At 34.0% G+C, this 56,936-nt stretch carries 48 protein-coding genes and 7 pseudogenes (1 of these 55 only partly in view); 42 read left to right on the top strand and 13 right to left on the bottom strand.

Annotated elements, in window-relative coordinates:
- The 3 genes from C7Y47_RS15080 to C7Y47_RS15090 form a co-directional block, all read left to right on the top strand.
- Nucleotides 1–5,675 carry the 3' portion of a non-ribosomal peptide synthetase gene (locus C7Y47_RS15080; RefSeq protein WP_142509523.1) on the top strand. The gene continues 1,930 nt to the left of window position 1, outside the view, so only the last 5,675 of its 7,605 coding nucleotides appear in the window; the start codon falls outside the window, past its left edge; it ends in the stop codon at nucleotides 5,673–5,675.
- A 528-nt stretch (nucleotides 5,676–6,203) separates the two neighbouring features.
- Nucleotides 6,204–6,461 carry a hypothetical protein gene (locus tag C7Y47_RS15085; RefSeq protein WP_142509524.1) on the top strand — a complete coding sequence of 86 codons (258 nt, stop codon included), beginning with the start codon at nucleotides 6,204–6,206 and terminating at the stop codon, nucleotides 6,459–6,461.
- A gap of 1,462 nt (nucleotides 6,462–7,923) precedes the next feature.
- Nucleotides 7,924–9,084, top strand: a complete 1,161-nt coding sequence (locus tag C7Y47_RS15090; RefSeq protein WP_142509525.1) for a cytochrome P450 — start codon at nucleotides 7,924–7,926, stop codon at nucleotides 9,082–9,084.
- Nucleotides 9,085–9,273: 189 nt separating this feature from the next.
- Here C7Y47_RS15090 and C7Y47_RS26125 read toward each other — a convergent pair whose 3' ends face one another.
- A complete protein-coding gene (locus C7Y47_RS26125; RefSeq protein ID WP_366151276.1) occupies nucleotides 9,274–9,603 on the bottom strand; it encodes a winged helix-turn-helix domain-containing protein in 330 nt (109 codons plus the stop codon).
- A gap of 355 nt (nucleotides 9,604–9,958) precedes the next feature.
- On the opposite strand from C7Y47_RS26125, the gene C7Y47_RS15100 reads away from it, so the two are divergent.
- The 4 genes from C7Y47_RS15100 (at nucleotide 9,959) to C7Y47_RS15115 (ending at nucleotide 12,588) form a co-directional block, all read left to right on the top strand.
- Nucleotides 9,959–10,339, top strand: a complete 381-nt coding sequence (locus C7Y47_RS15100; protein WP_142509526.1) for a hypothetical protein — start codon at nucleotides 9,959–9,961, stop codon at nucleotides 10,337–10,339.
- Nucleotides 10,321–10,569: a hypothetical protein gene (locus C7Y47_RS26130; RefSeq protein WP_142509527.1), complete on the top strand. Its 249-nt coding sequence runs from the start codon at nucleotides 10,321–10,323 to the stop codon at nucleotides 10,567–10,569. Before C7Y47_RS15100 ends, C7Y47_RS26130 begins: the two co-directional genes overlap by 19 nt.
- Nucleotides 10,502–10,693: a hypothetical protein gene (locus C7Y47_RS26135; RefSeq protein WP_366151279.1), complete on the top strand. Its 192-nt coding sequence runs from the start codon at nucleotides 10,502–10,504 to the stop codon at nucleotides 10,691–10,693. Before C7Y47_RS26130 ends, C7Y47_RS26135 begins: the two co-directional genes overlap by 68 nt.
- Before the next feature lie 665 nt (nucleotides 10,694–11,358).
- Nucleotides 11,359–12,588, top strand: coding sequence for an aminopeptidase (locus C7Y47_RS15115; protein ID WP_142509528.1), 1,230 nt, complete (start codon nucleotides 11,359–11,361; stop codon nucleotides 12,586–12,588).
- A 79-nt stretch (nucleotides 12,589–12,667) separates the two neighbouring features.
- On the opposite strand, the gene C7Y47_RS24985 is transcribed toward C7Y47_RS15115, so the two are convergent.
- A complete protein-coding gene (locus C7Y47_RS24985) occupies nucleotides 12,668–12,829 on the bottom strand; it encodes a hypothetical protein (RefSeq protein WP_185903504.1) in 162 nt (53 codons plus the stop codon).
- 550 nt (nucleotides 12,830–13,379) lie between these two features.
- On the opposite strand from C7Y47_RS24985, the pseudogene C7Y47_RS26275 reads away from it, so the two are divergent.
- The 9 genes and pseudogenes from C7Y47_RS26275 to C7Y47_RS15165 form a co-directional block, all read left to right on the top strand.
- Nucleotides 13,380–13,963 (top strand): annotated as a pseudogene (locus C7Y47_RS26275) (IS110 family transposase); the annotation flags it as partial.
- A 271-nt stretch (nucleotides 13,964–14,234) separates the two neighbouring features.
- Nucleotides 14,235–14,718, top strand: a pseudogene (locus C7Y47_RS15130) (aminopeptidase); the annotation flags it as partial.
- A gap of 416 nt (nucleotides 14,719–15,134) precedes the next feature.
- Nucleotides 15,135–16,364, top strand: coding sequence for an aminopeptidase (locus tag C7Y47_RS15135; protein ID WP_142509571.1), 1,230 nt, complete (start codon nucleotides 15,135–15,137; stop codon nucleotides 16,362–16,364).
- Between the two features lie 146 nt (nucleotides 16,365–16,510).
- Complete coding sequence (locus C7Y47_RS15140; RefSeq protein ID WP_142509529.1) at nucleotides 16,511–17,893, top strand: alpha/beta hydrolase family protein; 1,383 nt, start codon at nucleotides 16,511–16,513, stop codon at nucleotides 17,891–17,893.
- Between the two features lie 317 nt (nucleotides 17,894–18,210).
- Nucleotides 18,211–18,795: a TetR/AcrR family transcriptional regulator gene (locus C7Y47_RS15145; protein ID WP_142509572.1), complete on the top strand. Its 585-nt coding sequence runs from the start codon at nucleotides 18,211–18,213 to the stop codon at nucleotides 18,793–18,795.
- Nucleotides 18,796–18,854: 59 nt separating this feature from the next.
- Nucleotides 18,855–19,460, top strand: coding sequence for a GNAT family N-acetyltransferase (locus C7Y47_RS15150; RefSeq protein WP_142509530.1), 606 nt, complete (start codon nucleotides 18,855–18,857; stop codon nucleotides 19,458–19,460).
- Nucleotides 19,461–19,677: 217 nt separating this feature from the next.
- Nucleotides 19,678–20,712: a protease inhibitor I9 family protein gene (locus tag C7Y47_RS15155; RefSeq protein WP_142509531.1), complete on the top strand. Its 1,035-nt coding sequence runs from the start codon at nucleotides 19,678–19,680 to the stop codon at nucleotides 20,710–20,712.
- A gap of 163 nt (nucleotides 20,713–20,875) precedes the next feature.
- The gene (locus C7Y47_RS15160; RefSeq protein WP_255505202.1) at nucleotides 20,876–21,811 is read left to right on the top strand and encodes a hypothetical protein; all 936 of its coding nucleotides are present in this window, start codon (nucleotides 20,876–20,878) and stop codon (nucleotides 21,809–21,811) included.
- A gap of 1,185 nt (nucleotides 21,812–22,996) precedes the next feature.
- Nucleotides 22,997–24,016 (top strand): DUF418 domain-containing protein, encoded by a 1,020-nt coding sequence (locus C7Y47_RS15165; protein ID WP_142509532.1) that lies wholly within the window; start codon nucleotides 22,997–22,999, stop codon nucleotides 24,014–24,016.
- Nucleotides 24,017–24,676: 660 nt separating this feature from the next.
- Here C7Y47_RS15165 and C7Y47_RS15170 read toward each other — a convergent pair.
- A complete protein-coding gene (locus tag C7Y47_RS15170) occupies nucleotides 24,677–25,162 on the bottom strand; it encodes a tetratricopeptide repeat protein (RefSeq protein ID WP_142509533.1) in 486 nt (161 codons plus the stop codon).
- A gap of 333 nt (nucleotides 25,163–25,495) precedes the next feature.
- On the opposite strand from C7Y47_RS15170, the gene C7Y47_RS15175 reads away from it, so the two are divergent.
- Entirely contained in the window at nucleotides 25,496–26,341 is an 846-nt protein-coding gene (locus C7Y47_RS15175; protein WP_142509534.1) for an alpha/beta fold hydrolase, read from the top strand.
- A gap of 154 nt (nucleotides 26,342–26,495) precedes the next feature.
- On the opposite strand, the gene C7Y47_RS15180 is transcribed toward C7Y47_RS15175, so the two are convergent.
- Nucleotides 26,496–26,921, bottom strand: coding sequence for a DUF2809 domain-containing protein (locus C7Y47_RS15180; RefSeq protein ID WP_255505203.1), 426 nt, complete (start codon nucleotides 26,919–26,921; stop codon nucleotides 26,496–26,498).
- 99 nt (nucleotides 26,922–27,020) lie between these two features.
- On the bottom strand, nucleotides 27,021–27,593 hold the full coding sequence (locus tag C7Y47_RS15185; RefSeq protein ID WP_142509536.1) for a GNAT family N-acetyltransferase: 573 nt from the start codon (nucleotides 27,591–27,593) through the stop codon (nucleotides 27,021–27,023).
- A 395-nt stretch (nucleotides 27,594–27,988) separates the two neighbouring features.
- Here C7Y47_RS15185 and C7Y47_RS15190 point away from each other — a divergent pair, with 395 nt between their 5' ends.
- Complete coding sequence (locus C7Y47_RS15190; RefSeq protein WP_142509537.1) at nucleotides 27,989–28,747, top strand: class I SAM-dependent methyltransferase; 759 nt, start codon at nucleotides 27,989–27,991, stop codon at nucleotides 28,745–28,747.
- A gap of 74 nt (nucleotides 28,748–28,821) precedes the next feature.
- Here the strand turns inward: C7Y47_RS15190 and C7Y47_RS15195 are convergent, their stop codons facing one another.
- On the bottom strand, nucleotides 28,822–29,595 hold the full coding sequence (locus C7Y47_RS15195) for a DUF1266 domain-containing protein (RefSeq protein ID WP_142509538.1): 774 nt from the start codon (nucleotides 29,593–29,595) through the stop codon (nucleotides 28,822–28,824).
- A 483-nt stretch (nucleotides 29,596–30,078) separates the two neighbouring features.
- Here C7Y47_RS15195 and C7Y47_RS15200 point away from each other — a divergent pair, with 483 nt between their 5' ends.
- From C7Y47_RS15200 to C7Y47_RS25730, 5 genes and pseudogenes are all read left to right on the top strand, one after another.
- Entirely contained in the window at nucleotides 30,079–30,924 is an 846-nt protein-coding gene (locus C7Y47_RS15200) for an MBL fold metallo-hydrolase (protein WP_142509539.1), read from the top strand.
- A gap of 467 nt (nucleotides 30,925–31,391) precedes the next feature.
- Nucleotides 31,392–31,940 carry a PadR family transcriptional regulator gene (locus C7Y47_RS15205; protein WP_142509540.1) on the top strand — a complete coding sequence of 183 codons (549 nt, stop codon included), beginning with the start codon at nucleotides 31,392–31,394 and terminating at the stop codon, nucleotides 31,938–31,940.
- A gap of 63 nt (nucleotides 31,941–32,003) precedes the next feature.
- Nucleotides 32,004–32,699: an ABC transporter ATP-binding protein gene (locus tag C7Y47_RS15210; RefSeq protein WP_142509541.1), complete on the top strand. Its 696-nt coding sequence runs from the start codon at nucleotides 32,004–32,006 to the stop codon at nucleotides 32,697–32,699.
- 11 nt (nucleotides 32,700–32,710) lie between these two features.
- Nucleotides 32,711–33,421, top strand: coding sequence for an ABC transporter permease (locus C7Y47_RS15215; protein ID WP_142509542.1), 711 nt, complete (start codon nucleotides 32,711–32,713; stop codon nucleotides 33,419–33,421).
- A gap of 137 nt (nucleotides 33,422–33,558) precedes the next feature.
- Nucleotides 33,559–33,943 (top strand): annotated as a pseudogene (locus C7Y47_RS25730) (VOC family protein).
- 558 nt (nucleotides 33,944–34,501) lie between these two features.
- Here the strand turns inward: C7Y47_RS25730 and C7Y47_RS26140 are convergent.
- The 3 genes from C7Y47_RS26140 to C7Y47_RS15235 all read right to left on the bottom strand — a co-directional run bounded on the left by C7Y47_RS26140 (nucleotide 34,502) and on the right by C7Y47_RS15235 (nucleotide 36,425).
- Nucleotides 34,502–34,657: a hypothetical protein gene (locus tag C7Y47_RS26140; protein ID WP_366151277.1), complete on the bottom strand. Its 156-nt coding sequence runs from the start codon at nucleotides 34,655–34,657 to the stop codon at nucleotides 34,502–34,504.
- Nucleotides 34,658–34,677: 20 nt separating this feature from the next.
- Nucleotides 34,678–35,592: a class I SAM-dependent methyltransferase gene (locus tag C7Y47_RS15230; RefSeq protein WP_142509543.1), complete on the bottom strand. Its 915-nt coding sequence runs from the start codon at nucleotides 35,590–35,592 to the stop codon at nucleotides 34,678–34,680.
- A 146-nt stretch (nucleotides 35,593–35,738) separates the two neighbouring features.
- The gene (locus C7Y47_RS15235; protein ID WP_142509544.1) at nucleotides 35,739–36,425 is read right to left on the bottom strand and encodes a YetF domain-containing protein; all 687 of its coding nucleotides are present in this window, start codon (nucleotides 36,423–36,425) and stop codon (nucleotides 35,739–35,741) included.
- A gap of 338 nt (nucleotides 36,426–36,763) precedes the next feature.
- Between C7Y47_RS15235 and C7Y47_RS15240 the strand changes: the two genes are divergently transcribed.
- The 3 genes from C7Y47_RS15240 (at nucleotide 36,764) to C7Y47_RS15250 (ending at nucleotide 39,508) form a co-directional block, all read left to right on the top strand.
- The gene (locus C7Y47_RS15240) at nucleotides 36,764–37,570 is read left to right on the top strand and encodes an aminoglycoside adenylyltransferase domain-containing protein (protein ID WP_142509545.1); all 807 of its coding nucleotides are present in this window, start codon (nucleotides 36,764–36,766) and stop codon (nucleotides 37,568–37,570) included.
- Between the two features lie 580 nt (nucleotides 37,571–38,150).
- Nucleotides 38,151–38,708: an isochorismatase family protein gene (locus tag C7Y47_RS15245; protein ID WP_142509546.1), complete on the top strand. Its 558-nt coding sequence runs from the start codon at nucleotides 38,151–38,153 to the stop codon at nucleotides 38,706–38,708.
- A 224-nt stretch (nucleotides 38,709–38,932) separates the two neighbouring features.
- Nucleotides 38,933–39,508, top strand: a complete 576-nt coding sequence (locus C7Y47_RS15250; protein WP_142509547.1) for a DUF1697 domain-containing protein — start codon at nucleotides 38,933–38,935, stop codon at nucleotides 39,506–39,508.
- A gap of 172 nt (nucleotides 39,509–39,680) precedes the next feature.
- Here the strand turns inward: C7Y47_RS15250 and C7Y47_RS15255 are convergent.
- Nucleotides 39,681–40,081: pseudogene (locus C7Y47_RS15255) on the bottom strand (transposase); the annotation flags it as partial.
- A 229-nt stretch (nucleotides 40,082–40,310) separates the two neighbouring features.
- Between C7Y47_RS15255 and C7Y47_RS15260 the strand changes: the two are divergent.
- The 3 genes and pseudogenes from C7Y47_RS15260 (at nucleotide 40,311) to fic (ending at nucleotide 43,562) form a co-directional block, all read left to right on the top strand.
- Nucleotides 40,311–40,712 (top strand): BlaI/MecI/CopY family transcriptional regulator, encoded by a 402-nt coding sequence (locus C7Y47_RS15260; protein WP_436970111.1) that lies wholly within the window; start codon nucleotides 40,311–40,313, stop codon nucleotides 40,710–40,712.
- 2 nt (nucleotides 40,713–40,714) lie between these two features.
- A pseudogene (locus tag C7Y47_RS15265) lies at nucleotides 40,715–41,857 on the top strand (M56 family metallopeptidase); the annotation flags it as partial.
- A gap of 1,103 nt (nucleotides 41,858–42,960) precedes the next feature.
- A pseudogene (gene fic, locus C7Y47_RS15270) lies at nucleotides 42,961–43,562 on the top strand (protein adenylyltransferase Fic).
- Nucleotides 43,563–44,085: 523 nt separating this feature from the next.
- Here fic and C7Y47_RS15275 read toward each other — a convergent pair.
- Nucleotides 44,086–44,430: a phosphoglycolate phosphatase gene (locus tag C7Y47_RS15275; protein ID WP_142509550.1), complete on the bottom strand. Its 345-nt coding sequence runs from the start codon at nucleotides 44,428–44,430 to the stop codon at nucleotides 44,086–44,088.
- 673 nt (nucleotides 44,431–45,103) lie between these two features.
- Between C7Y47_RS15275 and C7Y47_RS15280 the strand changes: the two genes are divergently transcribed.
- The 7 genes and pseudogenes from C7Y47_RS15280 (at nucleotide 45,104) to C7Y47_RS15310 (ending at nucleotide 50,603) form a co-directional block, all read left to right on the top strand.
- Entirely contained in the window at nucleotides 45,104–46,174 is a 1,071-nt protein-coding gene (locus C7Y47_RS15280; protein WP_142509551.1) for a DUF4085 family protein, read from the top strand.
- 186 nt (nucleotides 46,175–46,360) lie between these two features.
- Nucleotides 46,361–46,513, top strand: a pseudogene (locus C7Y47_RS15285) (MarR family transcriptional regulator); the annotation flags it as partial.
- A 122-nt stretch (nucleotides 46,514–46,635) separates the two neighbouring features.
- A complete protein-coding gene (locus C7Y47_RS15290; RefSeq protein WP_142509552.1) occupies nucleotides 46,636–46,956 on the top strand; it encodes an ArsR/SmtB family transcription factor in 321 nt (106 codons plus the stop codon).
- Between the two features lie 85 nt (nucleotides 46,957–47,041).
- Nucleotides 47,042–47,977, top strand: coding sequence for a DMT family transporter (locus tag C7Y47_RS15295; RefSeq protein ID WP_142509553.1), 936 nt, complete (start codon nucleotides 47,042–47,044; stop codon nucleotides 47,975–47,977).
- A 773-nt stretch (nucleotides 47,978–48,750) separates the two neighbouring features.
- Nucleotides 48,751–49,443, top strand: coding sequence for an ABC transporter permease (locus C7Y47_RS15300; protein ID WP_142509554.1), 693 nt, complete (start codon nucleotides 48,751–48,753; stop codon nucleotides 49,441–49,443).
- 79 nt (nucleotides 49,444–49,522) lie between these two features.
- Complete coding sequence (locus C7Y47_RS15305) at nucleotides 49,523–49,708, top strand: hypothetical protein (protein ID WP_142509555.1); 186 nt, start codon at nucleotides 49,523–49,525, stop codon at nucleotides 49,706–49,708.
- 151 nt (nucleotides 49,709–49,859) lie between these two features.
- A complete protein-coding gene (locus tag C7Y47_RS15310; protein ID WP_142509556.1) occupies nucleotides 49,860–50,603 on the top strand; it encodes an amidohydrolase family protein in 744 nt (247 codons plus the stop codon).
- Nucleotides 50,604–50,771: 168 nt separating this feature from the next.
- Here C7Y47_RS15310 and C7Y47_RS15315 read toward each other — a convergent pair whose 3' ends face one another.
- Entirely contained in the window at nucleotides 50,772–51,683 is a 912-nt protein-coding gene (locus C7Y47_RS15315) for a DMT family transporter (RefSeq protein WP_142509557.1), read from the bottom strand.
- A gap of 119 nt (nucleotides 51,684–51,802) precedes the next feature.
- On the opposite strand from C7Y47_RS15315, the gene C7Y47_RS15320 reads away from it, so the two are divergent.
- From C7Y47_RS15320 to C7Y47_RS15340, 5 genes are all read left to right on the top strand, one after another.
- Complete coding sequence (locus tag C7Y47_RS15320; RefSeq protein WP_142509558.1) at nucleotides 51,803–53,218, top strand: PLP-dependent aminotransferase family protein; 1,416 nt, start codon at nucleotides 51,803–51,805, stop codon at nucleotides 53,216–53,218.
- Nucleotides 53,215–53,853 (top strand): DUF3267 domain-containing protein, encoded by a 639-nt coding sequence (locus C7Y47_RS15325; protein ID WP_142509559.1) that lies wholly within the window; start codon nucleotides 53,215–53,217, stop codon nucleotides 53,851–53,853. Before C7Y47_RS15320 ends, C7Y47_RS15325 begins: the two co-directional genes overlap by 4 nt.
- 34 nt (nucleotides 53,854–53,887) lie before the next feature.
- The gene (locus C7Y47_RS15330) at nucleotides 53,888–54,259 is read left to right on the top strand and encodes a helix-turn-helix transcriptional regulator (protein WP_142509560.1); all 372 of its coding nucleotides are present in this window, start codon (nucleotides 53,888–53,890) and stop codon (nucleotides 54,257–54,259) included.
- Between the two features lie 48 nt (nucleotides 54,260–54,307).
- Entirely contained in the window at nucleotides 54,308–54,724 is a 417-nt protein-coding gene (locus C7Y47_RS15335; RefSeq protein WP_255505208.1) for a helix-turn-helix transcriptional regulator, read from the top strand.
- 84 nt (nucleotides 54,725–54,808) lie between these two features.
- Nucleotides 54,809–55,045, top strand: coding sequence for a hypothetical protein (locus C7Y47_RS15340; protein ID WP_142509562.1), 237 nt, complete (start codon nucleotides 54,809–54,811; stop codon nucleotides 55,043–55,045).
- A 195-nt stretch (nucleotides 55,046–55,240) separates the two neighbouring features.
- On the opposite strand, the gene C7Y47_RS15345 is transcribed toward C7Y47_RS15340, so the two are convergent.
- Nucleotides 55,241–55,690 (bottom strand): putative iron-sulfur cluster-binding metallochaperone, encoded by a 450-nt coding sequence (locus C7Y47_RS15345; protein ID WP_142509563.1) that lies wholly within the window; start codon nucleotides 55,688–55,690, stop codon nucleotides 55,241–55,243.
- Nucleotides 55,691–56,047: 357 nt separating this feature from the next.
- On the opposite strand from C7Y47_RS15345, the gene C7Y47_RS24990 reads away from it, so the two are divergent.
- Nucleotides 56,048–56,221, top strand: a complete 174-nt coding sequence (locus C7Y47_RS24990) for a hypothetical protein (RefSeq protein ID WP_185903505.1) — start codon at nucleotides 56,048–56,050, stop codon at nucleotides 56,219–56,221.
- The last annotated feature ends 715 nt before the right edge of the window (nucleotides 56,222–56,936 follow it).

Raw genomic sequence — 56,936 nt, forward strand, 5'->3', positions numbered from 1 at the left:
TAAAAGATACGTATCATTTTCAGAAAAATCACGTACATCTGCAATTTGCATCACTTATCTTTGATGCATCCGTCTGGGAAATCTATAGTAGTTTGTTAACTGGTGGGAGGCTTTATATTTTATCGGAAATAGAAAGAAAATCTTTCAACCACTTTATCGAGGCTATTGAGAAGCAACAAGTAAATTTTTGTCTTTTACCTACTGTATTTTTCCATACCTTAACGCAAGCGTCTCTGCATGAATTAGAAAAATTAAAATCACTAAACTATATATTTGTTGGTGGAGAGACATTGCTACCAGAAACAGTAAGAAAATGGCAAGAAAAAGTAGATTTAAAAATTCCGATTGTAAATGCATATGGTCCAACAGAATCGACAGTCTGTGTCGCCACATATCCGATTATCAACAAGGTAAATGAAACACAAGTAAATATACCAATTGGGAAACAGTTATCTCATACAGAAATCTATATTTTGAACGAACAGCATCAAATTTGTCCACCGTACGTACCTGGAGAGATTTATATTGGTGGGAATAGCCTTGCGCAGAAATATGTCAATCAACCTGATAAAACAAAAGAATCATTTATAACTGTAAATTTACCAACTTCGTCTAAGGCAAGACTATATAAAAGTGGTGATCAAGGTCTTATCACACAAGATGGACAAGTTGAATTTTTAGGACGTATAGATAAGCAGGTGAAGATTCGTGGATATCGTATCGAGTTAGAAGAAATCGAAGAACAAATGCTCCGACACCCATCTATTCAACATTCATCTGTGATAGTTTATCAGAATAAAAAAGGCGATCAGCAATTGATTGCTTTCTACATATTGCAAAAAGAGGCTATTGTGGCTGCTGATGATATTCAAGCATACCTTTCAGAAAAGTTACCTTATTTTATGCTACCGAATTACATGCAAGATGTTGAGGCGTTTCCTTTAACACCGAGCGGCAAGATAGATTATAACTCATTACAAAAGCAAGCAGAGTCTGTATTAGAAAACCGTACTCAAAGATATATTCCACCCAATACAAATACTGAAATACAATTACAAAATATCTGGGCAGAAGTTTTACGGATGAATTCTGAACAGATAAGTATCGAAGATGATTTTTTCACGATTGGTGGACATTCTTTACTCACAGTCCAAGTCATTAATCGTATTCATGCCAGACTCCGTGTACAGATAAGTTTAAAAGACTTATATGTATATCGAACGATTCATACATGTGCTGATTATATAGACCGATTAAATCCTATAGATATTGAAGACGTAATTCCACAAATTCCTGAACAAACGTATTACCCGTTATCCCATGCACAAAAAAGACTTTGGTTTTTATACAAAAGGTATCCAAAAGATCGAACATATGATATCCCTATCCAGGTACAAATACAGCCCGGTATACAAATCAAAATGTTGAACAAAGCTTTATATGAAGTTGTAAAACGACATGAAATTTTTCGAACGGTTTTCATGGAAAAGCAAGGGGAGCCTGTGCAACACATACGAGAAGAAATAGACGCGATAGCTACACACGTGGATATTACCAAAATTAAAAAGAGTAAACAAGCAGCATATAGGTTGAAGTGTATACGGGAGATTGATTCTAAAGAGTTTAATTTAGAACAGGGTCCATTATTCCGAACGATACTATTCACAGAGAGTGAAGATTGCTCTTGGTTATATTTGAATTTCCATCATATTATTATGGATGAATGGAGTTTACAACGTTTTCTAAAGGAGCTATTGGAGGTATATGATGAAATATTACTAAATAAAATTGTGCATGCTACCAAACCTACTGTTAGATATGTTGATTATGTCGCATGGCAATATGAACATCTTTCGTTAGGAACGTGGGAAATAGAAAAAAAATATTGGAGACAAGAGTTCCAAAACGTTCTACCTCAATTATCACTACCATACGATCGAATGCGTCCTAGTACTCCTTCAAATCATGGTGCGGTGCTTTCTAAGAAAATAGACCAGATAAATTTGGCAGGATTAAAAAAACTTGCACAACAAGAGGAAGTTTCACTATTCATACTGCTATTCACTGCTTACACGCAATTTTTACAGCAGATATGTGGGCAGAATGACCTCATTGTAGGAACACCTGTGACAGGGAGACAACATACAGCATTTGAAGATGTACAAGGTTTCTTTGTCAACACAGTTGCAATTCGAGTAGATACAACAGATGCAGCTACAATGAAAGAATTGTGTGAAGTTGTAAAAGAGAAATGTCTTTTGGCATTCCAACATCAAAACTATCCATTTGATAAGGTAATTGAAGCAGTAAACCCTGAACGAAGAGCACATGATAATCCAATTTTCCAAACTATGTTTAGTTATCAACAGTACTCAGCTCAACAACATAACTTGCATCGATTGGATATACAACCTGTAGAACAAGCAATTAGTAAATTTGACTTATCTCTTACATTTGTGGAGGAAGATGATGGTCTAATTATGGATTTAGAATATAATACTGATTTGTTTGAAAGAACAACGATTTCACGTTTTGCAGAACAACTATTGCAAACTATCCAGATGATACAAACAGATTTTACTACATCTCTTTGTCAATTAAATATATTGAGTGATACAGATAAATCTATGTATCAAAAATTGAATGATACGTATATGGCGATACCACAACATTCATCAATACAGGAACGTTTTTATCGGCAAGTGTATAAAAGACCCGATGCGATCGCAATTTCTACGGAGGATAGGTTATATACTTATGAAGAGGTGAATCATTATTCTAATCAAATTGCTCATTATTTGATTGAAAAAGGAATTCAGCTCAATGATGTAGTTGCCATTTTCTTAGACCGAAGTTTAGAAAGTATTGTATGTATGTTGGGGGTTCTCAAAGCTGGCGGTACCTATGTGCCTATTGATATTAAATATCCGCCAGAACGTGTATCGTATATTTTAAATGACAGTAAGGCAAAGCTAATTCTAACGAAAAATTCTCTAAAAAAAGAATCACTATCTCATTATGAACAAGTAGCTGTAATAGAAGATATGTTAGCATCGTCTGCGATTCAAGACATCTTAAACAAAAATACAGCGGAAGACACAGCTTATATGATCTACACATCTGGATCGACGGGAAATCCGAAAGGTACATTACTCCGACATGCTGGCGTACTGAATTTAGTGGAATGGCGCTCACAAACATTCCATATAACAGAGCAAGATGTGTTATCTCAGTTTTACTCTCACAGTTTTGATTCGTCTGTTTCGGAAATTTTTTCAGCTTTATTAACTGGAGCAAGACTTCATTTGTTAAATGAGGAACAACGTTACTCTTCACAGGCATATTTCGATGCAGTTTCTACTTATAACATTACGATTTCAGACGTGGCAACAGCCTTTTTTAAACAATTAGCAAATGGAGTTTCTTCAAAACAGCTCATTCCATTAAAAAGTTTACGTGTGCTAATTATGGGAGGAGAAGCTGCATCTGCAGAGGCTATTCGAATATGGCAATCTGAAATGAGTGATACTGTACAGATTGTCAATGAATATGGACCTACGGAAACAACAGTTAGTTCGTTGTATCACTCTGTTTCTACAAAAGTGGATAGTACAGTTACCCAGATTCCTATTGGGAAGCCTATTGCTAATACAAAAGTCTATATCTTAAACGAAAACATGCAGCTGTGTCCAATAGGTGTAATAGGAGAACTGTACATTGAGAGTGTAGGAACAGCAATCGGGTATGTAAATCAGCCAGATAGAACCAAACAATCATTTTTATCTAACCCGTTTTCTAAAGAAAATCATTCTATTTTATATCGGACAGGAGATCTAGTACGCCTAGAATCAAATGGAAGTGTAGAATATATGGGTAGACGTGATAGACAAGTGAAAATAAGAGGATATCGTATTGAACTAGGAGAAATTGAAGATGTACTTGTGCAAGAGCCTCGCATTCAACAAGCGGTGGTTCTACCTGATGCAGAAGGAAAAGAATTACACGCATATTTCACTGTTCATAATCAAACAGAAATAAGTATTGAAGAAACCTATAAGCATGTTTCCGCTACTTTACCGGAATATATGGTACCAAAAGGATATGTTTGTGTACACGAGATTCCTGTCACACAAAATGGCAAAATAGATGTTCAAAAACTACTAGGACAGTATCAAATACAGTACCGGAAAAATAGAAATCATCAACCACCTGTTACAGAAACACAAAAGGTACTAGCTAATGTTTGGGCAGAAGTATTAAACATAAAAGACTTAAACATAAAAGATGATTTTTTTGCTCTTGGGGGGCACTCATTAAAAATTATGCCTACTTTGGTGAAACTAAAACCATACTTCCCTAACTTGCGTATACAGGATTTCTTTCACTATCGTACAATAGAAAAACTGGCGCGAAAAATAGATACAGCGCTTCAACAAGAAAACAGTATAGGAGCAACGGTGGGAGAGTATAAAAAAGAAAATAATATTCATATAGATAAGCAAGAAAACAATACGAAATGGGATACATTAATACATGCTTCACAACAGAAACCTCGTTGTATACTATTAACAGGCGGAACAGGTTTTCTTGGTTCCCATATCTTAGAGCAGTTATTATTACTACCTGATACAGTGATTTATTGCCTAGTTCGGAATCAAAAACAAACTTCAATGGAAAACAAAGTACGAGAAAAAATGCAGTTTTACTTTGGCGAGGTTATATTAGAAAAAATGAAGCATCGCGTTCATATTATTGAAGGAGATTTGAGCAAAGAACATCTAGGCCTTACACCAAATATAAAAAAACAATTGATTCAAGAAATAGATACGATCATACATTGTGGAGGAGATGTGCGTCATTATGGAGACAGAGAACATTTTATCCAAGTCAATGTGGAATCTACTAAATACTTATTAGACATGAGTAAAGAAGCACGTGCACGTTTTCATTATATTTCAACAATTAGCATTTCTGGACATGCCCCTCATGATGCTAAAGAGTTTTTGTTCTCTGAACAAGACTTTGACAGAGGACAGCAGTTAGAAAATGTATATGTGGAAAGTAAATTTTTGGCAGAAAAATTAGTGAGAGAAGCAATAAAAGAAGGCGTCCCAGCAACAGTGTATCGTGTAGGAAACCTAGTAGGGCAAACACTTGATGGGAGGTTTCAAGAGAATATAGAAGGTAATGCTTTTTATCGTTTGATAAAAGCTATCTTATTACTACAAATTGCACCGAACATTCATACGTATATTGATCTAGTACCTATCGATTTTGGTAGTAAAGCTATTGTACAATTGGTATGTACAAAGGAAACGGGAGGGGAAACTTTCCACATTTGTAATCCTGTTCAACTGGAATGGAAACCGTTTGTTGAATATTTGAAACAGAGCGGTCATCCTATTAAAATTGTAAATACTGAACAGTTTATGAACTTATTTAAAGACGATTCATTGTCTGATAAACAAAAATATGCTTTGGAATTAATGGTGCCTTTACTAGAAGAAACAGCTGAAAATTCTTTATCAATCCCAACGTGTCAATATACTCAACGTTTTTTACAAGAAGTTGATGTGGTATGCGAATTACCTAATGCAAAGTTTGTATCTAATTTGATAGATTATGGATCTCGATTAGGTTTTTTCCCCGCTAGCAGAGAATATACTACGGTTTAAATGAGAATTAAAATGTGGTATACACATGATAAACTGAATGATTATTCGCCGTGGAAAAAGGGAAGCCTTAATCTGAAGAAGCATTTTGAAGAGCAAACGAAAGTTTGCTCTTTTTTTTAGTAAAGTAACAGTGTATTTCGCTCTGCTACATATGTTTATTTAATAGAAATTTTTCGATGAATCCATTTGAGTAGTCACTTCTTTTGTTTTCTATTGAAAGATCCTTTAGCCTTGTGAATTACTCTATGGTGGGTCGGACAAACAATCATGATGTTTGGGGGAGAATTGTTTTAAGTTAACGAGAACTCTTCAATTTGATATCCCTAGAAGTGGTGGAATCAATAGAAGTGTTGATATTTCGTGTAGCAACTAACAGAATGAAGATAGTAGTCGATGAATTTCACTTTCACCGAGAACGAAAATAATTGATTAATAGTAGTATAAAAATCTAAATGAACGTCTATATTGTAATTAAGAATTACGATTGATTCAAACGCTAATTTCGATTATCTAAAGGAGTGAAATAGTATGAGCCACGACCAATATCATGAAGAACATGATAATATCTTACATTACTGCTTCACATACAGCTTAGAGGTTAAATACTACTACATGATGGTGAAAGAACTGAAAAAGGGACGTAGAATTCAGGCAATTCAGTTAGGAGATAGACAATTATTGATATGTTCATATAAACTACCAAATTCAATTGATTTATGTGTACAGATTCCAATTGTACCATTTGTTAAACAAATGCCTTTAAAACCGTCCGTAATAAGCGAATAGGTGTTTTAAAGGCTTAGTATTTATAAAAAACGATGAAAGAGCCATTATAGGCTCTTTTTTATATACATCGGCAACGACTTTACAGATTGATACAATCAATAATAATTTAAGAATCTAATTTAAAGTAACAGAGTATTTGACTCTGCTACAAATGTTTATTTAAGAATAATTTTTCAATGAACCCATTTGAGTATGTTATTTCTTTTGTTTTACTGATGTACAGGTTGTGAAGTTTATACAACTGAAAATGAGAAGGTTGAAGCCAAATTGGAGTGGAACGGAAAATCGGAAATTATTAAATTGGACAGTAAATACTAATGAAATCAACCTTCCTGCATTTTAAATTCGCAAACCATTAATTAGTTTTTTTATTTATTCAGTCCTGCAATTCAATTCTACAATCTAATAGTTTTAAAACTTCTATAATAATAAAAGACTAAATAAAAAAAATATTCCAAAAAAAGAAGGGATTTTAAAACGATTGTGTAATATGTAATATTATAGAAAATAAAGAATTAATAGGGTTTTGGTTTATGGATTTTTTCTTTTAAACTTTTTGATAGTAGCTTTTCGAAATTTATTAGATTCCAATTCTTTAAACAAACAATAAAAAAAGGATTTTTTGTGTAAATATTCCAATTTACGTGATATTTATAGCCAAAGTTGAAGTAACAGTGATAAATCACATCTTGAATATAGGATTATTAAATAATAAACCAAAAGTCAGCCTAAAAATACACTGAAAGGAGGTGATTTATATGCAATGGAATTATTAATACTTAGTAAGGAAAAGTGTAATTCAACTTATTAAACCAAAAGGTAGCTTAAAAAATACATTGAAAGGAGGTAATTCATATGCAATGGAATTATTAATATTTAGTAAGGAAGAATGTATTTCAACTTATTAAAACAAAAAGCAGCTTAAAAAATACATTGAAAGGAGGTAATTCATATGCAATGGAATTATTAATATTTAGTAAGGAAGAATGTAATTCAACTTATTAAAACAAAAAGCAGCTTAAAAAATACATTGAAAGGAGGTAATTTATATGCAATGGAATTATTAATACTTAGTAAAGAAAATGTAATTCAACTTATTAATTATTACGGGTGTACATGCTAACAATTATGATTACAAAAAGACAGGGCGTATTCCCTGTCTTTTTATAATGTTAAAACAGGTGATAATGTGATAAATGCTTTTAGAGCTGTAGAGATTACGATTTATTTTTAATTAAAAAATTCAATTGTTATTCCTTTATGTGCTAGATTTAAAAATACCCAATTTGAAGAAGTGTATAATTTCGAAAATGATCTTTACAAATTTTTAGATATAATGTGAAATAATTCTTAAAATAATATCAATTCAGAAAATATACTTCCATTTTTTGTATACATAAGTTACACTTATATTATAAATAATTTACTGATATTACCATAAAGAGATGTAGGAGGAATCGCTATGACAAAAACAGAATTACAGTATAATCCTTTGGATTCGGAAACATTAAATAACCCATACCCGATTTACCATCAACTTCGTGAAAATTCCCCCGTTTTTTGGCATGAAGGTATGAAATCTTGGGTTCTAACCAGATATGAGGATTGTAGGGAAGTTCTTCGTAATCACGAACTGTTTGCTAGGGATTTGCGACGTATTGGTGTTGATATTCCTGATATAAAAAATAACCTTCAAACTTTAGATCCGCCTGCTAATATGCCATTACGTAATCTAATGATAAAAGCTTTTAATTCTCAGGATATTGAAAGTATTAGACGTAGAGTTCATGATTTAATTGAGGACATTTACAAAAAACAAGTTTCTAATAAAGAATTTGATTTTATGAAAGAAGTTTCAGCTCCGCTTTCATTAAGTTTAACATGTATTTTGCTAGGCATAGAAGAACCAGACTTAGAATCTATTGTAGAAATATCTGATGCTATTGCTTATCAGATGGACTCCGGATTAGTACCAGAGAATGCAGAACTCGGTAATTCAGCAAGAAAAAAACTCAACGAACTTGTTGAAGAATGGTTGGCAGCAGAAGAACAGCCTGGAATTCTATCTTATATAAGAAAAAATAGTCAGAAAGCTAATATACCAGAACATTATGTGCGTAACACTACAGGCACAATGTTTACTGCAAGCTTTGGTACGTTATATGCATCTTTTGGTAATGCTCTACTTGTACTGTTAGAACACCCAGATATTCTTGATCAATTTAAAAATCAAGAGTTACTTGACTCTGGAGTTGATGAATTAATTAGATATGATGGCCCAGCAACAGGAACAAGTCGTTTTGCAGTTGAGGAAACTAAAATTGGGGAAACTATCATTAAACCTGGTGAAATTGTTTTAACTTTACTTGCTGCTGCTAATAGAGATCCTGAAGTATATCCCGACCCAGATAGAATTATTCTAAATCGATCTGCAAAACCAAATCTTGGTTTCGGTTGGGGTCCGCATTCTTGTGTAGGGACTTTGTTTGGTAAACTAGCAATTCAACAATTAATAGTATGTTTACTCGAATCGCCTAGACGTTTACAACTGGTATCGGAACCTAAGCGACGCAATACGGCTACTGTACGTTGTATAGATGTATTACCTGTTTCATTTAATTAATTCTCTTATACACTAAATGGTTAATTTATTAAAAGTAGTGATAGTAGGGGTACCAACAACAAAACGCAAATTTTGTACGCTAAGCAATTTTTCGCATAGAAAAAGCCGATTTCCTGTACGTTAAGGGATTATCGGCTTTTGTTTATTCTATTATTCTTAAATATTTAGGACTTGGTTTCACAAACAATACTAGGCATTAGCATTTTGAATAAAATCTACCATTTCCTCCTTTAATTCAAGCGTAAATTCTGTACGTGTACTGAGATAAAATTGATTATTACTAGACAGATGTACGTGTATAAGGTTTGCTGATTGCAATATCATAAGGTGACGATGGAGATTCCCTTTAGCTCCGCCTATATAATTTAAAATATCCGTAAACTTATATCTATTCTTTGAAAGAAACTGAAGTATTTCCAAACATTCTTTTTTTAAAATACTAAAGGTATGGAGCGGACGAAAGTGAAGAGAAGGAATTAGAACAACGTGCTTTATTGTTGGGATTTTTGAAGCGGACACTTTAAAAAGTACAATAAGAATGGAGCATTTAGTAGCATTCCTAAAGGAAAACCAGGTTTCTAATTGTGCTGTGGCCAGTATGAATTTATACCGTTTAACTTAGTATGTGTCTATCTTTAAGAAACACGAATTAAAGCCGACTATAGAATTAAGAGTTAATGTAGCTTTTGGTATTAATAATGTTTTACTTATATTACTTTATGCTAAGGATAATGAGGGCTATAGTTATTTAATCAAAGCATCGAGTAGTATCATGCAACGAAATGATGAAGTTATGCAGTTGAATTGAGTAAAACCATATTCCAAGGGCATTATGGCAGTTATCCCAATAGTTGGAAATCGTTGATTAAACTCTATGAATGAAATCAAATTAATGAAAGAAATATTTAATGATTGCTTGTATATTGGTATAACACGTACATGCAATACTAGACATTATGCCGAGCAAAATATTCAGGAGTTGGCAACTTCATTAGGTATACATATAGCAGCTCTAAATGAAAGTTATTGTCTTCAGAAGGAAGATGCTTATGCATATGAAGTAATAACAGCCATAGCGGAAGGTAAAAAGCTCGGTTCATTAGAGCCTGAAGATGTTTCGAAGTATCTTCCATTACCGGTTGAAGCAATGGTACTGGAAACAAAACTAGCATGGCTTATAACAGTAAATAACATTCTAGAGGCAGTAATATCGATTTTGGAGAATATCAAGCTCATATGCCGGTTTATCCATTAGATAATGGTGAAACACTTAATGAATGCATACACCGACTTGCATATGAAGGTTTGAAGATCCAAAAAAATGGCCATTTACCTAAAGAATATAAAGAGCGTTTAGATTTTGAATTAGAAGTCATTAGAAAAATGGGATGTAACTCTTACTTCTTAATAGTGGCTGATTTTACGGCCATTTTCAAAAAGGGAAGGTATCTTAACAGGACCAGGTGTGGTTCTTTTGCTCTCTAGTAGCATACAGTTACAAATTACTCAAGTAGATCCATTAGAGTATCAATTATTATTCGAACGATTTTTAAATCCATATCATATAGATATTGATTTTATAGACACACGACGATTTGAAGTAATTTAGTATGTAAATAAGAAATATGGTAAGGATCATGTTAAGGGATAATACGATCTCAGGAGCGGGTGGTCAATTAGTACAGGTACCTGGATTATTGAGGAATTGTTCGCCATAAATAAGTATCAAAAAGAACATATTTTTATTATTGGAAATATTTCCATAAACCTGTTAAACTTATATAGTTTGCCAAAAACAGCATAAATTCGAAACAAATCAATCCCAAAAATATTGATTGATTAAAGAATAGGGTTATTTAAAAGTGGAAAAAGTTTCGACTTCAAACTTCGTATAATCCATACTGCCTAAAGATCCCCCGTCCTTTTTCCTAATACTCACTCGAATCAGAAGAATTACTTTCTTAAAATAGTAATGCTAATCGTCCCAATCTATCCGTTTTAGTTTTAGAAGAGATCTAAGAGTTGCATGAGAAATATTTCATAAAATAATTAAATTGAGTGTATTCTATTATCGCTATTCAAATAATATAATTTTCATAGTTTAATCCGATATTTAGTTTTTCCAGTTTACAAAAAGATTTAGCCACAACGTTATTATCATATCGTAATGAAAATACGTATAAAATCTCTGGAAAATCTGTACAAAAAGTATGGCATATAGGTAAGCAGTGGAGGACAATTCAAAAACTATTGGACAGAAGCGAGGTAATTAATATGACTTTTGAAGAAAAATTACAAGCATATGCAGAACTTGCGGTAAAAGTTGGTGTCAATATTCAACCTGGGCAATATTTATTAGTCAATACATCAGTGGATGCATTGGACTTCGCCCGTTTAGTTGTGAAAGAGGCTTATAAGGCTGGGGCAGGACGTGTTCATGTTAACTTTTCGGATGATGAAATGGATCTAGCTTACTTTGAGCATGCCTCAGATGAAGAATTTAATCGTTTCCCAGAATGGATAGTCAAAATGCGTGATGAGGTAATCGAACGTAAAGGAGCACTATTGTGGATTGATGCTGCAGACCCTGATAAATTAACAGGTATTTCAGCAGATCGTCTAGCTACCTATCAAAAGGTTTCAGGAGCTGCTCTAAGAAACTATCGCAACGCCGTCATGAAAAGTTTATTCGCTTGGTCGATTGTAGCCGTCCCTTCACCAAAGTGGGCATCGAAGGTGTTCCCGAGCTTAGCAGCTGAGGAACAAGTACCGGCATTATGGGATGCTATATTTAAAACAGTTCATATCGGTGAAGGCAATGCTGTTGAAAACTGGCGTGAATATGTAACAAATTTAGAATCTCGTGCGCTCCTTCTGAACAATAAAAAATATGCGAAGCTTCACTATACAGCGCCAGGTACTGATTTAACAATTGCCTTAGTGCCACAACATAAATGGATTACTGTTGGTGGTAAAACGCCAGATGATACGAACTTTATTGCTAATATGCCGACAGAAGAGGTTTATACGTTACCGATGAAACGGGGTGTAAATGGCTATGTAAGCAATACAAAACCTTTGGTTTATCAAGGGAATATTATCGATGGCTTTAAACTGACATTTGAAGAAGGAAAAATTGTTAAAGCTGAAGCACAGGTAGGACATGATTTATTACAGGAGCTTATTAATGTGGATGAAGGCTCTTGCTATTTAGGTGAAGTAGCACTTGTACCGCATGAATCACCAATTTCAGTATCGGGGATTTTATATTTTAAAACATTGTTTGATGAAAATGCATCGAACCATTTAGCAATTGGTAAAGCATATCCAACTTGCTTAGAAGGTGGAAGAGATTTGGAAAACGATCAGCTTGAAGCGTTAGGTGCAAATAATTCAGTAACACATGAGGACTTTATGATTGGCAATGGTGAGATGGACATCGACGGTATTCTACCAGATGGAACTGTAGAGCCAATTTTCCGTAAAGGTAACTGGGCATTTTAAGCTAAGCTTAATTAGTACATCAATACTCAAGATGGTATTTAGTGTTTCAGCTGCTTTTACTCAAACTGAAAATTACCTGTCAATTGGAGATTCCTTGGCGGCTGGTCAAACACCATATCAACAGATTGATACAGGCTACTTCTGTTCGAAAATCTTCACATATTTTATTAATATCTCTAGTAGGAAATGGCTTTTCTAATTCTATTTTAATTTCAGCTAGTTGTTTTAAAATATCATTCATATTTTCACCTCTATAAGTGTGTCATTTATCTATTTTATCAAATTTGTTTATTAGACAAAGCACAAACCTTTCGCGTCGTTTTGGGAACCTTTCATTAAAGAATGTTATTCAATAATATGGCCCGATTGTTGAACATTAGTTAGATAGCACTATTCAACTAAACTGCCCCGTTCGTATTATAAGGTCAACCGGAGAAATCTGGTTGACTATTTTTTATTCAATTTATAGATTGATAGTAGCCGGAGTAGAACGGACCAGCCCGTGGGACTTGATCCCGACAACTAAACTGTTCGCCCTCTACTTGTTAACACATGATTAGGCTGGTTGGGACATTACGATCTCGTATAACAAGCGAAGATATGAATAACAAGCTAGATAGAGGTTACCGGTCAATACACTACCTTAGGAGGAGATAAACATGAATCCAGTAGTTGGTCTGGATGTCGCAAAAGGTGAAAGTCAGATTCAAATGTTCTTGGATAAAAAAATGCCCTATAAAAATAGTGTGAAAGTTGAACATACGGTGGAGGGGCTTGAAAGATCGGAAAAATTAATCGGAGCTGCAGAACGCAATCCATTTCAATCAACTCTTTATCAAAGTCTTCTAGTCAGTTTGAATATGTATATTGATTTACTCCAATACTTCAAGTGTACCACCAACAACTTTCTACGTTGGTGCGTGAGATTGATGAGTTAGCGGCACAACTTGAAGAATATGAATTACTCCAATCAATCCCCGGTATTGGTGAAAAAATCGCTGCAACGATTATTTAAGAAATCGGAGAAATTGATCGGTTTAATCATCCGAAAAAGTTAGTAGCCTTTGCAGGACTAGATCCCAGTGCCTTTGAATCAGGTCGCTTTAAAGGCACGAAAAATCACATTACTAAACGCGGCTCGGCTAGGCTTCGTCACATGCTTTATACAGCTGTTCGTTGTTCTATTCGAGATAGTCGGAAAAAGAAAACAACACCTGAAACTATCGCACGAAATAAGCGATTACGAGCCTTCTACGATTTAAAACGTGAGGAAGAAAAGCCATACAAAGTAGCCATTATTGCTTGTGCAAATAAGCTTTTACATTGGATTTATGCGATTTTAAAAACGAAAACACCATTCCACGAAACTATATAGTAACAGCATTTTCAAATTCAACAAAAACCTTCCAAATAGAATTCGGAGGGTTATTTGAGTTGCGGTTTTTAGTATAGCATGAAGTGTTTTTTAATTTAAAAGATTTTTATTGACAATCTATTAGCGGGTTTAGTTTTTAGAAGAAATCTAAGAGTTGCTGAGAATTACTTAAGTTGAGTGGATTCTATTATCGTTACAACTTAGTAAGATAATATTTCAAATTGTAAGGGAACAGTTATTCATTTAAACAAAGAAAATTTATATCTTTAAAATGAAACAATTGGACAAAAGCGAGGTAAATAATAGGTCTTTTGAAGAAAAATTACAAGCCTATCAGAACTTTTGGTATAAGTCGGTGTCAATATTCAACCAGGGCAATACTTATTAATCAAGACATCTGTGGATGCATTGGATTTCGCCCGTTTAGTTGTGAAAGAGGCTTATAAGGCTGGGGTAGGACGTGTTCATGTTAATTTTTCGGATGAGGAAATGGATCGTGCTTACTTTGAGCATGCCTCAGATGAAGAATTTAATCGTTTCCCAGAATAGATAATCAAAATGAATGATGAGCTGATCGAGCGGAAAGGAGCATTCAATTAATTGATGCTGCAGACCCTGATAAATTAACAGGTATTTCAGCAGACCTTCTAGCTACCCATCAAAAAGTATCGGGAGCTGCTCTGAGAAACTATCGCAACGCCGTAATGAAGGATTTAATCGCATGGTCGATGGTAGCAGTTCCTTCACTAAAGTGGACAGTTCATTCAAAAGAAAAGAATCTATTTTGATTAATCTCTTGTAAAAATGGATTTTAACTGTAGAACCTAGATTTACACAATTTTTACCAAACTTTTGAAAAAATGAGTTTAAAAGGCTTGATAATTCATTTAAAATGATTTATATTGATATCAAATGATATGTTTATCTATCAAAAATGATAACTTTTTTCAAAGAAGGGAGTGAACGGTGAAGAAAAACTGATTAATGGAATCAAAGTTTAGGAGGTAAATATATGAGTGATAAAAAACCCCATTTTTTTTTATCATATCGTGAAGAAAAAGCGTATGAAAAGTGGTCACGAGAAATTTCTGAGAAACCTGTACAGAAAGTATGGTATGAAGACAAGCGAGCGGATGATAAAAAACAATTGGACAGAGGAGAGGTAAATAATATGACGTTTGAAGAAAAATTACAAGCATATGCAGAACTTTTGGTAAAAGTCGGTGTCAATATTCAACCAGGGCAATACTTATTAGTCAATACATCTGTGGATGCATTGGATTTCGCCCGTTTAGTTGTGAAAGAGGCTTATAAGGCTGGGGCAGGACGTGTTCATGTTAATTTTTCGGATGTGGAAATGGATCGTGCTTACTTTGAGCATGCCTCAGATGAAGAATTTAATCGTTTTCCAGAATGGATCGTCAAAATGAATGATGAGCTGATCGAACGTGAAGGAGCACTATTAATAATAGATGCTGAAGACCCTGATAAGTTTGCAGGTATTTCAGCCGATCGTCTAGCTACTTATCAAAAGGTATCGGGGGCTGCTCTGAGCAACAATCGCAACGCCGTAATGAAGGATTTAATAGCTTGGTCGATGGTAGCAGTTCCTTCACCAAAGTGGGCATCGAAGGTGTTCCCAAACTTAGTAGCTGAGGAACAAGTGCCTGCATTATGGGAGGCTATTTTTAAAACTGTTCATATCGGTGAAGGTAATGTTGTTGAAAACTGGCGTGAACATGTAACAAATTTAGAAGCTCGCGCGGTCCTACTGAACAATAAAAAATATGCGAAGCTTCACTATACAGCGCCAGGTACTGATTTAACAATTGCATTAGCACCACAGCATAAATGGATTACTGGAGGTGGTAAAACGCCAGATGATACGATCTTTATGGCTAATATGCCGACAGAAGAGGTTTATACGTTACCGATGAAACAAGGTGTAAATGGCTATGTAAGCAATACAAAACCATTAGTATATCAAGGGAATATTATCGACGGCTTTAAACTGACATTTGAAGAAGGAAAAATTGTTAAAGCCGAAGCACAGATAGGGCTCGATTTATTACAGGAGCTTATGAATGTGGATGAAGGCTCGTGCTATTTAGGTGAGGTAGCACTTGTACCACATGAATCGCCAATTTCAGCATCGGGGATTTTATATTTTAATACATTGTTTGATGAAAATGCATCGAACCATTTAGCGATTGGTAAAGCTTATCCAACTTGTTTAGAGGGTGGAAGAGATTTAGAAAATGATCAGCTGGAAGCGTTAGGTGCAAATATTTCAGTAACACATGTGGACTTTATGATTGGCAGCAGTGAGATGGACATCGACGGTATTCTACCAGATGGAACTGTAGAGCCAATTTTCCGTAAAGGTAGCTGGGCATTTTAAGTTTTTGATTTGAAGAAAGGAGTAGAGCAGATGAAACGATTACTAAGCATAATTGGTGCAACTATATAGGTGTTTCATCTGCTTTTGCTCAGACTGAAAACTACCTCTTTAATTAGAAGTAAAATGCATTCAAAGGAGATAGGCCAATGAATTTCTGGGAAGTTGTTTTGATAGTTGTAAATTTTAGTATATTGAGTTGGATACTGTTAATAGGCAGGGAAACGAAAAAGTGGACTAAATTAGCTACTTTGGTTGCCGTTGTAATGGTTACAGTTCAGCTAGTGGCAGAAGGTTTTAGATGGCAGATGATTCCAGCATATGTATCCCCAGTTATCTTGATTATATGCTATTTATTAGCTGAGCGGAAAAAGGGGTTCAGAAACAAGAGTATATTCATAGTTAAGTCTTTGTTGTTGTGCATCTATTTGTTTGTAGCAGTTGCGCTACCCTTACTTATGCCAGTATTTTCATTTGAAGAACCAACTGGCCCACATAGGGTCGGTACGAAGCTATATCATTGGGTTGATGATCAGAGAAATGAACCATATTCGAAAAATCCAACCGATCGACGCGAACTAATGGTGCAAATTTGGTATCCTGCAGATGAAAAAAGCAAGGGGGATCGAGAACCTTATATTCGTAACATAAATGAGCTCTCCAAGGGATTGGAAAAAACATTGTCCATTCCTGCATTTGCATTCAGCCACATGGGTTTGGTAGAATCTCATTCGTTTATGGATTTACAACTCTCAAACTCAGAGAATCATTACCCCATATTACTTTTCTCTCATGGTTTTAATGGTTTTCGTAATCAAAACACGTTTGAAGTTGAGGAATTGGCTAGTCAAGGATATATTGTTCTAGGTATCGATCATACCTTTGATGCTGCAGCTACCGTCTTTCCAGATGGTCGAACTGCTTACGTACAGCCCTTCAATTTAACTGATTTTAACTTACGTGATCGCCACATCAAATTATGGAAAGAAGATGTCACTTTTGTACTTGACCAGTTAGAGAAGCTTAATCAAAACGATGAGACCGGCTTCTTTACAGGAAAGATTGATACCTCGCGTATTGGAATGTTTGGGCACTCTTACGGTGGGGCTACCGCAGCACAAGTACTTGCAGAAGACTCTCGTGTCAAAGCAGCGATCGATATGGATGGCACATTGCATGGGGAAGTTTTCCCTGAAAGTGGGATTGGAAAACCATTTCTGCTCATGAGTGCAGACATAAATGAAGATTCTGATGAAGATACCTATAAAGACAAGGTTCGCAATGAACGTGGGTTAGCTGGCGGTGGTATGTCAATGGTCATTCCCCATACGGATCATTCAAGCTTCACTGATTTACATTTGTTCTCCCCTCTGTTGCAGAGCCCAGGGGAAAAACCAAAGGAAGTTCATCGCATTATTAACGAATTCAGCCTGGCATTTTTTGACCAGTATGTAAAACAGAAAGATGACGGCTCAACCCTTAAAAGGCTGAAGAACAAATACCCGGAAGTGAATTTTAAAGTAAACCGTTAACCTTATGCAGAAACCAACTATATTAAAAAAATATTCTGCAATTAAATGAAGTACAATCGGAGTTTATTGTGAGAAATTGCTTAAAAACCAAGTAATGTCATTCATTTCTCTTTTGATTTAATTTCATCAGCGTCATTTAAATAATGAAATGCTAAAAATAGAACATTCAAAGTACTATCCGTTTCAGTAGTTAATTCTTTTTGAAAAGCTACATTCAACAGCTGGACACTTTGTTTTAAATGATTTATGCTAATTTCAAATGATATGTTTATCTATCAAAAATGACGACTTTATACAGAAAAAGGGAGAGATTGATGATGAAGAAAGAATTATCAGCGTTGAAGGAAGCGAGATTTAATGCAATTCTTGATTCGGCTACTATATTGCTTGTTGAAAATCCTACTGCTTCGATGAATGAAATTGCGGAATATGCGGGAATTGGCATTGCTACACTTCATCGCTACGTCGAAAGCAGAGAGAAATTGATGCTGTTCTTGGGCCATCGGGCTATACAACTGGTAAGTGATACCGTAAACCAAATTCCACTGGATGAGGAAAGCAGCGAAAACTATATCCCGGAACTCATTGAAGCGTTAATCCCCTTAGGTGACAAAATCTATTTTCTAGGTCATGATGCATCTGTATTCAACAACAAAGAATTAGGTGAAGCCGAAGTGAAGGTAAGGGAGCCCATACGACGCGTTATTGAGCTGTTACAACAAAGAGGTTACTTTCAGCAAACGGTTAGCAGCGAATGGATTTTGAATACGCTTTATGCCCTGCTTTTCCATACATGGGAACAGGTACATGAAGGTAATGTGCCTAAAAAATCGGCTACAGAGCTTTTTTTAAATACGTTTTATCATGGTTTCAAAGCTAAGGACGAGTTCAAAGGGGATTGAACTGATAAATACATGATAATTAACATCAATAATATAGAAAGAGAAAAGGAGACTAGGGAATGAATCAATTCACTATTGTAAAGGCTGATCATCGATCCATGGTCGGCGCCAAGCTAAATGTAATGGCATTGGAATACATGGCGTTTCCACTTGCAGGATCAGAGGACAAGAACAAAGTTGAAGGAACATTTAGTACCCTATGGCGGCAGGAGAACAATCGTTTTAGTCATCAATACGCTTATGAAGCTCAAATGGACGGGCAAACTTTAGGGATGATTACTTGCTATCCCATACCCGTTTTAAATCGTCTTCCCTGGCCAACTTTTAAACAGTTGTTTTCATTCCGAAAGCTGGGCCTTGTTATTTATAACATTCTGAATATCAAAATGCTTTATTCCATGATCACCATGAAGGAGGGAGAAGATGACGAGTTTCACATCGGAACAATTGCATTATTGCCCGAAAGCCGGGGACTGGGAGTAGGTACCAGGCTGCTTGAGTTTGCCGAGGAACAGGCCTGCCTGCAAGGCTTCGCCAAATGCTCTCTGACGGTAAAGAAAGAGAACCATCTTGCCATTAAATTGTATCAGAGGATAGGCTACCAGATTACAGGTGAAATCAATAAACCAAAGTTATCGTTGTACAAAATGGTTAAAAATTTATAAACCCACAAATATTTACAAAAAGAGTTGTGCCGTATTACCCATTGATTAAAGATAATTAAGTGAGTTTTAACCGCAAATAAGCAGGGTTTAATAGAAGTGCATCCTACTAGTTCAAAAAACTTTATGGCAGAGTTTGATACTCTCGGATTAGAATTTTTGAAAAAAATCCAATCATATTCTCGTCTATTAACTGAATCTAATTTTAGGAGGTCAATATATGATTAATAAAAAAATTCCATTAATAGTGGCAACAACGTTAGTATTTTGCGGATCAGTTTCAGGATTAAATATGACTAAACCGGCATTAGCAGCAGACAGTAATGTACAAGATGTAAACATTCTCCCATATAAAATATCAGAAGAACTAACTCGAAAGATTGAGGGAGCTTCGCCATCGGATGTATTCTCAGTAATTGTTAGTTTTAATAAAACACTCAACAAAGAAGACTATGCGAAACTTGAAAAGGAAATTGGCGAATTTTCAAGAAGATATACTTATGATACCGTTATTAGTGGTTTTGCTGGAGATTTAACCAAAGAACAGATTTTATTGTTGAATAAAACATCGTTTGTCACACTTATTGATGTAGACCAGATAGTAACAAATTACGATGATATCATTGTTGAATCAACTTTTAGCAAGGATAGAAGTGGATGGATCGGTGAATTTTCTGACTATCCACATAAAGATAAAGTTCGTTATAAGCTCCAATTCTCCCTTAAGTCACTACCTAAAGAGATAAACAATAAACGAAAAGGTCTATACTTAAGTGGATATAATGGAAGTGACGATTTATTTATGTTTGTTAAGAAGAGATTGGATACAAATGATCGGCTAAAACCGAATACAAAATATAGTGTGACATTTGATTTCGATATAGCCACAAATGCTAAAGATGAAATAGGTGTAGGTGGATCTCCTGGTAAAAGTGTATTTGTGAAGATTGGTGCAACCAATACGGAACCGATCCCGGTTATGGATGAAACAGGATTTTATTTAATGAATATTGATAAAGGGAACCAAGGAGTAGAAGGTAAAGATGCATTTATTATTGGGGACTTGCAAAAAACGACAATAGATAGTGAGAAGTATGAGGTAAAACCTTTTAATAATAACCAACGCCCTTTTATGGTTGAAACCAACGATAATGGAGAATTATGGTTATTAATTGGCACAGATTCCGCTTTTGAAGGTGTTACGAGTATTTATTATCCTCGTATTAAAGTGACCCTAAAAGAAGTGAAAGAATAGAAAAACCTGAGCATAAACGAGGAATCTTTCACATTAAAGAACTCTAATTCCATTAGAGGTGTAACAAGTTGTCCACTTGAAGACAAAGCTGTTCTTCGTTTAAGATTGAAAATGAAATAAAAAGTTTCAGTTGATTAATACAAGAAATTAGGGGGCAAATGCCATGAAAAAAGTACTTTTTATCCCCATGCTTTTAAGTTTCAGTATAATAAGTGCATGCTCTGATAAAGAAGAAACACCTAATGTGCCGAACAAGCCACAAGAGGAACAAGAATCTAACGTGCCGAGCAAGCCACTAGAGGAACAAGAATCTAACGTGCCGAGCAAGCCACTAGAGGAACAAGAATCTAACGTGCCGAGCAAGCCACAAAAGGAGCAAGAATCTAACGAACCAAACAAGTCACAAGAAGAGCATCAATCAAACGAAAATCAGGAACCGTCCAAAACAAATAAGGGAAACACAGAAGCATCTCTTACACAGGCTGGTGTATTAAAAAATATTAAGAGCCAGCTTAAAACTAATTTAACTATAACTTTACCAAAAGGGCTTCCGATATCAGATGGTACATTTTTAACTGCAACAACGAAGGCGGAAGCTAACCAAGTTGAAATACTATTTTTTGAAAGTAAAAAGTATTTGCCAATCAATGATCCGAAGCTTAAAAATTCAAAGACAGCTACTGTAATTGCAAGACTAGTAGTAAAGCAATATCAGAATGCTAAAGAAGCAAATGAGCAAATTGCTTTTGTGAACTTTAGTCAAAATGGTGGTCAAGAGGTTGATCTTGGCTATAACATTAAAGGTTATCAAGATGCAGGAGCTGGTTCTTTATGGACTGGTTGGAATGAGGGTAGATGGGCAATTGAAACACATACACGAACAGACAATCCAGAAGCAGGTGTGAAGCTTGCAAAACAGGCAGTCCAATTTCTAGAAACACATATGCTACCAATTCCAAAACAAAACGGTTTTGCACGCTTGGATGTTTATGAATCAGGGAGTTTGATTGTTTGGCAGGACGAAAAACTTGTTTATACGCTTGATTCAATCAAAGAGCCACTTAAAGCACTTGAAATGACCACAACTTTTTACCATTAACGAATAGTATGGCTCCTTCAAAGGATAATCTGTTTTAGTTATGGGTATGGTAATGAAGACATTTGGTTTAGATAGAATCGCCAAACGGATGTTTTGTATTAAAACTTTTTTAGTCACGTTAAGCGCCTGTGTTGAATCGACACAGGCTCTTTTCAAGTTGTTAGGAATTGCCTATGAGAGAGAACAATTTGTAAAAGATCATTACATGCAGGGAAAATGATTTAAATGCCTAGCGCGATTTCAGTAATGGATATTGTATGATAAAGTTGGAATTTTGCAACATCTGGAAGCATTATGATAATCTAACATAGCGTACAGCATGAAGAGTTATTATGTAGTACGAGTGTGTATGTAAGAGCAGTACCGTGTAGCAGATGTTAGCTTGGAATAAATTGGGAAGCAATGGCATCAGTTTTTAAGGTTATAGTAGACCGGTGCAAAACTATTCTACATGTTTATATATTTTGATTCTACATAACAGAAAGGCAGTAGTAACAAGGTACAGATCCTTGTTACTACTGCCTTTTTCATGAAAGTAACAGCTATTGGATATAATACAATTTCTTGAAGTAGTAATACTAATGCGTTTCCGTTTTAGTTTTAGAAGAGATCCAAGATTGCATGAGAAAAATTATATAAAGATTAAGTGGATTCTATTATCGATATTCAAGTAATTTCCATAGTTTAATTCGAGATGTAGCTTTTCCTATCGTTACAATTTAGTAAGATTATATTTCCAATTGTAAGGGGACAGTTATTCATTTGAACAAAGAAAAAATATATCCTTAAGGTAATAATAAAACCAATGAGTTTTCTAATAGCAAACCTTATTGGTATGGGAGGAATGTTGATTACTATATTTTGTAGTTATGGTTTAAATAAGAAATCAAATCTAATTATGATTTATCATCTACAGATTTAACAGAGATACAACAGATTACAAAAAAATTAGCCAGATATTAATAAAATCCATAAAATCAAATGGATATTGAACTTTTATTAAGTTCCTAAGGAGGAAAAATGGAAAAGCATGAGTTAATTAAATTAGTACTTATTGATTTAATGGGGAGATGGAAGCCTCAATACTATCGGTTAAATGAAAATTGCGAAGGTTGTATGTGAAGCACACAATTAATTTTTGGGGATTTTTAATACTATAAATATAATTATATTAGGAGAATTGAAATGAATAAACTAAATTCGTATACACGAATAGATATTATGGATTACTTACGAGGATTTGCTTTGCTGGGAATACTCATTGTAAATGGTTACCAGATGTTAGGTTTTTTTTCTGATAGTGAGTTACACGGTGCACTATATTCAATATTTAACAGAAAATTTTACCCTATTTTATTCTTTTTATTTGGATCTGGGTGCTATCTTTTTATGAATCGATCCAATCAAAAAGTAAATAATAGATACCCTTTGTTTTTACGTAGAATCTGTTTTTTATTTGTATTAGGACTTATCCATACATTTTATGCACCGCCAGGAATTAATGATGTATTAACGATTTATGCTGTACTTGGCCTGTTTATTGTAATATTTTTCAAAAGAAATAAGTGGACCAACTTAATAGTAACGGTTACAATAATAGCCTTATCTATAGTTACAGCTTTTTGTCAACCGCCGTATTATGATGATTTTAAAGTATGGCTATACACCCTATCCTACATAAGTCAATGGTTTGCATTGGTGATGCTAGGCTATACGATGGGACAATTTAAATTTTTTGAAAATGTCTATGGAAAATTAAAGTATATTTCGATTTTTTTAATCGTTAATATTTGTATTTATGCATCTTTATTTTATGTAAGGAAGTTAGAGATTCATCCGGTGGTACCTGAAATATTAGAAAGTTATACGGTAGCTTCTATCATTGCTAGCAGTTTTCTTATTATTTTACAATGGGACAAGGCAAAAGTGATATTAACACCATTAAAGTTCTATGGACAAATGTCTTTAACAAATTATCTTGCACAAAGTCTTTTACTAATTGTGTTTAGTATCATAATTGGTTTTATACCTATTAATTCATTAATTGTGTGCTTTATAATCCACGCTATTTTAATTACTTTTAGTATTGTTTGGTTAAAGTATTTTAAAATGGGACCAGTTGAATGGTTATTAAGATATTTTACATATTGGAGTAAAATTCCCAATAGGAAGAAATCTGTTAGAAACAATTTAGAAAGTGTTTAAATGTTTAATCACTTTATTTAAGGAGACAGGCCAACTGCTACAGCTAACGGGGGGATTTTGTGCGAAAAGGATTTCAAAAATAAACAAGCTTTAAAAAGTTATCTATCACATTCAAAAAAGAGCATGTTATGATCAATAATTTTACCATAGTTATTTTTAAAACAAGAACTAGGGCTGATTTCCGTTCGATTGAGCGCTGTCCTGGGGGCGGTCGATAAGACTTCGTGTCTTTCCTCGCTCTAGAGTATCATCTATGACGTTAAAGCCAAAAGGAGTAGCTCGGTCTTCACTTCAATCAATTGCTGACTAGTTGTTTTTCATCTCTGTAAAAAACAACAGATTATCCGACGTTATATATTATAGTTACAACATATATTCTCGCACCCAATTTATTATCATAACAAAATATTCCCGTTAAGAAAATTAAGAGAGAGGGAATGCGTGTTCTTATTTTACCACGGGATTTTTCAAATTGAAATGTTCACACTTAAATAACTTGGATTACATAAGTCGTTTCAATGAAAACCTTCTTTTACACTATCTTATCAAGTGAATCCTGAATTTATCGAGTACTCAAAGTACTTTACTTTAACGGGGTTTTAGGTCTATTTAGTAATATGAAAAGATCAGGTTCAAATAGGAGCCTGATCTTTTATCGTGTTATTCCCAAGTTTGATCTAGCATATCGCTGTAAAATTTAATGGCCTTGCTATATTGTTTTATACCTTTATGATTAGTAGTTTGAATTACTGTGTTTAATAAAGTTTCCATAGCCTTTGAATGCTCGCTAAGATTATAAAGTGTCATCGCATAGAAAACCTTTAAATGTTCGGCTTCTGGAAACTCACTTAGGGCCTGTTCTAGAATACGTTTTGACTGTTCATATTGCCCTAATGCACGATAGGTACTGCCTAATCCTAAATAAGCATCTACTAAAAATTCGGGTTTAAGTCCTAATTGAATCGCTTTTTCATAGTGAGGGACAGCCTCTTGTTCATTTCCTAATGAATCATATGTCCATGCACATTGAAATTGGTAGTAGCCATTTTCAGGCTCTTCTTTAACTAAAGCAACCATTAATTGATTTGCTTCTTCCAATCGAGCATTCTCTCTTAATGTAATGATATGTTGTACTCGCTTATCCATTTTTTGTATCCTCTATCTTTCTATTTTTTCTAATATTTAATAATTTTAAACTTTTGAATTCATATTGTATACTTGGTTCAAGTTTTAAAAATTTCACTTTTCTATATTATCACGCATATTAAATAGATAAATATAAAGTAAGTATCTGTAGGAAATCGACAACAACGAAGTGGCTCAACGCTCGTTTTTCAATTAATAAAATAATAATGGGGTGAATAAGAATGCTTGATCGTTCTATGGAGAAAACACGGGAATGTTAAAAAGAAAGGGAGTGATAGAACGAAGAGTACAATGTGAAGCTCTTCTATATAAAAAGAAAAGAGGACGATTATAATGAATAATTATCAAAGCATCTTTAGTGAAGGATTTGATTTAAAATATTGTGTGAAGGGACAAGGTAAGCCGATATTGGTAGTGGGTAGCAGTGTATATTATCCGCGCTTGTTCTCGGAAAATTTATCTAAACATTTTCAATTTATCTTCTTAGACCATAGAGGTTTTGCGAAGCCTCCACGTTCTTTAAAGAAAGAAGATTATACTTTAGATAAAATTGTTGAGGACATCGAAACAGCAAGACAATGGCTAAAGCTTGAGGATTTCATCATTTTAGGACATTCTGGGCACGCATTTATGGCTTTGGCATATGCCGAAAAATATCCTCAGTATGTTCAGAAGGTCATTTTATTAAATTCAGCACCAACAAACAGTCAAGAGAGACAGCAGCAAAGTTTTTCATTTTTTAATGAGACTGCTAGTGCTGAGCGTACAAAGCAATTTGAGCATGATATTGCTTTTTTAGAGAAGGATATTCACTATGATCCTGAAAGACGATTTGTGCATATGTGTATTCGCATGGGGGCGCATAGCTTTTATGATTATACGTTCGATGCTGCTTATATGTGGGATGGCGTCTATACAAATATGGAAGTTATTGATTACCTTTGGGGTGTAGCTTTTGCTGAACAAAATCTAATCCAATCTATGGCTCACTTAGATAAGCCTATTTTTGTAGGGTTAGGGAGATATGATTATTTAGTCGCTCCTGTTTCGCTCTGGGGTGTCATTGATTATTCAAATGAAAATGTGAAGAAGGTCATTTTTGAAAAAAGTGGCCATAACCCAATGTTTGAACAACCGGATATATTTGATAGAGAATTGATTGATTGGATTAATGAATAAATGGCCATAATTTCAACTAAAGTTTGATTAATAGCCTATACTAAATAAAATGTACCCTATAAGATAGGCACTAAAAAAGTCTCTCTTATAGGGTTTACATGGAATATGACGGAGCGGAACTTTTGTCAAAGAAAACTGATTGATAAATATTAATTTAATTACGAGAAGTGAACGTAAGTGCCATCTTATCTAATACAGTAGCTATTGTAATCCCTACTGAATATCGAAGCAAATCCTCAACAAGAAAACCTTTGCCAAGTATCAAAGCCCCGAGCGTTGTCCCACGAATCTGATTAATCCAGTCTTCCTGATACAACTGGCTAAATTCTATGCCGAAGCTAAACAAAAAACTGAGCCGAATGGCTGTTAGGGTACTCTTACGCACTAGCAACAATCGAAATCCGAAATAGACCATCATAGCCCAAAGCATGTCCCCTGCGTTCTGTGCTACCAATGACGGAAGTAGAAGACTCCATTTTCTAGATGCTAGACCTAAAAAGATGGTGATCACAATAGCTATCAAATAAGCTATTCGTATATTAAAGTAGTGTAAGTTGCTAGATTTATGCTCATTAGTCAATAGAATCACTCTTTCGGTTGTTAATATTAATTCATTATCTCATATTTGATGTCCGAAGATTGATGTGTACATACCTTTGACTAAAGATTACTAAATTATTTAGTTCACCGTGTATTCTTCTTTAAGTAATCCGTATATTTCCAAATCTACAACTCCTTTACCAGACCATAATGCAGCTTGTCTTATAAGTCCTTCTTGAGAAAATCCATTTTTTAGGAGCACCTTTTTAGATGCCTCATTTAATGGCATAACCTCAGCCTGTATGCGATTTATATTAACTTCCTCAAATAAAAAATTGACAATTATTTTAACTGCATCTGTCGCAAGGCCCTTACCCCAATAGTTCTCTGCTAAAAAGGTACCAATCGTAACCATATTCACTTTTTGATTAAAATCCATTGCTTCTATAATGCCCACTAATTGATCGTTATGAGACTTTTGAAAAATGCCCCATTTAACTCTCGTTTTCTTTTGATAATCTCTGTCAAAGTGTCCAATCATTTTACGTACTGTTTGGATATTATGCTTCGGGAGTATCCCACAATATTCAAAGACTTTTTCATTATCATAGATTGCAAATAATTCTGGTAAATGTGCATCTTCAATTTTCTTTAGCATAATATTATCGGAGCTTAATAATGGGAACTCTGCAAACACTTTTTCGATATTCATAGCATACTCTCCTTATTTTTTTTACGTTTTTCGTACATTATATTGTAGAAATGATTGGAAACCAATCTCTTTTTTTTGAAGGAGGTCTTTAAATAAATCAATCTAAGCATCTAAATGGTGGGATGATAAAACGATGCCTTTTAATGTTTTATCAGTGCGAAAGCGAAGCGGCAGCAACAATACACCTAGTCAGAACTTAATCGACCACACACTATGGTGATTATTGAAATAAAAACATATTGAAAGGCATTCTTTTATTATGTATAATTTTACTATATTATACAGAAAGTGAGTGATTTATGATGATAGTCAGCTCTATTTTTCCAACAAACCAATATAAGGTGTGGAAGAAGTAAGAATAATAGATTCTTCTGCACGAAATCGGAGGAATTGAAATGTATAGTAATTACGGACCTTTATGTACAGAACTTTATGATTTGACAAAACCAGTTGGATATTCTATTGGTGGGGATATTGAATATTATCTTGAACGCTTAAAAGGAACTAAGGGAAGAGTACTTGAAGCGGGAGCTGGCTCTGGACGCTTCTTAATCCCTTTACTTGAAAATGGATACGATGTTGAGGGAATTGACTACTCACCTGAAATGTTAGATTTATGCCGAAAACACTCCATTGAAAGAGGGTTAAAGCCAAATTTATATGAAGGTAACTTAAGCAATTTTTCATTAGACTCAAAATATGAAGCGATTGTTATGCCGACAGGTTCGTTCTGTTTAATCGAGAATTCAAAAGATGCGATGGATGCATTATTATGTATGTATAAACATTTGATCCCTGGAGGACGCCTAATTGTAGACATGCTTTTACCTACAGACTGGCGAACAGGGGAAATTACTTCATCCTACTATGAAATTTCGCAAGAGGAAGGAATTGCAATAGAAAGAAAAGCCGTTGAAATGAACTGGATCGAGCAATATACGCTAACCATTTTAAAATATGAAAAATGGCGAAATGGTAAATTAATTGATTCAGAGTTACAAAGATTTCCATTGAGATGGTACGGAATAGAAGAATTCAAGCTTATATTAACAAACATAGGTTTTTCTAATATTACTTGCTCGGCTGAATATGTTTATAACAAGAAGCCTTCAAAAGAGCATTCATTAATTACATTTGAAGCTGTTCGTAAATAAATATACCTGCTAGATATGAGCTCAGAAAGTAGCTAATATCTAGCAGGTTTTTAGATTTAATCAATTCTTTTTTCTCATACCTTGTCCAATGCTACAGATTCCTGTACCGTTGATCGCTTAAAGTTAAATTCATTCCAAATCGAGTCTTTCTCATCCAGCAGTTCTTTTCCTTTCCAAATGATATCGTTAATTTTACCTTCGTAAGCAATGGCTCGACCAAATGCAAATGAAATAAAATATTCATTCCAGGATTGGAAGATAGGGCTGGCGGCGTCAGCAGCTCTCTCTATATAGTTCCATGCCTGCTCTTCGGTTAAATAACCAACTATGTAGCTCCATCTTGCAATATTTATAGCTCGCTCAAAATCCCATGCAGCAATAGTGTTTACCTGGTCAAAATCGGATTTCGTAAAGGAAAGCCTTTTCATCATCCCTTCTTGGGCTGATTCGTAGCATTCCTGCGATTTCCCCACCTCTTCCTCTGTAAAAGACTGACCCGCTTTCAATGCTAGAAGCAGCTCATTAAACTTCGTACGGTGTCCTTCCGATAGCAGCCATTCCAGAGTTTGTACAGCCTCCTCTGTATTATTAACCTCCCAGGCAGCAGAAAGGCCATCTTTCAAAATTTCAGGATTTTCCATCACCTGCAATGTCCGTGGCGACTCAAGTCGATAAAGAGCGAGGGTGGCGCCGTAGGCAAGCAAATGCTGTTTCTCTTTTGGTAAACGGTTAGCCAACTCCAGTTCTGTTCGTTGTTTTTTATTCTTTTTATTAAATACATTGACCGCTATAGACATAGCCACGAAAATTAAAACTACAATCCCTACAATAATTAGAAAAATCTTCAAACCATCACATTCCTCTCCATATTTTTAATGCGGCACAGTTTAATTTAGAATCACTCGATTCCAAAAAATATAGTAAAATTATACATCTTGAGTAAATGATATACAATACGACTATTTAATTACTTATCATCGATTGTAAGGATGCATTGATTGATTGGCGTAGAAGCTTTTGTATGAGTGATAGAAAGGAATTAAAGAAAAGAGACATGGAGCGGAAGTTGGCTCTGAACGTTTCATAATGTTGAGGATTGTTCATTTGAAATTTTGATTCATGAAGAGGTGAAAATAATGACATCACTATCAAGTGAAGATGGAAATGCATGTGAAAGAAAATCCATTGAAATGAACTGGATCGATTAATATCACTACTAGATTTTAGAGAAGAAAGTCGCTAAGTATAATCCATTTTTTTCTTGCTTTATTTTTACTGTATAAAGGAAAAATATGATTGTTTATATTTCGATGAAGAAAGAAGGGTTTTCCATGCATAAAGATATGAATTATGGTAGCGACTATAAATATATTCCAGCAACATCAATTTGGAGTGGAGATGGTGTAGAAGTATTGCCTGATTTATACCAACATACGATTCAAATTGTTAATATCGTACTCTACGGTGAACCTCATAAGAAAGAGTTCGTATTAGTTGATGCAGGCATGCCAAAAAGTGCAAAGGAAATTATTTCAATAGCCGAGGAGAGATTTGGATCAAATAGTAAACCTAAAGCATTAATTTTAACGCACGGGCACTTTGATCATGTTGGGGCGATAATTGATCTAATTGAACATTGGGGTATGCCGGTTTATGCTCACATATTAGAATTACCTTATTTAACTGGTATGAAAAATTATCCTGAACCTGATCCTGTTGTCAATGGTGGCTTAATAGCGAAAGTATCATCAATTTTCCCGAATGAAGCTACAAACTTAGGAAACAACGTTGAGGCGCTTCCGTCAGATGGGAGTATTCCATATATGGATGGTTTTCGTTGGATTCATACGCCGGGTCATACGCCAGGGCATATATCTTTATTTCGTGAAGAGGACCGAGCTTTAATTGTTGGAGATGCATTTGTTACGGTTAAACAAGAATCGCTCTACAAAGTATTGCTACAAAAAAAAGAAATTAGCGGACCGCCACGATATTTCACGACGGATTGGCAGGCTGCTTGGGATTCCGTTAAAAAATTAGAAGCATTAAAACCTTCAGTTGCTATTACAGGACATGGATTACCGATGAAGGGGGAAGAGCTTACTAGAAATTTGCATAAGTTAGCGACAGAATTTGAGCAGATTGCTTTACCTAATCACAGCAAATTCTTGAATTAATATATTAAAAGGTCTATGTAGGACGAAGAAATACAATGAAGATATTCGTTCTAAATAAGAAAAAAGCGGCACTTCCAATTGATAGTTGTGTCTAACAATTGAAGTGAGGCTTATACTAAATTTCTGATTAAATTGTCGTATTTTCCTTGTTCACCTTAATGTTATTTTCATGACTGATGATATCTTTATCAGTCATGCTTGAGTGCATTCCATTTTTTATGTTCTATATTGAATATATCTATCATTAATAAAAATAAAAAAGGCTGTAGCAAATATAAACTTGCTACAGCCTGAATTGGTTCATGCCCCTTGATGGCGCAATATCATATATTTTATCATAAGATACTTTATTGTAATATATTTTGTTTATTACAACATTTCAATAATAAATAAAAAGCCTATTGACAAAAAAATGCAGAATCGTTATAGTCAATTTATTCAACGTTGAATATAAAAAGGTGATTATTATGACAAGGCTATTAGTTCTTGCTATGTTAGGGCTAAAACCAATGACTGGCTATGATATTAAAGTAATGCTTGAATTAAGTGACGCTGAACGATGGGGTGGTGTGCTAATCGGCTCGATCTATAATGCTTTAAAGAAGCTTGAAAAAGATGGTTATATAGAGGTGGCTAGTATTGAATCCACAGGTCTTCGACAAAAAGCAATTTATCAAATTACTGAAAAGGGCAGGGCACATGAGCAAGAATTAATTATCGAGGCTCTTGAAAAATCCTCTGTAGTTTATCCTACAACTTTATATTCTGGTGTGTCCTTTGCATTTAAACTGCCAAAAGCTAAAGCGGTGGATGCATTAGAAAAACAAAAAAAAATTTTGGAACAAGAAGAAAAGGCGATCAATACTGGTTATGAGGCAAAATTAATTGCTATGCAAGGAAAACTACCAGCATTAACACAACTAGCATTTGATAATATGCTTGAAATTGTTCAAGTACAATCAAAATTTGTACATCAAGCTATTGAAATTATGAATAAAAGTGACTCTCTCGAATGAGGGAGTTAAAAAATAGCCATATATTCAACGTTGAATATACAATGTTAATTAAGGGGAGAAAATATGAAGAAGCTCATTCATGTTAGCCAATTAACGAAAAATTATAAGGCTAACTGTGTCGTTGATCATATAACCGTTGACATTATAGAAGGTGAGATAGTAGCTTTAGTAGGCACAAATGGTGCTGGGAAAACTACAACGATTGGTATGCTTCTTGGAATTATTCCTCAAGACAGTGGAACGATTGAATACTGGACATCCGACTACAAAAAGGAAATAGGTACGCAGCTTCAATCAACGCCTTTTTTCGAAGGCTATTCTGTAGAGGATAATGTGAAATTATTTGGGGCATTCTATGGAATTTCGCTGACAAAAAGTGAAATTGATGAAAAACTCGCCACTTTTGATTTATTACATGTTAAAAAAACGCTTGCTATTAAATTGTCATTAGGACAGCAAAAACGTCTAGCAATTATCGTGACAACTTTGCATAATCCCAAACTAGTAATTTTGGATGAACCTTCTGCTGGATTGGATCCTAGAGGTCAAAGAGAAATTCAACAGATCATTAAACGCTTAAAAGATAGTCGGGTTACTGTGTTATTTTCTTCCCACGATATGTTGGAAGTAATGAATGTTGCTGACAGAGTGTTAATTATGCATCGCGGGAAAATAATGGCGAATGGCTCACCAAATGGTTTAATGGAGCACTATCAAACGCAAAATTTGGAAGAATTATTTTTTGAATTAACGAAGTGAGGAGCGAGAGGATGGGGGCTATTTTCGTATTAAATTTGAAATCTAGTATAAAGGATATGTATTTACTTTTTTGGTCACTAATAATGCCATTTGCGGCAATTATTGCGTTAAGGATATTTTTACCGAGCTATGCGGGAAATTATGTAGAAGGAATCATTGCCATAAGTGTATTTTTCTATTCATTTATGACCACTGCTTTTATAGCATTATCGCAAAGAAAAAGAGGCGTTTATAATTTACTTCATGCTACACCAATGCCTTTATGGAAATATATCGTCAGTATTTCTAGTGCATGGGCTATAATAGCGATTATTTTATCCTATATCGTGCTTTTATTTGCTATCGTTATCAATCAACTAAACTTTTCTTTTAATAGCCTCTTATACTTGACACCGATTATTTTAATAGCTTCGTTAAGTTTTGTTTTTTTAAGCTTTTTTATTTCAAGTCTCGTGAAAAACGAGGGACATTTAAGTATGACTGCAAATGTACTGATGATACCAATGCTACTTTGTAGTAATGCATTTTTTACAATGGAAAAAGCGCCAAATCTAATACAATATATTAGTGTGATAAATCCATTTGAATGGTTTGTAAATGGAATTAAAGCCTCGTTTCTAAATAATGTTAGTACATGGGGAGAATCTTTACTTCTTTTATTGGGATGCCTTGCTGTGACACTTATCATTTCCCTAAAAACATTCAAATATAGCGACCAATAACTATTATAGAAATGGTCATTTCAGACTGTAGATAAACTTGCAAATCCTCGCCATTTACCACATTTGTGGGTAGATCTGGAAGGTTATAAAAGCTAAAAAGAGAATATTTTAGTAACGATGCTAGAGAGGGCGATGGGATGAGTAAAACGTTATTTAGAATAGGAACTACTTATATTCCAGTCAGCAATGTTGAACTATTATGCTGAGTGGAATATAGGTAAATTGGGAGCAGAATGTAGTTACTGAGATAGTGATAAGGCTATTCTTAATTTTGCTAATCAACGCTCAAATTTCATTGATTGCTATGGGAAAGAGCATTTTTCGATTACTTTTGAGGTAGACGGATTAAGTGCATTAGAGACGATTCATAAAATTTTTAAAAATAAAGGATTTAGAGTTGGAGAAATTGACAACAGGGGGCATTCGGGAAGGAATTTTGTTTTTTACGATTTTGACGGAAATAAATTTGATGTGTGGAGTGAGCTGAGTCCCACTTATAAAGAATACAAGGGTGATGAGTAAACCATTATTAAAAGGTAATTCCAATTTCACTAAATTTCCCAGAAAATTATTTAAAGGTGGGGAAATTTCAAGAAGGAGAGACGAAATTTTATCTTGCCTGATCGAGATAGAAATACGCTAGGAGTTTGTCAATAAACTATATAGAAACATTATTTCCTGAACAGAAGATTTATAGAGGGCCACTTACTATTATAAGTGACCCTTAGTAACAAAGCTTCGGAGGTGTAAGACTAAACCAATCTTACATTACTAACATATGATACGATGTTATTTTTGCATAGTTAATTGCCTGAGAAATAGTGTAACTTCTATCAGATGGTTTCTAACACCCGCTGAAAGAAGTTAAAGCCTCCGGCGAATATCATTTTAAAGGCATGAATGCTGAGGGATTTAATTGTTCTGATTCTATTACAATACCAGTTAATCCTTTATCCGTTTTAGTTTCATGCCATTCACCCTTTTCCCAAAAAACTGCATCTCCAGGCTGGACTTGATAGTATTGCGCCTGTTCATTTCTTACAAATCCTTTGCTTTCAATAATTAAGAAAAGCTGGGGAACTACAGCTTGATGATAGCCATAACACCGTTTTCTTCTAAATACATACACCCAATACTAGCGGATGCTTCAGTTTCAATAATTCTAGACATAATAAAACTTGACTTAAATTGTGTTATATTTTTGCCATTCTCTTTGGACAATTGATAAAATTTCATTTGATTCCTCCGAACTTAAATTACTTTTTCACAGCATGGACGTAGTGAATTGTTTCAAAGGCGGTTAAATAATCTTTTCGATTGTCAAAATAAAGCTCATTAATTGTATCTGGCGATAGATGTTCGTAAATAAGCAGACCTGAGTTTTCTAACATTTTTTCCATTTCTTTATAAGTAAAACATGATTTCATCGGTTCACCACTTGCTGCAGCCATTTTTACCATGTTATCTACTCTGTTTGATATTCCTTGTTCTTTAAATAGTTTTTCATCTGCATAGTCCAACACTATCGAACTTCCTGTTGGTACATTGGCAAATAAGTGATCAATTAAACTTGAAATTTCATCTTTCGTTAAATAATAGGAAACACCTAGTAAACTAAAGAAAGTTTTTTTATTGCCGAAGCCGCTATTTATTAGATTTTGATAGGAAAACTTTTTTGTGAAATCCAACGAAATGAAATGTACATTGCTTGGAAGCTTTAAATTGACTTCAGCTAATCTTTTCTTTTTAAATTCCTGTGTTGCAGGGTGATCAATTTCAAAGATTTTTAAATTGTTTTCAAGTTCCGGATGTCTTAGGCTAAATGTATCTAACCCTGCTCCGAGCATAACATATTGCTGTAAACCTAACATGATTTCAGTTAACAAAACTTTTTCACAATATGCCGCACGTGCCAAGGGGGTAGGGGAGAGCTGAGTTTGCACAATCCATTTTAATAGCTCTTCAGTTTGTCCATTAAGTTTTACAGCGATTTCTTTGTTAAAAAACTGGATACCTTGAAGCATATTTGTTTGAATGTCATTGAACTCTTGTTGTGTGATTATTTTTTTTGCTAGGTAGTCATCAAAAATTTTAGGGGTATCGAATTGACTATGATAGGCTCTACTAAAAGCTGAGATTAATGAAGTTAAACTGGATTCATCTTTGTTCATACAAGTACTCTCCTTCAAAAAAATAGGATTCTCCTGGCCAGGAGAATCCTATTGTACAGATAAATTCTGTAAAAGTAAATTATTGCATAAATTACTTTTTTTGTCAAGTTTTAAGTGCTGAGAATTCACTAAATTTAGAAATCTTCTTAATCAAATTTTTGGATAAATATTTTCCCGTTCGGTTGAATTTCTGCATAGAAAACTTCTTCGATTGATTGTATATTTTCCTTTTTTAATTCGTTGTCTAACCATTCTCTACTTTTTCCAACTTCCAGTAGATTTTGTGTCAATAGCTTCCCATCTGTGATAACTTCAATGGGGATAAAAATCGGAGGTGGAGGAGATATTTTTAAATCCATCTTTTGCGTGCCTTGAAATTCAGGCTTTTTCAAAATACTAAGCATGCCATTTGGTTCTAATATTGCATAGTCAATTTCTGTAATTGAAAAAATTTGATATTGTCTAATCATCATCGTAAGGTCATCAATATTTATTTTAGTGTTTGCTAAAGCTTTTCTATCTATTTTTCCTTTTTTAATAACGATTGTCGGTTGTCCATCAAGGAATGTTCTTGCTTTTCCGGATTTTAGAGCGATATAACTAATTAAAGTAGTAAGCGTACACCAAACAATTAAGCTTACTAAAAATTTTGTGAATACAATTGTTTTTAAAATTACCATGTTGGCTGCAATAGAACCAATTGTAATACCAGTTACGTAGTTAAAGAAGGTTAAGTGACTTAGTTGTTTTTTACCTAGAAACCTCGTAAGTGTCAGAAGAACGAAAAAAGTAATAACCGTTTGAACAACTACTTGTATATAACCTGTGTACAAATTCTCCCACTCCTTATCTAATTCCTAGAATACCCAATGAAATTTTAAAAGATACCTCAATACAACAACACAGGTGGATTCAAATTTATTAAAAATCTAACAGAATCAATACATTATTGGATCTTCATCATAATGTAAGGTTGATTTCCGTTTTGCTTCGTCTCCTCTATCGCTAATCCCCAAGGAGTCGCCGCGTCTCCATTCCAATCAACGTATTAAGGTATACGTTTCAACAAATTGTATTTCTATTTTTGGTAATGAACTTATAATTATCAATAATGGGAAAAATACTCTCGTTTTGGTAATATAAGTATTATCTGATTAAAAGGAGAGGTTTTATGGATTCTAGAGTTCCGATTCAAGTTCAAAAAATTTTAAATGAATATATAACCCTAATTCAAAATAAACTACCGAATATCCTTGAAGGTTTCTATTTACATGGTTCAATTGCTCTTGACGCTTACATAAACGGTTCTAGTGATATCGACTTTATTGCAGTTGTCAATAGATCCTTAACCGAAGAAGATGCGAAAGTAATAGCCGATCTTCACAAAGAATTAAATCGACAATACAAGGATACAGGGATGGATGGTTGTTATTTACTTGTTGAGGATATTGGCAAGAAACAGAGTGAAGTAAAAGGTTGTTTAAACGTAAACGAAGGCAAAACAAATTGGGGAAATGATCATATTAACCCAATTACTTGGTGGATTTTAAAAAATAAAGGTATGACAATTTTAGGACCGGATGTAGCTACATATAGCTTTAATGTAGATGAGAGTATGCTTGGTGAGTATGTACTAGGAAATATGAACAGTTATTGGTCGAATAGATTAAAAAAAATTAAAAAATATAAAGCATTTTTAATACCAAATAAATTAGTTGATTTAGAAGTAGAGTGGTCAATAACAGGGGTTTTACGGCAATTTTACACACTGCAAGAACAAGATATTGTTTCAAAAGTAGATGCTTGTAAATATGCAATACATCATTTACCAGAAGAATTTCATAATATTATTAACGAAGCCATTAGTATTCGAGAAGGTTCCACTATTCGTTATTGTAATTCGAAAAAACAACGCATTGATGACACTATTCAATGTATGGATTATATACTTAAGCAATGTAATAGTGTCAAAAATTAATGAAATGTGGATGCATCAAAAGTTGGCGATGACATTTGTTAAAACGTCTACTATGTAAATAGTCGATTGGAGTGGAGACTGGGCGACTCCTCGGGGATCAGCGTCTCAGATGAGAGACCCTGCAGCGCAGCGGATGTTTTCTGTGCGAAAGCGTAGTGTTAACGTAGCGGCAGCAAATGTTTTGACTGTGCGAAAGCAACACCAAAAGCGGCTCATCGGACGCCCCCAGGAAGCTCTGCGCGTCAGCGGCAAAGTTTTATCTGTGCGTAAGCGTAGCGACAGTAACAAATGTTTTCTGTAGCAAAAGCAAAGCGGCAGCTACAAATGTTTTTTCTGTGCGAAAGCGAAGCGGCAGCAACAAATGTTTTCTGTAGCGAAAGCGAAGCGACAGCAACAAAGCGCCCAGTCGGAACGGAAATCAACCACACGTTTTGGTGATGATCCAAAATTAATCAGTCTTAAATGACAATTAGGCTCTAGGGGTAGATAGTATGAACAAAAATTATGTAAGCGCCGTGATAAACAAAAAGGGGAAATCGTCTAATTAAAGTGTTTCCTCAAATTGAAAGGGGAAAATTAAGTGAATCAAGCTCTACTTATTATTGATGCGCAGCAAGAATTAATAGATGGTAATGAGAAAGAAAGGGCTGTTTTTAAGAAGGAACAGCTTATTAGAAATATCATTTTAGTCATCGAAAAAGCAAGAAAATCCAATGTTCTAGTCGTCTTCGTAAGGGATCTCGATGTTGCTGAAGGTAAAGGGAAAGGATTCGCTATTCATAATGGCATTAATGTTCCTAAAGAAGCAAGGGTTTTCGATAAAAAAGCAACGAATTGTTTCCATGGGACTGAACTGTTAAATCATTTTCGATCTCAAGAAATTAAACATGTTGTTGTAATGGGGTGCTCGACGCAGCACTGTATAGATAGCGCCGTAAGAACTGCGACTATTAGCGGTTTGGATGTCACGTTAGTTGGTGATGGTCATTCAACAGCGGGTAGTGATGTTTTTAGTGCAGAACAAATTATAAAGCATCCTAACAATACACTTCATGGTCATTACAATGTCGAACACTTTTCTGTTGTTAGAAATTCGGAAGAAGACTTGTTTCATCCTACACATGATTCTTATAGATAAGAAAGAACATTCAAGGGCATTCAGATAAAATTAAATTATACAGGATCTCTTACTGGCTTGATAAGAAAAGCTTATATCTTAAATTACAAAGTAATAAAAGATATAAGCTCTTTTTTATGGTCTGTTCGTAGAAATTGTCGATTTTCTAGAGGAGAATCCTTTGAAGCAATATAAGGATGTATCTATTATTAGTATATAAATTGTAATTCGAAAGGTGGATTTGTATGACGATATATATTGCACTTCTTAGAGGAATTAATGTAGGCGGGCACAATAAAATAATCATGGCACAATTAAGAAGTTCTCTTGAGCAACTAGGATTACATAATGTGAAGACATATATCCAAAGTGGAAACATCCTTTTTGAATCAGAGGAAACCGAGGAGCTTTTGCATAGGAAAATTCACGATAAAATAAAAGAGGATTTTGGGATATCTAGTGTTGTTGTTATGAGGACAGCAGAAGAAATACTACAAATTGTTAGTCAAATTCCTTTTTCAAATCAGGAGATTTCACAAGCGGAGCAATCCTGTAAAGGAGAATGCTTGCATGTTGCTTTGTTGCCGGCAGCTCCTTCGAAGGTCAATAGCGACATGTTTTTATCCTATGCAAATGAAAGAGAGCTTAGTGTCATTGAAGGAAGAAATGTGTATCTATTATTTCATGACAGCATTCGAAACTCCAAACTCGGTAATCATCTGAAAAAGCTTGAAATTCCAGCAACTGTCCGTAATTGGAAAACGCTCATGAAACTTTCAAGTATGGTCGAGGAATTCAAACATAAGAAAAGTGAACAATGATTTTAATTCTGGCAATAAAATGACTGTATATCCAAAAAATTCATGATTTGTTCATAAATTGCTGTGAATTATGTGGTAAACTAGTAATGTCATGGTTAACAGACGAACACGCATAAAAAAGTCTAGGTATTCACGGCACTGAGTACCATTTTTAAGACAGTAAGAAAACACCTTATTTTACAACCAGTTGACGGTATTGAACCGGCGACTGGTTGTTTAATTTCGTTTTAATTCGAATATTGTTATAATAGTAAATGTATTCTTCGACAATATTTATTACACACGCATTTGTTGTGCGATAAATATCATCGAGGTAGAACGTTTCAATTGGGGAATTATCAGCGGGCGTGCCTTTACGAGACATGCTCATGATAATTCCTTTTTCTTTGACTGCTTTCTGATACGCGTAAGATGTGTAAACAGAACCCTGATCGCTATGCAGGATACAGCCTTCTGGTAAATCGGGCAATTGATTTAGTGTATCTAAGACAAAGTCGGTGTCTTGTGTAAAACCACCATTGTATACGCAATAATCTTACCATTAAATAGGTCTAAGATACTTGAAAGGTACATCATAAGAAGCGAGATTAATGCAATAAAGAGGTATAAGTTATTTATAAAGGAACGATTAAGAAGGGGAGTTTTTTTAATAAAGCCATACTTTGTGTGATGCTATGTTCTTTTATTGCATGAGCGTATTGTGAGTATCTGTTTAAAAATTTAAATAAGATTGACAATTGTTGATTACAAACGTAATATTTGTATATGGATTACATTTGTAATACAAGGAGGTGAGTTTTATATTATGAAAGAATTACCTAAAATATCCGAAGCTGAATTGGAAGTTATGAAAGTTCTTTGGTCAAAATCACCGCAAACAGCAAATGAAATAATTAAAGTATTAGAGTCAACAACGGATTGGAAACCGAAGACAATTCGAACACTTATTACTCGATTAGTCCAAAAAGAAGCCATTTCTTTCCATCAAGATACAGGGCGTATATATGCATATTTTCCTTTAGTGTCACAAGATAAGTATCTTCAAGTAGAAACAGAATCATTACTTAAACGTTTCTATGGTGCAGCATTTAAACCTCTACTTGTGAACTTCTTAAAAGAAGAAAAGTTGTCTTCAGAAGATATTAACGAACTCAAACGTATTCTGGATGAGAAGACTGAGGAAAATCAGAGGAAGGAAAGCTAATAATGATGGATATGTTTATGAACGTCTATCTACCTCACTTTTTTTATTGGTTGATAGAAACCTCAATTATGGCAAGTATTCTAGTTGTTCTAATCTTATGTGTAAAACTCTTGTTTAGAAATCAGTTAAATCCACGATGGCAATATCTACTTTGGATGATATTAATTGTAAGACTTTTATTGCCATGGTCTTTTAGTAGTACCTACAGTATCTATTCTATCTTTTCATACAGTAATGGGACTACTGTTACAACTGTTTCTTCTTCAAAAGAACATATGAAAGAATCGACAGATATAAACTATTCAAAAATTACTAAAGAAGATTCCTTTGTAGCTGGTTCAACCCAAGTAGCTAAGGAAAATAAGAAACAAAGTCGTGATGAGACTTTTTCTTCTTTTTATACAATCCTTATATACATTTGGCTTACTGGGGTTATCATTTTGGGCTTTACTATTATCATTATAAATAGGCGTTTACTCCACTTCATAAAAAAACAGCCTATGATTACAGATCAGAGGATTGTCACAATCTTTGAGAATTGTAAAAAATCTATGTCTGTTCAACAGAAAATCCCACTTTTTTTTGCTGGCAATATTTCAAGTCCAACTGTAGTCGGATTTATTAGGCCAAAGGTGTTATTGTCAGGCGTACACTCGAAAGTATTAAATGAGCAACAGCTACGATACATTTTTCTTCACGAATTAGCCCACATCAAACGAAGAGATGTTGGGGTGAATTGGCTTATGTATGGCTTACTCATTCTAAATTGGTTTAATCCTATTCTTTGGTATGCCTACTCATGTATGAGAGAAGATCAGGAATTAGCCTGTGATTCATTAGCTCTTACATATATAAATTCAGAGGAGCAACTTGCATACGGTCATACTATTATTAGCCTTTTAGAACACTACTCAAATTTTTATCAAATACCAAGTTTAGCAAACTTAAGTAGAAATAAAAAAACTTTAAAAAGGAGGATCCTTATGATAAAAAAATTCAAAAACTCTTATCGTTGGTCTGTATTTGGCGTTGCTACTTTAATCGCTGTCTCATCTATATCTTTAGTAAATGCACGTGTAGATAAACCGACTAACCGGATGAATGAAAATACGGAATTAAATGAAGAAAAAGGGAAAACAGAGGTGGTCCAATTAAGTGTCAAAAATAGCGAACCAACAAACGGTCCACTTACAGAAGTAGGTCAGTGGAAATTTTTAGGTAATGGTTATAATAAAGCTACATTAGTTAATATAAAAAATGTAGACAAAACCTATGATATGGGTGCTATTAAATTTACTATTAAATCCATCAATTTTGTACAATTGACAAATTTACCTGAGTTTACTGTAAAACGAATCAAAGAGAAACATGGTAAAGATCTCAATGATGAATTAAATTTAATTGATATATCTTATAAAGTTGAAAATACAACCGATAAAGATATAGTTTTCTACCCTGTTGATACACTTACAATTAATAATAAAACTCAAATTAAATCGAAGGATTTTGTGCTTCAAACATCTGATTCGCAAATCTTTATAAATAAAGTAGTCGATGAGAGGTATATTCTTATTCCTACTTTAGAGGTTCCATTTAGTGAAATTAATACGATAAATATTAATACGAGTGATGTATTGAACAAGGAAAACTCTACAATTTTAAACCCGAGTAAAAATATAGGAATTAATTTATAATATATATTGAAACAGCTAGCTAAATTGAACTGTCCTCCAATTGACAATACAATGTTTGTGAAGGATTGTACTTAAATGAACGGGGTGCTTTACTTGAAGACCATTGAATTGTTTGGACAACTCCTTTTTCTTAATTTAAAAATTGATTATTTATATAAAAGATTGATCATTATACGTTGGACCATGAGGAGATTTTATGTAAAATACATTTTAAGAATTAAAAGTTCCATATGAGTTTAAAGAAAATGCCAATCAAATGTAAATAATAAAAGGTTAGAGGAACAACGTTGAACGGTTTCTCTTTTTGAAATAATTTTTAAAGCATCTCTTATTGTTCTGCTTTACGTCAAAAAGGAGTAGAGCATTTTCTTCTTAGATTAACGGTGTTGTTTAGAATTCAGATAAATAATACGCTTTAGAATCAACGGTGTAACTTACTTGTCTAAATCAAAAAACTGTTGAGGGACTTGATGAATTTGCGAGATTGATTGAAGATAGAAGAGATCTGCTAAAGCAAGAATTTGAAAGTCAACCTTTTTGAAGGGAGAATAATGATGCTAGAAAATAAATTGGGTATCAACAACCAGCTTGAATTGAATCGTACAGAAGAACGACTTTCAAAGAAGAAAGCCAAAGATTTATACGATTTAGGAAAGAGGAATGAAATAAAAGTAGGCACATTCAAGGGTCTTTCTGAAATCCATCAATATCTATTTGAAGATGTTTACTTCTTTGCTGGAAAAGTTCGAGAGGTCAATCTAGCAAAAAGTAATTTCCGATTTGCGCCAGTAATGTATCTTAACCAATCTTTGAATCACATAGATAAAATGCCACAAACTACTTTTGATGAAATCGTTGAAAAGTATGTTGAAATGAATATCGCCCATCCTTTAGAGAAGGCAACGGCAGAGCGACGAGGATATGGTTAGATTTAATCTTTAAGAAAGAACTTCATAAGGTTGTTGATTGGAATAAGATTGACAAGGAAGATTATTTACTGGCTATGGAACGTAGTCCGATTAGAGATATTGAAATTAAGCATTTGCTACAAAATGCTTTGGTAGATGAAATTAATAGCCGTGAAGTTTTCATGAGAGGGATTGGTATTAGCTATTACTATGAGGGATTTACTGAATATGACATTGATGATTTATAAAAAAGAGTGCTGTTTAAATTATCTTAGGGTGACAACCTTCAACGTGTAGTAAATAGTCCGTACATATTATATATAATATGTTTGGTCTATATTTCTGTTCGTAATTGGAATTGGGTGTTTGATTGGAAATTATCTCAATTATTTTTAAGGGAGATTGTGAAGAATTGTACTTAAACTAACGGTGCAGCATTCCTGTTTGAAGGATGATCGAGGTCTTGAAAGAAAAGGAGCCTTCTAGTATGATGCATGAGTGTCAACGACCATTGACCCATCATCAAACAAGGAGGACTCCTTTATGCATTCTAAATGGAATAATAAAATTAATCAAGAAACTGAAAATACATTCGTTGTTCGTATGGATATTGCCAAGCAGGAGTAGAAGGTTACTTTAAACAAATATACCAAAGTGAAACTATAAATTTCATATCTATATTGAATGAAAATCTGAAAGAAAATGTGCAATAAAAAGAACAGCTAACAATTAAGCTAACTGTTCAAAGGGTTCTATAAAAGTGAAATATTATTAGGTGTTCATATCAATAGATCTTACTTGGTAATTATCTTCAGAAGTATCTACAACAGCAGATATTTTCCTATTCTCATTATCAACAACATGACCTTCTAAATATACTTCATGTGTTGCATATTCACCTGAAGAACTAACTTCATTTATTGTAATATCGATATTTTTTTCCTTTTTAAAATGCTCAACTGTAGCTTGTATTGCTTTTTCTTTAGTGTTTGCCCATGCTTCTTCACTAAATTCCTTAGGCAAACCTTGGTCGATAAGGAAAAAAGCTATTAGAGCTAGAGCGATAATTGTAGTACCACCAAAAATAGCTATAAATTGAATTTTTTTGTCTTTCATAAAAACTCTTACCTCAAATCATGTTTTCTTATTATTTTTTAACAATAGTAATTCTACAACACGATTTTAGTTTTAACAATTAAATTTGAGTTACATAAAACTTATAATTTTGTAAGTTTTAGTATCAATAAATATACACGAGTGTTACTGAATGTAGTGTAGTGTTATACCAATCCTAATTTAGAATAATGAATTTGGAAAACCATGCTTTTATGGATAAAATCGACTGTTTTTTCTTTTTAATACACTTACCGCAATACAATTTTTCAATTGTAGTTTTACAAAAAAAGATTGATCATTTAAAACAAAATTCGATTATTTAAAATAAAGATTGATAATTGATAAGAAAGTTTGATTAAAAATCCTGTGTTGATGTGCAGGATTTTTTCTTATTCCACAATCGGGCCAGATTATGAAATTATTTAGACAGTTTAGTTCAATAAGAAATAGCAATTAAAAAAATGATATATTTAGAAATAAAGGGATGAGGTTTGCGAAATGAAGAAAAAGGAACTATCCTTTTAGTTTTGCAACGCCATCAATAAAGTATAAAGTAATCAACTACTTAAAGGTATTCTGAAGTTCAAGTCCCTAAGAGTCTAGGAGAATAAACGGAAGTATCTATTATAATATTTATTCATTATTTTTCGCTATACAACTAAAAAGGAGTGGAATGATGTTTTTCTTAACACGTGAACGACAGGAAGTATTCAACGCAGCACATACATATCCATTTGAGGAAGAGTTCGATGCTGAATTTGAAGATCATTTATATGAGCATTTAGCCGAGTATATAGATGTCTTACCACAAAAGTTTCAGTCGGGAATTATTGAACGAACTTTATTCCGAAATGATACTTTAATGGAAGAATTTGAAGAATGGTGCAATGTGACAATTGAGCAGTTCACAACTAAGAGTAATGCTATTTATGAAAAGCGTGAAGCAATTGTTGAACGCTTTAATCCTTCAGCACAAACCGTTTTTTCACAATCATTTCATGATGGTAAAATTTTAAATGCTGAGCAACAAGGAAATAATTTTACGCTTCTATTAGATATGAGTGGCGGGTTTACAGTCGAGTCAATTGTGCAGTTAGTTTTTCATGATGCACAAACAGAAGGTAATCTAGAAGGTTATTACGTGTATGACGAATTAATAATGATCGAAGGTAGATTTGCATTACGAGTTTTATCTAGTTTTGGTAGCCCTTATGCTGAATGGACGATTTTCTTCAAAGATGTGACAGCAAAATACTTGTATCGTCCTGCAGTTTATATTGAACCGGGAGAAGTCGCTACGTGGGATGATTATGTTATTGCGCTAAACCTAGATGACAAATACTATATTGTAAAAGATATGCACTTTGTAGAGATTGATTTGGCTACTCTTTCGCAAACGGATAATGGGATATTTGCTGGAAGGGTATTACTTGGTGATAGCTTTGAGGAGGCAAGAGAGCGAATTTATTGTGCTACTTATGAAGATCCAAATGCTCATTTTAGTGAGCCTATTCCGACTGATGAGTTGTTATTTGCTATGTTTGATTTAGACCAAAATATACGAGTACGTGCCTTTAACACAATTTTTGCACTAGGAGAGGATGCTGCATATATCGTTAATGATGCGCTACGTAAAGTCGATGTAAGCGCAGATGAAAATATGTATTTTGGCATTATAGCAAGCCATTTCGATCAACTCGGTTGTTTAGAGGATGATGTAAAACTGAAATGGCTTAGGGAATAAGAAGAGTGCTGTTCAAAACGTTCTCCGATTGAACAGCCTTTTTGTTTTTTAAAAGCCAGTATAGCTTGAGATTTATTTTATCGTAAATTTTTTAATACCTGAAAAACATCTTTTCTTTTACTAGCCGAGCTAATAGATTATCCTACATTACTCCATTAAAGGGCGCAATGGATGGATGATGACCAGGAAGTAATGTCTTTAGTATATATCGGTATAGTAGCAATACAACTAGAGAGAAAATGTCTTCAAGAACAAGTATGTAACAATGCTATTGGTTTAATCGAACGTGGTGCAGATCTTGAACTTTCGGAAGAAGTAGATCAAAAAGGTTATGTATAAAAGCTAGATTGCTGTATCCATTTGGTATGGATTCTATATGGAAAATATATAGTATCTTGACAAATTGTGTTTTTTAATTAAAATTAAGTATGTTTAAAACTTTAAACATAAGGGTGGGAATTATGGAAAATTTTAATTGCAATAACAAAGAACAAGTTTTAGAAAAATTTAAATTATCAACCCCCATTTTCCAAGCACTTGGTGATGAGAATCGTCAACAAATCATCATTCTATTACTCACACATGATAGCCTAAACGTAAATCAATTAACAGAAAGAATAGAGCTTTCTAGACCAGCCGTTTCCCATCATTTGAAAATTTTAAGACAAGCAGGTTTAATTACTTTTAACCGGAATGGGAATGAAAAATATTATTCATTAAGTTCTAATGAGTTTCTAAAACAAATCAAAGAGCTAATTCAAACTATTGAGCAAAGCTATTGATTTGTTCTTTTTTACCAAACAATGTTTGTATGTTTAAAAATTTAAACATACAAACATCGTTCAAAAGATTAGGAGGGTTTAAATCATGGGAAATAAAAATAAAAATCAATCGAGAAACATGTATTTATTAATGCTGCTCGTTCCTTTGTTTTGGGGTGGAGCCTTTGCGACAGCAAAGCATGTCATTACGGAAGTTCCACCACTTGTTGCAGCTACACTACGTTTTGGCATAACAGGCATAATACTCGTTACATTCATAACAATTCAGAAAGAATGGCAGTGGCAAGTAATCAGAAATCGATGGCAAGGTTTATTATTTATTGGCTTTATCGGAATTTTCGGTTATAATGCTCTTTTCTTTACGGCATTGAAGTATACTTCAGCAACAAATGGTGCGTTAATAATAGCTGCGATGCCTGTATTCACGATGTTAGGGGCAGTCTTATTAGGTAAAGAAAAATGGAATAACAAATCTGGAACAGGTTTAGCTTTATCGATGATTGGCGTAATTATTATTATTGTCAAAGGGTCCCTTTCTGATTTGTTTTCTCTTTCTTTTAACTTAGGAGATATTCTTTTTGTCGGGGCACTTTTATGCGGAGTTATTTATGCATTAATGGGTGAATCCATGCTTAAAGGTATACCAGTAATGCTATCGAATACTATTATGCTGTTATCTGGTGCTGTTTTCCTAGCGATCAGCACGGTATTTGAAGGCGGTTGGAATCAAGTAGTTACTATGTCGGTCCAAAGTTGGATTGAAATGTTTTATATGGTCGTTTGTGGAACATTGATTGGCTATGTTATTTTTAACAAGGGTGTAGAGAGCTTAGGAGGTAGTAAAGCAAGCTTGTATTTAAACTTGACGCCTATAGTCGCAACATTACTTGCAGTTATTGCGTATGGCAGCTCAATTACATTGATACAAATCGTTGGTATGGTGATGGTGCTGGTAGGTGTTTATATTGCTACTAATATAACAAACCAAAGTAATTCAGTACGAAGTCAAGTAAAGGCTTAATAGAGAATACATAATCATTTTGAATTAGGTAAAGAAATTTAATACTTCTGTCTTAACAAATAGCCCGACTCCAAATGCTTTATTCAGAAAGACGTGCTATGCAATAAATGTATAAATTTTTCAATGTCATAAGGTAAAACCAAGATACCAGGAACTCATTTATTTGAGCCTGGTATTTTTTTATTAGATATTTTCTCTCACTTTAAAATTGTCTTTCTATCAAGACAATTTAAATCAGCGAAATTAGAACTGCTGACCAATTGTATTAGTTTATTATAGTTAATAATTTTGTAAGGAATGAGTAAGGAAAAAGAGATGATCGATTCGTACAATTAAAGTATAGGAGAGGGGGAAATTCTATTACGGATTAAGCGTGCTAAAAAGGTTATCAATTAATGGCAGCTACTCTTAAAAACATAGCTCTTTAGAGGAGTATTTCTTAAATAAACGAACGGAGAGAAAATCCATGCTTAAACTGATAGAACTAGGATGGAAAAAATATCGATTATCTAACTATTTTATAGAAATAATCATTTGTATTGTGGCGACCTCCTGTCCTATTGAACTTGTGTCGTGGGGATTTAAAAATGGAAGCGGACTAATGCTATTATTAGATATTCTTGTTAAAACGACAGTGACTATTATTATAGCTATTATTTTATTACGTTTAATAATTGATAAATTCAAGAATAGTTATAGGCTGCTGCTATTCAACATAATGAGTGTTGTTTTTATTATCATGCAATAACAAACTGAAGAGGAGAATTCGTTCTATGCTCTATTTACTGAAACTGGAAATGAAAAAAATTAACTTAGGTTGGTATGTGAAAGGTGCGATGATCGCAAACATCATGATAACTGCAGTAGTGTGTTCCGTAATTTTTATTGCACAGAGGGAGGGGGATATACCCATTTCAACGTACGAAGAAGTTAATGTACTGATTGGTGCAAGCGTGAGGGCAACGTTTATTGTGTTTGCCTCTGTATTAATTGCGAAACTAGTTATTGAAGAGTATAAAAATAGAACAATTTTGCTTATGTTCACGTATCCTGTTAGTCGCAAGAAACTGATTGCTAGTAAATTGACCTTGATTGCTTTTTTAACATTCATGACAACGATGATGTCGAATATCGTTGTTGCGGGTCTATTTTTGATCATTAATACTTATTTTCCTATCGTCCCATTTACAATAACTGCAAGCCAGTTCATAGGTGAAGCCATAAACATAGTACCTTTTGCTATTGCCGCAACAGGAACAAGTTTAATTCCTTTCTATTTTGGAATGCGTAATTATTCTGTCCCGGCTACTATTGGTTCATCGCTTCTCGTGGTGGCAATTGCTTGTGCTTATAACCCAGAAATTTCTTTGGTGACCTTCATTCCACTGCAAATAGGGCTTGGAGCAGTTGGAGTAATAATTGCGTATCTAGGTATTCGTAATATTGAAAACGTGGATGTGGTGTAACAGGAAGTAATGTAAAATAGTTCTAGATATAAATACTTGTACTTACAACAAAAAACAAAAAGAGAGAAGGCTACTAGAAATGGGAATGATTATAGGCATTATAACAGGTGCAGTGTTGGGAATAATTTTAGTATTAATCAGTATGATATTATTTTGGATAAGCAAGAGAAAACAACAAGAGAATCAATATGCAATATGGTTCATGGTTGCAGGTTTTATAGCGTTATTTACATCTGGAAGTAATGCTTTAAGGTATTTCTTATAAGGAATTATTTTTGGCTCAAAATAAGGATTTGTGCAAGACTTCAACGATACGGTTGTTCTATTTGATAAGAAAAACTTATGGATTTCCACGTGAATTCATAAATTTCTTTTATGTTATTTGTTTGATAACATAAGAAAAAGGAGGCGGAAAGATGAAAATTTTTGATGCACACTTTCACATTATTGATTTTAATTATCCTATTACTGAAAATCAAGGATATATACCACCTAGCTATGTTGTTGAAGATTACCAAAAAGATACAGCGACTTATCATATTGTAGGTGGTGCAATTGTATCAGGTTCTTTTCAAGGTTTTGACCAAGATTATTTAGTAAATGCTTTAGAGAAAATGGGTTCTGCATTTTGTGGTGTTACGCAACTACCGTTTGCGGCGACAGATGATGAGATTATGGACTTATATAAAAAAGGTGTATGTGCGCTACGATTCAATGTGAAGCGTGGTGGTTCTGAAGATTTATCCAAGCTCGATTATTTGGCGAGACGTGTGTATGATTTAGCTGGTTGGCATAGTGAATTATATATCGACGCAAAAGATTTGCCTGAAATTGCACCGACGATTGAAAAATTACCAGCGATTTCAATTGATCATTTGGGAATATCCGAGGAAGGCTTTCCTCATTTGTTACGCCTCGTAGAAAAAGGTGTACGAGTAAAGGCGACAGGTTTTGGTCGTGTGGAGCTCGATGTAGGACATGCTTTGAAATCTATTTATGCTGTCAATCCTGAAGCGTTAATGTTCGGTACAGACCTGCCGTCCACACGAGCCAAAAGACCCTTTGCTTATGCCGATGTTGAACTAATTCAAGAATTGTTTGAGGCAAGGTCAGCTGAGAAAATTCTGTATCAAAACGCGATGGATTTTTATTTCAAGTGAGAGTTAGAAATCGCTAATTGCCTTTCACAAATGTGGAAGGCTTTTATTTTGTCTGTGAGATTATTTAATAATATTAAAAAACAGACAATAGGTATAGAGCGTTAACTACACTAATACCCATTGATAATAGTCTGTAATGATCATTGGAGCTTTTGGCAATCTAGCCAGTTAGTTTATACTGTGAGCATTGTTATTTTCTTTACGAATATCTTCTTTCTTTATGTTGGCAATAAATACACCTATTAAAGTCATCAAGCCACCAGTTATGGCAGAAAAATGCGGAACTTCACCAAGCCAAATCCATGCGATAAGAAATGCAAAAACAGTGGTTAAATAAAGCGTACTTGTTGCTTCAGCTGCCCCTGTTCGCGAAGTAACATAAGCTAGCGTAAAATATGGAATGATTGTTGGAAAGATTCCAAGATACAAAATGACTAATGTTGCATTTAACGGGGCATCCATTATTGCTTCACTTAGGCCGGGTGAGAATAGTAGCATAAAAATAGTACCTGACCAAATGGCGTACATCGTAAAGGGAATAGCGCCGTATTTTTCTAGATAACGATGTTGAAAAACAAAGTAAATACTTTCTGAAAGGGATGCTACTAAAACTATGACAATGCCAGTATTCAAAGTAAAACTTTCAGTTGAACCTCCTACAGAAATAAATGCTACACCACAAAAACCAACAAGTGAACCAACCCATCCCCATAAACTAAGCTTCTCACGATAAAAGAATACAGCTAATAAAGCCGTTATTATTGGGGTTGTTGAAACAAGTAAACTTGCAACGCCAGCACTAATCGTTTGCTCTCCATAATTTAGTGCTACTTGATAAACGGTGAAACCTAAAAAGCCAAGTAATAAAATAATGGGGATATCTTTTAACTCAGGCAAAGGAGTTTTTCTAATAACTGCTATGATTAGTAAAACGAATGAGCCGATTAATAATCGTAAAAGTGATATGTGTTCAGGTGAATATGCCATTAATGCCACCCGTATTCCTGGAAAAGCCGATGCCCATATTATGATTGTTATGAAATGAGCAGAAATAATTTTAAGATCTAATGTTTTTAACATGAATACACCTCGTTATCCAACCATTTAATTTTATGTTTTCAATATTAATAGGATTTTGGTAAAATTTCTCCAACAGGTTAAAATGAAAAAAACCAACCAGTTCAGAAAAGAGCGTATATATGAAAAAACCAAAATATCAATTGATTATAGATTTTATAAAAGGAAAAATTGCTAAAGGGGAGTGGGCGATCGGAAGTCCCATACCAAGTCAGCGTAATTTAGCAAAACAGTTTGAGGTTAATCGTAGTACAGTCATAACGGCATTAGAGGAACTAATGGCAGATGGGCTACTAGAAGGGAAAGCAGGGAAGGAAACGGTCGTCACCAATAATACTTGGACTTTGATGGGGGCAAAAACCTCGACTAACTGGAATGGAAATGTCAGATTAGGCATTCATAAACCTAGCGTTTCGATGGTGCAGGAGATTAACGAAGCGGAATCAAATACGAATCTTATTCAATTGAGTAAAGGGGAATTATCACCAGAGATGTTCCCGTTAGAAGAGATGAAAACCATCGTTCAAAAGGTTTCGAATCAATTAACTTCGTTTGGCTATGAAGAGCCGAAAGGAAATATGAAATTACGGCAAGCCATTAGTGACTATTTAAAGGTAAGAGGGGTCGAAGCGTCTCCGGCGTCCATTCTTGTAGTTTCTGGAGCGCTCCAAGCTTTACATCTAATCTCGATTGGACTTCTAAAAAGAGGTTCGACGGTGTTGTTAGAAATGCCGTCCTATCTATACTCGTTGACTGTTTTTGAGTCAGCAGGGATGGAGTTGCAAGGATTAGCAATAGACAACGAGGGGATTATTATCGATTCAATTTATCCGACAAAGGAAAAAGGAAAAAATATTTTATATTCGATTCCGACCTTCCATAATCCAACAGGCGCTTTAATGCAAGAAGAAAGACGTGCGAAATTAATTGCATACTGTGAAAGAGAGCAGCTGCCAGTTATAGAAGATGATGTGTACCGTGATTTATGGATTGACAATCCACCACCTAAACCATTGAAAGCAATGGATCTATACGGAAATGTATTATATGTTGGAAGTTTATCGAAAACCCTTAGTCCAGGATTACGAATTGGTTGGATCGTTGGCTCGGAGTCAGTCATAAATCGATTAGCAGATTTAAAAATGCAATCCGATTATGGATCAAGTACACTTTCACAACTCGTTGCAGCAGAGTGGCTAGCTAGTAATTTCTATGATGATCATCTTGATAAAGTAAGAGAACAACTTAGCATTCGTAGAAAAATTGCTTTAGATGCACTGGATAAATATTTGAGCCCTTACGCTACGTGGGACATCCCAAAAGGTGGATTGTTCATATGGGTGAAAATAAAGCCTGAATTTACAGTGAAAAGGCTATTTGAAAAAGCATTATCCAACAGTATTCTTCTAAATCCCGGTAGTATTTATGCTGAAAAATCGGGACAGTTTATAAGAATCTCCTATGGGTATGCCTCACTCGATGAAATGAAAGAAGGCATATTCCAATTAAGTGAAATTATAAAAGGAGGGGTTAAATGAAACTATTAAACAAATTGCCAAAAAGTAACCCAAAATTACATGTAGACTTCATTAAAGATGGCTGGATTCCGATGAAAGAACCAAAAAAATTAATAAGTGCTATTTTGTTATCTATCCCTTTAATGATTGTCGCTTCAATGATCTCTATTGGGGTAATAAATATTTTTTCTAGTATTTCATTGAGAGATTTTGGATTTACTTCTGCTGGATTATCAATAACCATTAACTTAAGCGTTATTTTGGGAATCGTCTTACTATTAATCATTCACGAACTACTTCATTTGATATTCATTCCTAATTTTATGAAATCAGAAAAAACTTCTGTAGGGCTAACTCTGTTCGGGGGTTTTGTCATTACGGAAGAAGAAATTTCAAAATCAAGATATATATTCATTACGATTGCACCTTTTATGATACTTTCAATAATTTTCCCTCTAATTTTCAGTGCATTTGGACTTTTAACAACGACATTAAAGTTCCTGATTATACTAAACTCGATGGGATCGTCAGTTGATTTACTAAATCTTCTTCTTATAATGAAACAGGTGCCGAAAAATGCAACTTTAAAATGTAATGGATCAAACACTTATTGGAAAATTGCTCAGACTGAACAAAAGGGTAAAGATAACGAATAAGTAAAAAATAGAATTATTGAAAGAGGAAGAAGAAATGAAATCAACCCGCATGTTTAGTATTTTAAATTTAGTAGTGAATCATCAAAAAATGACAGCTCAAGAATTGGCTGAAAAGCTTGTAGTGTCGAAACGAACTATTTATCGCGATATTGAATCACTGAATTTAGCGGGAATTCCTATAGTGAGTTATCCAGGTCAAGGTGGGGGATTGGGGATTTTAGCCAACTATAAACTTGATAAAAAGTTTTTCTCTATTGATGAATTACAAACTATACTAATTGGTTTGGATGCACTAAATAGTATACATACAGAAAATAATATTAAACATCTAATTACTAAAATTGTGGAAAAAGATGAGCAAACGATACTTAAAAATGCTGATATTGCCATCGACTTATCATCATAGTTCACGGATAACAGCTTTCAAGATTATGTAATACCCTTTAGAAAAGCAATTAGAGGACAGTTATTAATGGCAATTGAATATCAATCAAAGTCTGGTTATAGCAAAAGAACAGTAGAACCATATAAACTACTATTTAAATACTCATCGTGGTATCTATATGCTTTTTGTTTGGAGGGGAATCAGTTTCGTTTGTTTAAACTTAACCGTATTTTGTCTTATCATATTTTGACTGAACAGTTCATTGCCAAAGAACACGGAATTTCAGATTCAAGCCTCTTTTTTGAAAATAACTATTTTAAGGAAAATGATACTTTGTTTGACGTTGTACTGCAATACGAAAAGGAAGATGAAGCTTTTTTAATGAATAAGATAGGGGTACAAAAATTCAATTTCATTCAAACAGCGCAAAGTTTACATTTAAAACTTCCGATGTATCATGGGTCATTGATTTCGTCATTCATTTAAAAGACAAAGTAAAAGTGCTTGAACCTCTTTTTCTAGTAAATAAATTAAAAACACCATTAAAAAAATAAGTAGTTTTAATGAAAGTTGACAGGGTTATGTCAACTTTCTTTTGTTATTCTTATTGTCAATAGTTGTCCCATTTATTGTGGAAGTGAATTTTATATAGAAAAGCAATGTGTTAACTTCGGTGATCTCATAACAGCAAATGGGACTGCAACATTGGAATTTGCAAAAGAAATTATGAATCATCTAAAAGTATATTCAGAAGAGAAGATACAAAAATGGTATGATTTTAATAAAAATGGTTTTTACGAAGAATAGTATTTTTGGAACGATTGAAGGTTAGAAGAAAATGAAATCTTTCTTTGTTAAAACGGATGTCATGAATATAAGTTGATTTCCGTTCTGAACGTCCCCAGGAAGCTTTGCTCTGTGTGAAAAGCAAAGCGTCAGCTACAATGCGCCTAGTTGGAACGGAAATCAACTATACGTTATGATGAAGGGCTATATTTTTCATTAGGCTAGACCTTTTATATATTTCGTAACATTCCCTAAACAACAACTACCTTGAGGGTTATTTACCTCACAGCCACAACGGTTTTCTTTTATATTTTCTCGAATATGTTCTAATGGATTAGGAGCGAGTTCATTTTCAACATGTTGTTTAATTTTTTCTTTAGTCCAATCAAAACAATAACAAACCGGTGTACTTAATGAATCATCCTTTTGATGTACATCTATCTTTATATCAGATAGAAGATACTCTTTATTGCTCGTATCAAAATAAACGACATGACAATCTTTAGTAGCACAAAAATAGTGATTATCCATAGCGTTGATAGATCCTAATACAGATGGTTTCATCATTGATTTAATAGTTATTAGTTGTACATTTTTAGCTTTATTTTTACAAGAGGGACAACTAATAGTGTTTTCATTTTTAAGGCCACTACAACAATGTTCCATCGGCATTCCACCTCGAATATTTTATTTTCAGTCGTTAACGTTCAATACCCGGCATTCGTACTTAATACAACTTATTTAGAGTATAAACCATGTACGAAGGTAGAGGGGAAAGGAATTCTATTTATCACATAAATTGAAGCATAATCTTGACAAGACAGTGAACACACAACGAGTTTAGTGTTAGAATTCTTTTTTGAAAATCATTACCGCTTATTTTACAATGAAATTAATGCAAAAAGAAAAAAGCATTATTTAGCGTGAACTACATTCTGATTTATTAGCAAGTCTACATTGGGAAGCAGTTTAAATTATCGTTTAGGTTTTATACAATAAAATACTTTTAAGGTGATAAATAGTATGTTTTTAGGATTTGAATGGCTCCCTAAAAAATGGGGGAAAAGAAAAGTTTCGGAGCGGTTTCTTCAAGCGAAATTTACTGAAGAAGGTAAAGGGATTACGATTACTACATATGCTATTGATTTATATATAATATCGATTCCTTTAGAAGTGAAAAAATATAATTCACTTTAATTTCTTTTAGCTGGTGTCCAAGCCTCCGCTGAAATAAAGGAGGTCGGACTAAGAACGATTTTCTTCACCATGAAGTGAAGGAAACCGTTGATACATCAATGTTTATAGAGGAAGGTTGTTGCAGTAAGGGTCTCTTATAATGCTTTTTTACAAGTTAAGAAATGGTATATATGATTTTATTTAGAAAGCGCACTAGCAGCGTTTTTCTGCAAAATTCCAAAAAACCTTGTATTAACTACGTTCTACGCCTTTGTATGAGTTTGGATCGTTAGAAATCTTAATTTTGATTATTATATTTTAATTTTTAACTTTATCATGAATAGAATTATTACTAAAATCATCAGAAATAGACCTAGATTGAGTAGCCCATGTCCTAAGGGATAGTTTATTGCATATTCTTTTTGAAATTCCAATAGCTCTTGACTACTTATAGAATTAATATCTTGTAAAGGGAAAAGGATTATTTGTAATAAAGATCCAATTACTATTAAACAAAATGATAAAAAAATAATGCTAAAAAGTGTTATCTTATTAAAAATAAATCGCATAATGTCACCTCAGTTTTATCTCTATTTTTTAGAATAGACGTTTTTACTCAATAAAGGTTGTTCGAGACAAAAAAGCGCCCAAAACAAGGTGAGGGCACTGAAAAACTTACGTTTTCATAAAAGCGAACCTTTCTCAGATAAAAATAAGGCACTTCTTGTTCGATTTT

It is taken from the genome of Lysinibacillus sphaericus, from assembly GCF_006864135.1.
Taxonomy (GTDB): Bacteria; Bacillota; Bacilli; order Bacillales_A; family Planococcaceae; genus Lysinibacillus.

What these genes read in the sequence shown, in the direction of transcription:
- C7Y47_RS15090 (WP_142509525.1), top strand. Translation starts at nt 7,924, where the DNA reads ATGACAAAAACAGAATTACAGTATAATCCTTTGGATTCGGAAACATTA.
- C7Y47_RS26140 (WP_366151277.1), bottom strand. Translation starts at nt 34,657, where the DNA reads ATGAAATTTTATCAATTGTCCAAAGAGAATGGCAAAAATATAACACAA.
- C7Y47_RS26130 (WP_142509527.1), top strand. Translation starts at nt 10,321, where the DNA reads ATGCCGGTTTATCCATTAGATAATGGTGAAACACTTAATGAATGCATA.
- C7Y47_RS15115 (WP_142509528.1), top strand. Translation starts at nt 11,359, where the DNA reads ATGACTTTTGAAGAAAAATTACAAGCATATGCAGAACTTGCGGTAAAA.
- C7Y47_RS15290 (WP_142509552.1), top strand. Translation starts at nt 46,636, where the DNA reads ATGGAAAATTTTAATTGCAATAACAAAGAACAAGTTTTAGAAAAATTT.
- C7Y47_RS15310 (WP_142509556.1), top strand. Translation starts at nt 49,860, where the DNA reads ATGAAAATTTTTGATGCACACTTTCACATTATTGATTTTAATTATCCT.
- C7Y47_RS15210 (WP_142509541.1), top strand. Translation starts at nt 32,004, where the DNA reads ATGAAGAAGCTCATTCATGTTAGCCAATTAACGAAAAATTATAAGGCT.
- C7Y47_RS15170 (WP_142509533.1), bottom strand. Translation starts at nt 25,162, where the DNA reads ATGGATAAGCGAGTACAACATATCATTACATTAAGAGAGAATGCTCGA.
- C7Y47_RS15230 (WP_142509543.1), bottom strand. Translation starts at nt 35,592, where the DNA reads ATGAACAAAGATGAATCCAGTTTAACTTCATTAATCTCAGCTTTTAGT.
- C7Y47_RS15165 (WP_142509532.1), top strand. Translation starts at nt 22,997, where the DNA reads ATGAATAAACTAAATTCGTATACACGAATAGATATTATGGATTACTTA.
- C7Y47_RS24990 (WP_185903505.1), top strand. Translation starts at nt 56,048, where the DNA reads ATGTTTTTAGGATTTGAATGGCTCCCTAAAAAATGGGGGAAAAGAAAA.
- C7Y47_RS15315 (WP_142509557.1), bottom strand. Translation starts at nt 51,683, where the DNA reads ATGTTAAAAACATTAGATCTTAAAATTATTTCTGCTCATTTCATAACA.
- C7Y47_RS15185 (WP_142509536.1), bottom strand. Translation starts at nt 27,593, where the DNA reads ATGAATATCGAAAAAGTGTTTGCAGAGTTCCCATTATTAAGCTCCGAT.
- C7Y47_RS15135 (WP_142509571.1), top strand. Translation starts at nt 15,135, where the DNA reads ATGACGTTTGAAGAAAAATTACAAGCATATGCAGAACTTTTGGTAAAA.
- C7Y47_RS15325 (WP_142509559.1), top strand. Translation starts at nt 53,215, where the DNA reads ATGAAACTATTAAACAAATTGCCAAAAAGTAACCCAAAATTACATGTA.
- C7Y47_RS15330 (WP_142509560.1), top strand. Translation starts at nt 53,888, where the DNA reads ATGAAATCAACCCGCATGTTTAGTATTTTAAATTTAGTAGTGAATCAT.
- C7Y47_RS15205 (WP_142509540.1), top strand. Translation starts at nt 31,392, where the DNA reads ATGACAAGGCTATTAGTTCTTGCTATGTTAGGGCTAAAACCAATGACT.
- C7Y47_RS15145 (WP_142509572.1), top strand. Translation starts at nt 18,211, where the DNA reads ATGAAGAAAGAATTATCAGCGTTGAAGGAAGCGAGATTTAATGCAATT.
- C7Y47_RS15240 (WP_142509545.1), top strand. Translation starts at nt 36,764, where the DNA reads ATGGATTCTAGAGTTCCGATTCAAGTTCAAAAAATTTTAAATGAATAT.
- C7Y47_RS15305 (WP_142509555.1), top strand. Translation starts at nt 49,523, where the DNA reads ATGGGAATGATTATAGGCATTATAACAGGTGCAGTGTTGGGAATAATT.
- C7Y47_RS15345 (WP_142509563.1), bottom strand. Translation starts at nt 55,690, where the DNA reads ATGGAACATTGTTGTAGTGGCCTTAAAAATGAAAACACTATTAGTTGT.
- C7Y47_RS15250 (WP_142509547.1), top strand. Translation starts at nt 38,933, where the DNA reads ATGACGATATATATTGCACTTCTTAGAGGAATTAATGTAGGCGGGCAC.
- C7Y47_RS15280 (WP_142509551.1), top strand. Translation starts at nt 45,104, where the DNA reads ATGATGTTTTTCTTAACACGTGAACGACAGGAAGTATTCAACGCAGCA.
- C7Y47_RS15300 (WP_142509554.1), top strand. Translation starts at nt 48,751, where the DNA reads ATGCTCTATTTACTGAAACTGGAAATGAAAAAAATTAACTTAGGTTGG.
- C7Y47_RS15100 (WP_142509526.1), top strand. Translation starts at nt 9,959, where the DNA reads ATGAATGAAATCAAATTAATGAAAGAAATATTTAATGATTGCTTGTAT.
- C7Y47_RS15155 (WP_142509531.1), top strand. Translation starts at nt 19,678, where the DNA reads ATGATTAATAAAAAAATTCCATTAATAGTGGCAACAACGTTAGTATTT.
- C7Y47_RS15215 (WP_142509542.1), top strand. Translation starts at nt 32,711, where the DNA reads ATGGGGGCTATTTTCGTATTAAATTTGAAATCTAGTATAAAGGATATG.
- C7Y47_RS15190 (WP_142509537.1), top strand. Translation starts at nt 27,989, where the DNA reads ATGTATAGTAATTACGGACCTTTATGTACAGAACTTTATGATTTGACA.
- C7Y47_RS15140 (WP_142509529.1), top strand. Translation starts at nt 16,511, where the DNA reads ATGAATTTCTGGGAAGTTGTTTTGATAGTTGTAAATTTTAGTATATTG.
- C7Y47_RS15295 (WP_142509553.1), top strand. Translation starts at nt 47,042, where the DNA reads ATGGGAAATAAAAATAAAAATCAATCGAGAAACATGTATTTATTAATG.
- C7Y47_RS15200 (WP_142509539.1), top strand. Translation starts at nt 30,079, where the DNA reads ATGCATAAAGATATGAATTATGGTAGCGACTATAAATATATTCCAGCA.
- C7Y47_RS15160 (WP_255505202.1), top strand. Translation starts at nt 20,876, where the DNA reads ATGAAAAAAGTACTTTTTATCCCCATGCTTTTAAGTTTCAGTATAATA.
- C7Y47_RS15175 (WP_142509534.1), top strand. Translation starts at nt 25,496, where the DNA reads ATGAATAATTATCAAAGCATCTTTAGTGAAGGATTTGATTTAAAATAT.
- C7Y47_RS24985 (WP_185903504.1), bottom strand. Translation starts at nt 12,829, where the DNA reads ATGAATGATATTTTAAAACAACTAGCTGAAATTAAAATAGAATTAGAA.
- C7Y47_RS15275 (WP_142509550.1), bottom strand. Translation starts at nt 44,430, where the DNA reads ATGAAAGACAAAAAAATTCAATTTATAGCTATTTTTGGTGGTACTACA.
- C7Y47_RS15085 (WP_142509524.1), top strand. Translation starts at nt 6,204, where the DNA reads ATGAGCCACGACCAATATCATGAAGAACATGATAATATCTTACATTAC.
- C7Y47_RS15320 (WP_142509558.1), top strand. Translation starts at nt 51,803, where the DNA reads ATGAAAAAACCAAAATATCAATTGATTATAGATTTTATAAAAGGAAAA.
- C7Y47_RS15150 (WP_142509530.1), top strand. Translation starts at nt 18,855, where the DNA reads ATGAATCAATTCACTATTGTAAAGGCTGATCATCGATCCATGGTCGGC.